Annotated in this window: 45 protein-coding genes and 1 tRNA gene (2 of these 46 only partly in view); 23 read left to right on the top strand and 23 right to left on the bottom strand. The window is 73.1% G+C overall.

All coding sequences use genetic code 11. The features are described from left to right. Both ACT3TZ_RS09245 and ACT3TZ_RS09240 read left to right on the top strand, forming a co-directional pair. On the top strand, window positions 1–1,297 hold the 3' portion of the coding sequence (locus tag ACT3TZ_RS09245) for an NAD-dependent succinate-semialdehyde dehydrogenase (RefSeq protein WP_444583118.1). Its footprint begins 95 nt before the window's first position; the window shows 1,297 of its 1,392 coding nt (coding positions 96–1,392); the start codon falls outside the window, past its left edge; the stop codon is at window positions 1,295–1,297. A 299-nt stretch (window positions 1,298–1,596) separates the two neighbouring features. Further along, entirely contained in the window at window positions 1,597–2,538 is a 942-nt protein-coding gene (locus ACT3TZ_RS09240) for an aldo/keto reductase (protein ID WP_444583117.1), read from the top strand. Window positions 2,539–2,614: 76 nt separating this feature from the next. Here ACT3TZ_RS09240 and ACT3TZ_RS09235 read toward each other — a convergent pair. Continuing rightward, window positions 2,615–2,702 (bottom strand) — tRNA-Ser (locus tag ACT3TZ_RS09235). 284 nt (window positions 2,703–2,986) lie between these two features. Between ACT3TZ_RS09235 and ACT3TZ_RS09230 the strand changes: the two genes are divergently transcribed. Next, window positions 2,987–3,652, top strand: a complete 666-nt coding sequence (locus ACT3TZ_RS09230) for a hypothetical protein (protein ID WP_444583116.1) — start codon at window positions 2,987–2,989, stop codon at window positions 3,650–3,652. Between the two features lie 532 nt (window positions 3,653–4,184). On the opposite strand, the gene ACT3TZ_RS09225 is transcribed toward ACT3TZ_RS09230, so the two are convergent. The 4 genes from ACT3TZ_RS09225 to ACT3TZ_RS09210 all read right to left on the bottom strand — a co-directional run bounded on the left by ACT3TZ_RS09225 (window position 4,185) and on the right by ACT3TZ_RS09210 (window position 9,363). Next, the gene (locus ACT3TZ_RS09225; protein ID WP_444583115.1) at window positions 4,185–4,901 is read right to left on the bottom strand and encodes a hypothetical protein; all 717 of its coding nucleotides are present in this window, start codon (window positions 4,899–4,901) and stop codon (window positions 4,185–4,187) included. 12 nt (window positions 4,902–4,913) lie between these two features. After that, entirely contained in the window at window positions 4,914–5,867 is a 954-nt protein-coding gene (locus tag ACT3TZ_RS09220) for an ABC transporter ATP-binding protein (protein ID WP_444583114.1), read from the bottom strand. Next, the gene (locus tag ACT3TZ_RS09215) at window positions 5,864–6,223 is read right to left on the bottom strand and encodes a GntR family transcriptional regulator (RefSeq protein WP_444583113.1); all 360 of its coding nucleotides are present in this window, start codon (window positions 6,221–6,223) and stop codon (window positions 5,864–5,866) included. Before ACT3TZ_RS09215 ends, ACT3TZ_RS09220 begins: the two co-directional genes overlap by 4 nt. Before the next feature lie 296 nt (window positions 6,224–6,519). Next, window positions 6,520–9,363: an HAD-IC family P-type ATPase gene (locus ACT3TZ_RS09210; RefSeq protein WP_444583112.1), complete on the bottom strand. Its 2,844-nt coding sequence runs from the start codon at window positions 9,361–9,363 to the stop codon at window positions 6,520–6,522. Window positions 9,364–9,588: 225 nt separating this feature from the next. On the opposite strand from ACT3TZ_RS09210, the gene ACT3TZ_RS09205 reads away from it, so the two are divergent. The 3 genes from ACT3TZ_RS09205 (at window position 9,589) to ACT3TZ_RS09195 (ending at window position 12,315) form a co-directional block, all read left to right on the top strand. Then, window positions 9,589–10,239 carry a GntR family transcriptional regulator gene (locus ACT3TZ_RS09205; protein WP_444583111.1) on the top strand — a complete coding sequence of 217 codons (651 nt, stop codon included), beginning with the start codon at window positions 9,589–9,591 and terminating at the stop codon, window positions 10,237–10,239. Further along, window positions 10,236–11,609: an MFS transporter gene (locus tag ACT3TZ_RS09200; RefSeq protein ID WP_444583110.1), complete on the top strand. Its 1,374-nt coding sequence runs from the start codon at window positions 10,236–10,238 to the stop codon at window positions 11,607–11,609. Before ACT3TZ_RS09205 ends, ACT3TZ_RS09200 begins: the two co-directional genes overlap by 4 nt. Window positions 11,610–11,697: 88 nt before the next feature. Next, a complete protein-coding gene (locus tag ACT3TZ_RS09195; RefSeq protein ID WP_444583109.1) occupies window positions 11,698–12,315 on the top strand; it encodes a biotin transporter BioY in 618 nt (205 codons plus the stop codon). A gap of 138 nt (window positions 12,316–12,453) precedes the next feature. Here ACT3TZ_RS09195 and ACT3TZ_RS09190 read toward each other — a convergent pair whose 3' ends face one another. After that, on the bottom strand, window positions 12,454–12,876 hold the full coding sequence (locus tag ACT3TZ_RS09190) for an organic hydroperoxide resistance protein (RefSeq protein WP_444583108.1): 423 nt from the start codon (window positions 12,874–12,876) through the stop codon (window positions 12,454–12,456). A gap of 118 nt (window positions 12,877–12,994) precedes the next feature. Continuing rightward, window positions 12,995–14,335, bottom strand: a complete 1,341-nt coding sequence (locus ACT3TZ_RS09185) for a glycoside hydrolase family 76 protein (RefSeq protein WP_444583107.1) — start codon at window positions 14,333–14,335, stop codon at window positions 12,995–12,997. A 537-nt stretch (window positions 14,336–14,872) separates the two neighbouring features. Between ACT3TZ_RS09185 and ACT3TZ_RS09180 the strand changes: the two genes are divergently transcribed. From ACT3TZ_RS09180 to ACT3TZ_RS09165, 4 genes are all read left to right on the top strand, one after another. Continuing rightward, window positions 14,873–16,630: a glycosyltransferase family 2 protein gene (locus ACT3TZ_RS09180; RefSeq protein WP_444583106.1), complete on the top strand. Its 1,758-nt coding sequence runs from the start codon at window positions 14,873–14,875 to the stop codon at window positions 16,628–16,630. A gap of 24 nt (window positions 16,631–16,654) precedes the next feature. Continuing rightward, a complete protein-coding gene (locus ACT3TZ_RS09175; protein ID WP_444583105.1) occupies window positions 16,655–17,392 on the top strand; it encodes an HlyD family efflux transporter periplasmic adaptor subunit in 738 nt (245 codons plus the stop codon). Continuing rightward, window positions 17,389–19,443, top strand: coding sequence for a glycosyl hydrolase (locus tag ACT3TZ_RS09170; protein ID WP_444583104.1), 2,055 nt, complete (start codon window positions 17,389–17,391; stop codon window positions 19,441–19,443). Before ACT3TZ_RS09175 ends, ACT3TZ_RS09170 begins: the two co-directional genes overlap by 4 nt. A 147-nt stretch (window positions 19,444–19,590) precedes the next feature. After that, a complete protein-coding gene (locus tag ACT3TZ_RS09165) occupies window positions 19,591–20,529 on the top strand; it encodes an NAD(P)H-quinone oxidoreductase (protein WP_444583103.1) in 939 nt (312 codons plus the stop codon). Between the two features lie 63 nt (window positions 20,530–20,592). Here ACT3TZ_RS09165 and ACT3TZ_RS09160 read toward each other — a convergent pair whose 3' ends face one another. From ACT3TZ_RS09160 to serS, 4 genes are all read right to left on the bottom strand, one after another. After that, window positions 20,593–20,967, bottom strand: coding sequence for a VOC family protein (locus tag ACT3TZ_RS09160; protein WP_444583102.1), 375 nt, complete (start codon window positions 20,965–20,967; stop codon window positions 20,593–20,595). A gap of 210 nt (window positions 20,968–21,177) precedes the next feature. Then, on the bottom strand, window positions 21,178–21,903 hold the full coding sequence (locus tag ACT3TZ_RS09155; RefSeq protein ID WP_444583101.1) for a nucleoside/nucleotide kinase family protein: 726 nt from the start codon (window positions 21,901–21,903) through the stop codon (window positions 21,178–21,180). After that, entirely contained in the window at window positions 21,900–22,868 is a 969-nt protein-coding gene (locus tag ACT3TZ_RS09150; RefSeq protein ID WP_444583100.1) for an HAD family hydrolase, read from the bottom strand. Before ACT3TZ_RS09150 ends, ACT3TZ_RS09155 begins: the two co-directional genes overlap by 4 nt. Then, the gene (serS, locus tag ACT3TZ_RS09145) at window positions 22,865–24,130 is read right to left on the bottom strand and encodes a serine--tRNA ligase (protein WP_444583099.1); all 1,266 of its coding nucleotides are present in this window, start codon (window positions 24,128–24,130) and stop codon (window positions 22,865–22,867) included. Before serS ends, ACT3TZ_RS09150 begins: the two co-directional genes overlap by 4 nt. A 223-nt stretch (window positions 24,131–24,353) precedes the next feature. Here serS and ACT3TZ_RS09140 point away from each other — a divergent pair, with 223 nt between their 5' ends. Further along, entirely contained in the window at window positions 24,354–25,466 is a 1,113-nt protein-coding gene (locus ACT3TZ_RS09140) for a diacylglycerol/lipid kinase family protein (RefSeq protein WP_444583098.1), read from the top strand. A 560-nt stretch (window positions 25,467–26,026) separates the two neighbouring features. Here ACT3TZ_RS09140 and pheA read toward each other — a convergent pair. Continuing rightward, complete coding sequence (gene pheA / locus ACT3TZ_RS09135; protein ID WP_444583097.1) at window positions 26,027–27,028, bottom strand: prephenate dehydratase; 1,002 nt, start codon at window positions 27,026–27,028, stop codon at window positions 26,027–26,029. Between the two features lie 234 nt (window positions 27,029–27,262). After that, window positions 27,263–27,802 (bottom strand): GNAT family N-acetyltransferase, encoded by a 540-nt coding sequence (locus tag ACT3TZ_RS09130; protein ID WP_444583096.1) that lies wholly within the window; start codon window positions 27,800–27,802, stop codon window positions 27,263–27,265. Between the two features lie 186 nt (window positions 27,803–27,988). Here ACT3TZ_RS09130 and ACT3TZ_RS09125 point away from each other — a divergent pair, with 186 nt between their 5' ends. After that, window positions 27,989–30,136 (top strand): hypothetical protein, encoded by a 2,148-nt coding sequence (locus tag ACT3TZ_RS09125; protein ID WP_444583095.1) that lies wholly within the window; start codon window positions 27,989–27,991, stop codon window positions 30,134–30,136. 70 nt (window positions 30,137–30,206) lie between these two features. Here the strand turns inward: ACT3TZ_RS09125 and ACT3TZ_RS09120 are convergent, their stop codons facing one another. Both ACT3TZ_RS09120 and ACT3TZ_RS09115 read right to left on the bottom strand, forming a co-directional pair. Beyond that, window positions 30,207–31,172, bottom strand: a complete 966-nt coding sequence (locus ACT3TZ_RS09120; RefSeq protein WP_444583094.1) for a glycosyltransferase — start codon at window positions 31,170–31,172, stop codon at window positions 30,207–30,209. Further along, window positions 31,169–31,996 carry a DUF5926 family protein gene (locus tag ACT3TZ_RS09115; protein ID WP_444583093.1) on the bottom strand — a complete coding sequence of 276 codons (828 nt, stop codon included), beginning with the start codon at window positions 31,994–31,996 and terminating at the stop codon, window positions 31,169–31,171. The genes ACT3TZ_RS09120 and ACT3TZ_RS09115 overlap by 4 nt, the downstream gene beginning before the upstream one ends. Window positions 31,997–32,145: 149 nt before the next feature. Between ACT3TZ_RS09115 and ACT3TZ_RS09110 the strand changes: the two genes are divergently transcribed. Both ACT3TZ_RS09110 and ACT3TZ_RS09105 read left to right on the top strand, forming a co-directional pair. Continuing rightward, entirely contained in the window at window positions 32,146–32,850 is a 705-nt protein-coding gene (locus ACT3TZ_RS09110; RefSeq protein ID WP_444583092.1) for a hypothetical protein, read from the top strand. 267 nt (window positions 32,851–33,117) lie between these two features. Further along, window positions 33,118–35,658 (top strand): FAD-binding and (Fe-S)-binding domain-containing protein, encoded by a 2,541-nt coding sequence (locus ACT3TZ_RS09105; RefSeq protein ID WP_444583091.1) that lies wholly within the window; start codon window positions 33,118–33,120, stop codon window positions 35,656–35,658. 199 nt (window positions 35,659–35,857) lie between these two features. Here the strand turns inward: ACT3TZ_RS09105 and ACT3TZ_RS09100 are convergent, their stop codons facing one another. Both ACT3TZ_RS09100 and ACT3TZ_RS09095 read right to left on the bottom strand, forming a co-directional pair. Beyond that, complete coding sequence (locus tag ACT3TZ_RS09100; protein ID WP_444583090.1) at window positions 35,858–37,066, bottom strand: glycoside hydrolase family 27 protein; 1,209 nt, start codon at window positions 37,064–37,066, stop codon at window positions 35,858–35,860. A 126-nt stretch (window positions 37,067–37,192) separates the two neighbouring features. Continuing rightward, window positions 37,193–37,735: a DinB family protein gene (locus tag ACT3TZ_RS09095; protein ID WP_444583089.1), complete on the bottom strand. Its 543-nt coding sequence runs from the start codon at window positions 37,733–37,735 to the stop codon at window positions 37,193–37,195. 346 nt (window positions 37,736–38,081) lie between these two features. Here ACT3TZ_RS09095 and ACT3TZ_RS09090 point away from each other — a divergent pair, with 346 nt between their 5' ends. Then, complete coding sequence (locus ACT3TZ_RS09090) at window positions 38,082–38,636, top strand: GNAT family N-acetyltransferase (protein WP_444583088.1); 555 nt, start codon at window positions 38,082–38,084, stop codon at window positions 38,634–38,636. 380 nt (window positions 38,637–39,016) lie between these two features. Here ACT3TZ_RS09090 and ACT3TZ_RS09085 read toward each other — a convergent pair whose 3' ends face one another. The 3 genes from ACT3TZ_RS09085 to ACT3TZ_RS09075 form a co-directional block, all read right to left on the bottom strand. Further along, complete coding sequence (locus ACT3TZ_RS09085) at window positions 39,017–39,949, bottom strand: N5-glutamine methyltransferase family protein (RefSeq protein WP_444583087.1); 933 nt, start codon at window positions 39,947–39,949, stop codon at window positions 39,017–39,019. Window positions 39,950–40,214: 265 nt separating this feature from the next. Beyond that, the gene (locus ACT3TZ_RS09080; protein WP_444583086.1) at window positions 40,215–41,570 is read right to left on the bottom strand and encodes a uracil-xanthine permease family protein; all 1,356 of its coding nucleotides are present in this window, start codon (window positions 41,568–41,570) and stop codon (window positions 40,215–40,217) included. A gap of 296 nt (window positions 41,571–41,866) precedes the next feature. After that, on the bottom strand, window positions 41,867–43,486 hold the full coding sequence (locus ACT3TZ_RS09075) for a DUF7937 domain-containing protein (RefSeq protein WP_444583085.1): 1,620 nt from the start codon (window positions 43,484–43,486) through the stop codon (window positions 41,867–41,869). A 177-nt stretch (window positions 43,487–43,663) separates the two neighbouring features. Here ACT3TZ_RS09075 and argS point away from each other — a divergent pair, with 177 nt between their 5' ends. Further along, the gene (argS, locus tag ACT3TZ_RS09070) at window positions 43,664–45,412 is read left to right on the top strand and encodes an arginine--tRNA ligase (RefSeq protein ID WP_444583084.1); all 1,749 of its coding nucleotides are present in this window, start codon (window positions 43,664–43,666) and stop codon (window positions 45,410–45,412) included. Between the two features lie 132 nt (window positions 45,413–45,544). Next, window positions 45,545–46,261: a lysoplasmalogenase family protein gene (locus ACT3TZ_RS09065; protein WP_444583083.1), complete on the top strand. Its 717-nt coding sequence runs from the start codon at window positions 45,545–45,547 to the stop codon at window positions 46,259–46,261. A gap of 62 nt (window positions 46,262–46,323) precedes the next feature. Here ACT3TZ_RS09065 and ACT3TZ_RS09060 read toward each other — a convergent pair whose 3' ends face one another. Next, window positions 46,324–47,229, bottom strand: a complete 906-nt coding sequence (locus ACT3TZ_RS09060; RefSeq protein WP_444583082.1) for an alpha/beta hydrolase fold domain-containing protein — start codon at window positions 47,227–47,229, stop codon at window positions 46,324–46,326. A gap of 117 nt (window positions 47,230–47,346) precedes the next feature. On the opposite strand from ACT3TZ_RS09060, the gene mtnN reads away from it, so the two are divergent. Continuing rightward, on the top strand, window positions 47,347–48,096 hold the full coding sequence (gene mtnN / locus ACT3TZ_RS09055; RefSeq protein ID WP_444583081.1) for a 5'-methylthioadenosine/S-adenosylhomocysteine nucleosidase: 750 nt from the start codon (window positions 47,347–47,349) through the stop codon (window positions 48,094–48,096). Between the two features lie 239 nt (window positions 48,097–48,335). On the opposite strand, the gene ACT3TZ_RS09050 is transcribed toward mtnN, so the two are convergent. Then, window positions 48,336–50,189: a BCCT family transporter gene (locus ACT3TZ_RS09050; RefSeq protein ID WP_444583080.1), complete on the bottom strand. Its 1,854-nt coding sequence runs from the start codon at window positions 50,187–50,189 to the stop codon at window positions 48,336–48,338. A 138-nt stretch (window positions 50,190–50,327) separates the two neighbouring features. Further along, a complete protein-coding gene (locus ACT3TZ_RS09045) occupies window positions 50,328–51,272 on the bottom strand; it encodes an NAD(P)-dependent oxidoreductase (RefSeq protein WP_444583079.1) in 945 nt (314 codons plus the stop codon). Window positions 51,273–51,341: 69 nt separating this feature from the next. On the opposite strand from ACT3TZ_RS09045, the gene ACT3TZ_RS09040 reads away from it, so the two are divergent. The 5 genes from ACT3TZ_RS09040 to ACT3TZ_RS09020 form a co-directional block, all read left to right on the top strand. After that, the gene (locus ACT3TZ_RS09040) at window positions 51,342–53,126 is read left to right on the top strand and encodes an alpha/beta-hydrolase family protein (RefSeq protein ID WP_444583078.1); all 1,785 of its coding nucleotides are present in this window, start codon (window positions 51,342–51,344) and stop codon (window positions 53,124–53,126) included. Between the two features lie 50 nt (window positions 53,127–53,176). Continuing rightward, a complete protein-coding gene (locus tag ACT3TZ_RS09035; RefSeq protein WP_444583077.1) occupies window positions 53,177–53,764 on the top strand; it encodes a hypothetical protein in 588 nt (195 codons plus the stop codon). 226 nt (window positions 53,765–53,990) lie between these two features. Continuing rightward, window positions 53,991–55,250, top strand: a complete 1,260-nt coding sequence (locus tag ACT3TZ_RS09030) for an MFS transporter (protein ID WP_444583076.1) — start codon at window positions 53,991–53,993, stop codon at window positions 55,248–55,250. Beyond that, complete coding sequence (locus tag ACT3TZ_RS09025) at window positions 55,237–56,055, top strand: MerR family transcriptional regulator (RefSeq protein ID WP_444583075.1); 819 nt, start codon at window positions 55,237–55,239, stop codon at window positions 56,053–56,055. Before ACT3TZ_RS09030 ends, ACT3TZ_RS09025 begins: the two co-directional genes overlap by 14 nt. 108 nt (window positions 56,056–56,163) lie before the next feature. Next, window positions 56,164–56,863, top strand: partial view of a CPBP family intramembrane glutamic endopeptidase gene (locus tag ACT3TZ_RS09020; RefSeq protein WP_444583074.1) — the 5' portion only. The gene runs 71 nt beyond the window's last position; the window shows 700 of its 771 coding nt (coding positions 1–700); the start codon lies at window positions 56,164–56,166; the stop codon falls past the right edge of the window.

Raw genomic sequence — 56,863 nt, 5'->3', positions numbered from 1 at the left:
CGACGCCGCTTTCCACGCCTGGAAGGGCTTCGACGGCGCCGCCCGCGCCGTCGTCCTGCAGAAGGCCGCGGATCTGCTCCGTGCCGACCACCGCGCCTACGCGGAGATCCTCACCCTGGAGATGGGCAAGCTCATCGGTGAGGCCGAGGCGGAGGTCGAGCTGTCGGCCAAGATGCTCGAGTACTACGCCAAGCACGGCGCCGCGCAGCTCGCGCCCCGCTACCTCCCCGCCGAGGGCTACGGCGACCAGGACGTCGCGCTCGTCAACGATGCGCTGGGCGTGCTGTACGCGGTCGAGCCGTGGAACTTCCCGTACTACCAGGTCATCCGCATCACGGCCCCGCAGATCACCGCGGGCAACGCGATCGTCCTCAAGCACGCGGGCAACGTCCCCCAGGCCGCCCTCGCGATGGAGAAGCTCATCGCCGAGGCCGGCGCCCCCGAGGGTCTGCTGACCAACCTCTTCGCCTCGCACGAGACCACCGAGCAGGTCCTCGCGGACAAGCGCGTCCGCGGCGTCGCGCTCACCGGTTCCGAGCGCGCCGGCGCGGCGATCGCCGCCACCGCCGCCAAGAACCTCAAGAAGTCGACCCTCGAGCTGGGCGGCGCCGACGCGTTCCTGGTCCTCGAGGACGCCGACATCGACAAGGCCGTCGAGTGGGCCGCATTCGGCCGCCACTGGAACGCCGGCCAGGTGTGCGTGTCCTCCAAGCGCCTGATCGTCGTCGACGCGGTCTACGACGAGTTCGAGGCCAAGTACATCGAGAAGGTCGCGGCCCTGAAGGCCGGGGACCCGCTCGACGAGTCCACGACGCTGGCCCCGCTGTCCTCGCAGAAGGCGGCCGATGACCTCGCCGCACAGGTCGAGGAGGCCCGCTCCGAGGGCGTCACCGTCCGCGAGATCGGCGCCGAGGTCCCCAGCGAGGGCGCGTTCTTCCGCCCGACGCTGCTGACCGACATCCCGCTGGGCGGCAAGGCCTCCCAGACCGAGTTCTTCGGCCCCGTCACCCAGCTCTACCGGGCCAAGGACGAGGACCACGCGGTCGAGATCGCCAACGACTCGCCCTTCGGCCTCGGCGGCTCGGTGTTCTCCGAGGACATCCGTCGCGCCCAGGAGCTCTCGCGCCGCCTCGACACCGGCATGGTGTTCATCAACCAGCCCACCGGCGTCAAGGCCGACATCCCCTTCGGCGGCGTCAAGAACTCCGGCTACGGCCACGAGCTCATCGACCTCGGCCTCAAGGAGTTTGTGAACCAGAAGGTCGTCGTCATCTCCGACATCGACGGCTCGTTCTGATCCGTCCCGCTCGGGTCGGGGCTCGTCCCTGACCGGGTGATCCACGGGAGCCCGTCGCGCGCTGCGTGGCGGGCTCCCGTGCGTCCGGGGGTGCGGGGTGAGAGGCGCCGCGAACCTCCAGGGGCGATGGGCGTCCGTCGGGATCGGGCCGTCGGGCCCGGGGCCCGCTCCGTGAACCCCGAGGTCACGCCCAGGCGAGGGCCAGGGACACGGTCCTACAGTGGAGGAAAGGCTCGCTTGGGGCCGATCCTGGCAGCAGTGATGAGCTCCCGAGCGGCAGATCTCACGAAAGGATGACCATGAGCAACCTCGAGTTCGGCGACATCGTCCTGGGCGGCAACATCTTCGGCTGGACGGCCGACAAGGACCAGAGCTTCACCCTCCTGGACGCCTTCCTCGACGCGGGCGGCAGGTCCGTGGACACCGCCGACGTGTACTCGGCATGGATCGACGGCAACTCCGGCGGCGAGTCCGAGACGATCATCGGCGAGTGGTTCGCCTCCCGAGGCAACCGCGACAAGGTGGTCCTGGCCACCAAGGTGTTCCAGCACCCGCAGCGCCCGGGACTGCGCCCGGAGAACATCCGGGCCGCCCTCGACGATTCGCTGCGCCGCCTGCAGACCGACCACGTCGACCTCTACTACGCCCACCGCGATGATCCGGACGTGCCCCAGGAGGAGTACCTCGGGGCCTTCGACGAGCTGGTCCGGGCCGGGAAGGTCCGCGAGATCGGCGCGACCACCTTCACCGCCGACCGCCTCCGCTCGGCCACCCGCATCGCGCAGGAGCAGGGCCTGACGCCGGTCACGGTGTCCCAGGACCACTACAACCTCGTCGAGCGCGGCATCGAGAAGGACGTGCTGCCGGCCGTCGAGGAGCTGGGCCTGGTGGAGCTTCCGTACTGGTCGCTCGCCTCCGGCTTCCTCACCGGCAAGTACCGCCCGGGCCTGAAGGTCGACTCCCAGCGCGCCGGGCAGGCCGGCGCCTACCTCGAGGACGAGCGCACCGTGCACCTGCTGTCGGTCCTCGACGACGTCGCCGCAGCGCACGGCGTGGGGGTCACCGCCGTGTCCCTCGCGTGGCTGCGCTCGCGCCCGGCCGTCGCCGCACCGATCGCCTCGGGCCGCACCGTCGAGCAGCTCGGCGGCCTCTTCGAGTCCATCGGCCTGCAGCTGACCGCCCAGGAGACGACGGCGCTCGACGAGGCATCGGCCCACCGGATCGTGCCCGCGGGGGCCTGATCCCGGCATCGGCCGGCCCTCGCGAGGACCGACGACGGCGCCCCCACCGAACCGGTGGGGGCGCCGTCGTCATGCGCGGAGGAAGCGGGATTCGAACCCGCGGTGCAGGGTCGCTGCACAGTGGTTTTCAAGACCACCACATTCGGCCGCTCTGTCATCCCTCCTGGGTGCCCGCACCGGTCGATGTCGTGGGATCGCTCCTGCGGGAGCGGTCCGACATCGTCCCCGTCGACCCCAGCCGAGCCGTGGCGGGGTCGCGAGCACCGTCGTCAAGGGTATCCCGGTGGGGCGAGAGGCGAGGGCAGCCAGATCCAGCCCTCGCGGTCGGACGCCAGGTCGATGCCGACGAAGATCATGGCGCCACCGTATCGGCGCCGGCACGGGCGGGTGCACGTCCCGGTCCGCTCCGGACCTGGACACCCCCTGGACGGCGGGCGACACTGCAGCCATGGAGTTCACGCCCGAGACCGCCAATTCCGCCGCGCAGCTCGTCGCGGTGCTCCTGGTCGCGACGATGCTGGATCCGTGGGCCAAGGACTCGGTCCGATCCGGCCCACGCGGGATCTCGCGGTGGCGGGCGACGGCGGCGATGCTGTCCTACGTCGCCAAGGTGCTCGCGATCCTCGTGCTGCTGTTCGACGTGCAGCTGCTGCTCTTCGACCGCACCTGGACCGGCGCCTCGGCTCGGGCGCTCGCGCTGGGGAACTACGCGGCCGTCGTCGCCGCTGGTTTCACCATCCTGATGTCGGTGCTGACCCATATCGGCGCGCTCGGCGGCGGCGAGCGCGACGACACCGGAGGAGACGCACCTCCGGCGTCCGAGCCACCGAGGGATGCCGACTCGGCGACGCACGGCCGTCCGTACGGGAACTCATCACCGGCGCGGGGGCGCGGGCCTGATCCGGAACCGGCTTCGGGAGTGCAGGGCCTCACGACGGAGGACATCCTGGGCGTGGCCCCGGAGACAACCCCGGGCGAGGATCGACGAGTGGCCGTGGAACCGGTTCCGGACCACTTCGGGCACGACTCGGTGCCGACGCCGAGTGCCGAATCAGGCGCGGACTCGGCGGACCGGCCCGATCGCGAGGTCGAGCCTCGGGCCGGTCGAGACTGAGCCCCACCGACAGGACGTCCTCACTCAGGAGCGCCGCATGACGGCCGTGCTGAACGAAGACGTCCCGTCACCTCCCGAAGGCGCGGCTGACTCGCTCCGTGACCCGTCCCGCCGAGCCCGCACCGAGCCGTTCCCCACCGTCGCAGGGCCCAGGCCGGGTCCAACCGCGATCGAGGCCGAGGATGCCGCCGTGGCCTGCGCCGGACCTGGTTCAGGGCCGAGGAGGGAGCCCTCTTGAGCCCGATCCACGGAACACGGGACGTCCTCACTCAGCACGGCCATATACGGACCTTGCTGAGTGAGGACGTCCCGTCACCGCCCGAAACCGGCGCACCCCGGGTCACTGAAGACACCCCAGAACATGCAGGTCACCTCGCGCCACGCCGAACCGAGCCACGCCCGGCCGACTCGAACCGAGCAGAGCCACGCCAAGCCGACTCGAACCGATCCGATCCGATCAGAACCGGGCCGGGCCGGGCCGATCCGCGACGAGCCGGCCCCGGCTCGCACCGGGGCCGGCTCGGCCGCCGACTCATCGCAGCTGGGCCCGCTTCAGCAGCAGCAGCCACAGCCCCGCGGCGATCACGCCGATCCCCGCGAGGACGCCCATCCAGGGCACCCACCCCATGAGCAGGACGTCGAGCAGGGTGGCGGTGACCCCGTCGACCAGGATGCCCGCGGCCAGGAGTCCCACGACCACGAGGGCCAGGATCACCGCGCCGGTCCACAGGAAGGCCTGGCCCCAGCGGAGGAAGGCCGCCGTGATCGCCGCCCCCAGGAAGAGGGAGACGATGATGACGAGGAAGGTCTGGACGAACGTCTGCCAGACCGCGCCGGTCCCGGTGTAGAAGACGTCGAAGAACCGCACGGAGAGGCCGAAGCCGCCCGTGGCCACCTCGATCGCCTTGCCGATGGTCACGACGACGGCGTAGCCGACGGCGTTGGCGAGGAACATGAGGGTCACGCCGCTCGCGAACTCCCGACGGGTGATCCCGAGCCCGAGGGCCAGCGGGAAGTACTGGCCCATCGAGGTGAAGCCGAAGCCGATGAGCGGACCGAGCAGGGCGAAGATCGCCCCGTTCCAGGCCATGCCCTCGGTCATCCCGGCCCGTGCGGCGCCGCCCTGCGAGCCGACGAGGGCGCCGATGATCAGCACGACCACGAGGGCCAGCAGCATGATGATGAACGGCCAGCCGAAGGCCTGCATGGGGTTGACGGTGTGCATCCGGATGACGGATCTGGTGCGCATGACGGGGTCCTCTCAGGCGTGGGTGGACGTGGTGGAGGTGATGGATCCCCCGGAGGGGGTGCCGACCGTCGTCGTGCCCCGGCCGTCGGACGAGCCCGGGTCCGTCCCCTCGGACGTGGTGCGGTCGACGATGAGGTCCTGCAGCGAGACGGGGCTGACCTCGAGCCCGGCGGCGCGGGCGGCGTCGGCGGCGCCTCCCGTCGCGCTGACGGAGGCGGTGGCCAGCGCCCCGACCTCACGGACCCGCAGCACCTCGCGGCCTGAGACGAACTCCCGCACGGCGCTCGCACGTCCGGCGACCTCGATCGCGGACTGCTGGAGGTCCTCGACCTCGCCCTCGATGAGCACGCGGCCCTGGTCGAGCACGACGACGTGCTGCAGGAGGTTGGCGACCTCGTCGATGTGGTGGGTCGACAGGATCACGGTGCGGGGGTGCTCGGCGTAGTCGGCGAGCAGCCGGTCGAAGAACAGGCGTCGGGCCACGGCGTCGAGGCCCAGGTAGGGCTCGTCGAAGAACGTCACCGGTGCCCGCGAGGCGAGTCCGAGGACGATGCCGACCGCCGAGAGCTGCCCGCGGGACAGCTTGGACAGCGCCCGCTTCTCGGGGAGGCGGAACTCCCCGACGAGCTCCCGGGCCAGCGTCTGGTCCCATGCGGGGTACAGGCCCTCGGCGATCCGGAGGATGTCGGTGGGGCGGAACCCGTCGGGGTACTTCTGGCTCTCCTGGATGAAGCAGGTGCGCGAGAGCACCTCGGGGTTCTCCAGCGGCGCGGCGCCGAGCATCCGCATCGAGCCGGCGGTCGCGAAGATCTGCCCGGTCAGCAGCTTCATGAGGGTGGTCTTGCCGGCGCCGTTGCGGCCCAGCAGGCCGTGCACCTGGCCCTCGGCGAGGGAGATGTCCACGCCGTCGATCGCGACGGCGTCGGCGTAGGCCTTGGTCAGGCCGGTGGTCTCGATGACGTTCATGAGGGGGACTCCTCGGTGATCATGCGGGCGAGCTCGGCGGGCCCGATGCCCAGGTGCTCGGCCTCGCGGAGAAGGGGTGCGAGGTACTGCTCGGTGAAGGCCTCGCGCCGGCGGCGGAGGAGGGTGTCGGTGGCCCCGGGGGCCACGAACATGCCGATCCCGCGTCGCTTGACGAGGACCCCCGCATCGACGAGCAGGTTCAGGCCCTTGCCGGCGGTCGCGGGGTTGATGCGGAGGAAGGTGGAGAGCTCCGTGGTCGAGGGGACCGGGGAGTCCTCGGGATAGGTGCCGTCGAGGATCCCGTCCTCGAGCTGCTCCGCGACGGCGATGAACAGCGGCTTCGACGTGTCGAGCATTCCGCCTCCTCATTCCGGGTCCGGCCCATCGGTCCAGTGGTTCATTACTTGACTAATGAACCATGGAACCGATCGGACGTCAAGAGGGGACGGAGGCCTGCGGCGGAGATGGGCCGTGCGCCGTCTCTGCGAGGGGGGGCTCGCGACGGGCTCCCCGGATGCGCAGAGGGCGGCATCGCGCATGCGATGCCGCCCTCCAGGCGTCCTGGCCGATGTGGGAACACAGGTGCCCGGCCAGAGTGTGGGCGCCCGGACGATCGGAGCTCGGGAGCTCGCGCCCGACGCCACGCCGCCGTTCAGCGACCCCGCCGCCACGCCCCCACGATCGCCTTGTCCACCTCGACCACCGCCAGCACGAGCACCCCGGCGGCCAGCGGCAGCACCCAGCCCATCCACCCGACGGGCGCCGAGGCGAAGGCGACCTGCATCGGCGGCAGGTACACGAAGGCCAGCTGCAGCAGCAGCATCACGCCGATGCACAGCCACGAGATCGGGTTGGTCGTCAGCAGCTCCGCTCGCAGGCTGGTGCCGGACGTGAACCGCGAGGCGAGGAGGTACAGGATCTGCGCGACGACGAGGGTGTTGACGGCGACGGTCCGCGCCACCTCGAGACCCGCCCCCGTCGACGCGGTGAGCGAGAACGCGCCGATGGTCACGGCACCCAGCAGCAGCGACACGTAGGCGATCCGCACGAGCCCGGCACGCGAGAGGATCCCCTCCCTCGGCGAGCGTGGGGGCCTGCGCATGACGTCGGGCTCGGGCGGCTCGAAGGCGAGCGCGAGTCCCAGGGTGACCGCCGTGATGGTGTTGACCCACAGCACCTGCACGGGCGTCAGCGGCAACGTCCACCCCGCGACGACGGCCGCGAGGATCACGAGGCCCTGCGCGCCGTTGGTGGGCAGGATGAAGACGATCGCCTTGCGCAGGTTGTCGTAGATGGTGCGGCCGCGCCGCACGGCGTCGGCGATGGTCGCGAAGTCGTCGTCGGCGAGCACGACGTCGGCGGCGTCCTTGGTGGCCTCGGTGCCCTTGATGCCCATGGCCACGCCCACGTCCGCGCGCTTGAGGGCCGGGGCGTCGTTGACGCCGTCCCCGGTCATCGAGACGACCTCGCCGTCCTCCTGCAGGGCCCTGACCAGCCGCAGCTTGTGCTCGGGGCTCGTGCGGGCGAACACCGAGGTGGTGGCGGCGAGGCGTCGCAGCTCGGCGTCGTCGGCCTCCTCGAGCTGGGTGCCGGAGACGACCGCGCCGTCGTCGGAGATCCCCATCTCGCGGGCGATCGCGCTCGCGGTCACGGCGTGGTCGCCGGTGATCATGACGACGCGGATCCCCGCCCCGTGGCAGGCCTCGATCGCGGCGACGGCCTCCGCGCGGGGCGGGTCGATGATCCCGTAGAGCCCCAGCAGCACGAAGCCCCCGGCGTCGACGTCGGCCGTCGTGACCTCGGCGGTCCCGGGGTCCGCGCGGCGCACGGCGGCGGCGAGGACCCGCAGGCCCTGGCCGCCCAGCTCGTCGATGGTCCGCTCCCAGCGGTCGCGGTCCAGGGCCTCGGTCGCGTCCGGGCCGTGGCCCTGACGGTCGCAGCGATCCAGCAATCGGTCGGGGGCGCCCTTGAGGTCGATCACCCGGCCGTCCGCGGTGTCGTCGAGGGTCGCCATGTACTTCACGGCGGAGTCGAAGGGCAGCTCCGCGCGGCGCGCCGCCTCGTCGGCCCGGGCCCCCGACTTCAGCGCGAAGGTGCGCAGGCCGCCGTCGGTGGGCTCGCCGGCGAGCTGCCAGTGCCCGTCGCGACGGGAGACGGTCGAGTCGTTGGTCAGCGCCGCGACCTGCGCGATCGCGGCGAGGTCAGGAGCATCGGCCAGGTCGACGGGGGTGCCGTCGGCCAGGATCTCCCCCTCGGGGGCGTAGCCCGTGCCGGTGACCTCGTACCGCTCGCGAGGTGTCACGACGGTCCGCACGGTCATCTCGTTGCGGGTGAGGGTGCCGGTCTTGTCGGAGCAGATCACGGTGACCGAGCCGAGGGTCTCGACCGAGGTCATGCGCCGGGTGATGGAGTTGCGGCGTGCCATCTGCTGCACGCCGAGCGCCAGGGTGATCGTCAGGACCGCCGGCAGCCCCTCGGGGATCGCCGCGACCGCGAAGCCGATGGCGGCGAGCGCGAGCTCGCCCAGCGGCTGGTCGTGGAGGACCGCGCCGAGCACGAGCATGCCTGCGGCCATCGCGAGCACGATGATCGCCAGCGTCCTGCCGAAGGCGCCCATCTGCCGGGTCAGCGGGGTCTCGATCGAGGCGACGTCGTCGAGCATCCGCGTGATGCGCCCGATCTCGGTGGCGGCGCCGGTCGCGACCACCACACCGCGCGCGGAGCCGCCCACGACCGTGGTCCCGGAGAAGGCGAGGTCGGTGCGGTCGCCGATCCCGGCATCGCGCGGGACGGGCGCCGGGTCCTTGTCCGCCGGCACCGACTCCCCCGTCAGCGCCGACTCCTCGATGCGCAGCCCGCTGGTGGCCAGCAGCCGCACGTCGGCGGGCACCTTGTCGCCCGCACCCAGGCGCACGACATCCCCGGGCACGAGCTGCTCGGCGGGCAGGCGGGTCCATGCATCATCTCGACGGACCTGCGCGTCCAGGGACAGCATCGAGCGGATCGAGGCGAGCGCATCGGCGGCCCTGCCCTCCTGGACGAAGCCGATCATGGCGTTGACGAGCACGACCGCGAGGATCACGCCCATGTCGAGGTACTCGCCGAGCACGGCCGTGAGCACGACCGCGCCCAGCAGGACGTAGACGGTGGGGTCGCGGAACTGGCGGACGAAGCGCCGCAGGGCGCTCTCCTGCTCGCCGCGGGGCAGGGCGTTGGGACCCCAGACCTCCGCACGACGGGTCGCCTCGGCGTCGTCGAGGCCTGCCTCGGATGCGTCGAGCGCCGACAGGACCTCCTCGGCGGGCAGGGCGTGCGGGGCCACGACGGCGGGGAGCCGATGGTCGGGACCCGGCGCGGTGTCGCGCGGAGCGGCGAGGCCCGACGCGGTGCTACACGGAGCGGCGGGACCTGGCGCGGCGAGCCCTGAGGAGACGCCGTCCCCCGTCCGGGCGCTGTCGTCGTCGGGGTCGCGGCGGTCTGCTCGGTGGGTCGTCATGGCCTCTGCTGTCGATGGGGTCCGCTGGTCCCACCAGGGTCTCGTGCGATCTGCGCCCCGGGACGGCCCTTCGTCCCGATCACGCGCCGCACCCCGGCCCGGATCCCGCATCGCGCCCTCGGATGTCACCCCCGCCGGTCCCCCGCGGCGCTCCGCACGAGGCGTCGGCCACATCCGACCCCGGGACGTTGGTCCTGCGGACCTCAACGGATGCAACATGTATACATGTCGTCTGCATCCTCGGCCGTGTCGGCCCCCGACCGCGTCTACCAGCACCTGAAGAGCCGGATCCTCTCCGGCGACCTGTCCGGAGGCGAGATGACCTCCGAGGGCGAGGTCGCCGCCGAGCTCGGCGTGAGCCGCACCCCCGTCCGTGAGGCGCTGATGCGCCTGCAGGCCGAGTCGCTCGTGCGCGTCTACCCCAAGCGCGGCGTGCTCATCTCCCCCATCGCCCCCGGCGAGGCCGACGACGTCTTCGACGCGCGCCTGCTCGTCGAGACCCACGCCGCCCGGCACGTCGCGGCCCTGCCGCCGGGGCGTCGGGCCGCCGCGGTCGCGCCGCTGCGGGAGCTGCTCGACGCGCAGGACGCGGCGGTGGCCCAGGGCGACCTCGAGGAGTACACGCGCCTGGACGCGGACTTCCACCTGGCCGTCATCACCGCCGGCGGCAACCAGATCCTGGCCTCCTTCGCCCACAGCCTCCGCGAGCACCAGCAGCGCCTCGTCGCCGGCGGCCTGCGGCGTGACGCCCAGCGGGCGGCCGGGTTCGCCGCCGGGCACCGCGCCCTCCTCGCCCACCTCGAGGCGGGCGATGCCGACGGCTACGTGCGCACCCTCGAGGCCCATCTCGAGTCCGCACGGGAGGTGCTGGCATGAGCACCCCCGGTCAGGCCACCACCGCCACGACGGACGCTGCCCCGACGACCGTGTCGGCCGCGCCGGCTCCGGCCCCCACGGCCGGCGACGCGACGCCTTCGCCCGCGAGGCCCACCGCGCGCCACCACGCCCATGCGGCCATCGGACCGCGCTCGTGGATCCCCGTGGCCGCCTCGATCCTGGCGATCGCCTGGGGCGGCAACGAGTTCACCCCGCTGCTCGTGCTCTACCGCGACGTCGGCCACTTCGCCCCCGTCGTCGTCGACGGCCTTCTCGCCGCCTACGTGCTGGGCATCGTCCCGGCGCTGCTGCTCGGCGGCCCGCTCTCGGACATCTTCGGCCGCCGCCCGATGCTGCTGCCCGCCGCGCCGCTGTCCTTCATCGGCTCCGCGCTGCTGGCCGTCGGCGCCGACTCCCCCGCCGTGATCGCCGTGGGCCGCGTGTTCTGCGGTCTCGCGCTCGGGCTCGTGATGGCCATCGGCACCGCCTGGATCAAGGAGCTGTCCGATCGCGCCGGGGCCGGCCCCGCCGCCGGTGCGCGCCGCGCATCGCTGGCCCTGACCGGCGGGTTCCTGCTCGGTGCGGGCGTCGCGGCGGCACTGGCCCAGTGGGCCCCGTTCCCCGCCCGCAGCACCTACGTGCTGCACATGTTCCTCACGCTGGTCACCGGCATCTGGCTGACCACGGCCCCCGAGACCCGTCCGCGGCCCACGACACGACCCACCGCGCGCCAGCTGCTGGGCCGCCTCAAGGTGCCGGGCGCCGCGCACCTGCGGTTCCTGCGCGTGGTCATGCCCGTGGCCCCGTGGGTGTTCGGCGCGGCCGGCACCGCGTACGCGATCCTCCCGGCACTGCTGACCACCCGCGCCGGGCAGTACCCCATCGCCTTCTCGGGCCTGATGACCGTCGTGACCCTCGGTTTCGGCGTGGGCATCCAGTCGAGCGGCAAGCGGATCGACACCCGCCGCAGCGCCCGCGCCTCGGCGCTCGCGATCGGGATCATCGCCGTGGGCGTGACCCTCGCGGCCCTCGCGGCCTGGCAGGTGAGCCTCGTGCTCGGCTTCGTCGCCGCGGCGGTGCTCGGGTGCGGCTACGGCCTGGCGCTCGTGGCCGGGCTCAGCGAGGTCCAGCGGATCGCCGGTCCCGACGACCTCGCGGGCCTCACCGCCGCCTACTACTCGGTGGCCTACCTGGGCTTCTTCATCCCGATGATCCTCGCGGCGCTGTCCAGCGTCGTCAGCTACCCCGTCATGTTCACCGTGGGTGCGGTCATCGCGATCCTCACCCTCATCGAGGTCGTCACCGCCTGGCAGGCGCACCTGCCCGGCGCCAGCCAGGAGGGCATCGCCCCGCGTCGTCCGCGGGCGTGATCCCGCGGCATGCCCGTCCCGCTTAGGCTGGGCGGGCATCCCCGCGTCGACCCGACGTCCCCGATCCCCGTCCCACCCGAGGAGTTCCATGTCCACGATCGCCGTCCCGGCCCGCCGACCCGTCCTGGCCGACGCCCTCGCGCCGCACCGCACGCTGGTCAAGGACATCGGCCTGATCCTCGCCGGCGTCGTGGTCGTCGCGGCGCTCGCGCAGCTGACGATCCCGCTGCCGCTCGTGCCGATCACCGGCCAGACGCTCGCCGTGATCCTCGTGGGCGCCTCCCTCGGGTCGCGCCGCGGCGCGCTGTCGCTGCTGACCTACATGGCCGTCGGCCTCGCCGGCGCCCCCGTGTTCGCCGAGTTCACCGGCGGCCCCGCCTCCGTGCTCTCGCCGAGCTTCGGCTTCATCCTGGGCTTCATCCCCGCCGCCTTCGTCGCCGGCTGGTTCGCCGAGCGCGCCTGGGACCGCAAGCCGCTCCTGGCGTTGGCCGGGTTCGTGGCCGCGAGCGTGGTCCCGTTCCTGCTGGGCGTGCCCTACCTCGCGATCATCCTCAACGTGGTCGGCGGCCTGGGCCTGGGCGTCTCCGACGTGCTCGCCGCCGGCCTGTGGCCCTTCATCCCCGGCGGCCTGGTCAAGGCCGCGATCGCCGCGGTGCTGATCCCCGTCGCCTGGAAGGGCGTGCACGCCCTCGACGAGCGCCGCTGACCCCAGCGCCGCACGCAGGCCCGCCCTCCCGACCGGAGCGTGAGCTCCCGGGACCCAGCACCTGCGCGTCCGACACCCGCGAGGCCCCGACCGCTGCAGCGGTCGGGGCCTCGCGCACATCCATCGGATCGGCTCGGCTCAGTCGTCGCCGACCGTCACCCGCACGGGGATGTTGCCCCGCGTGGCGTTGGAGTACGGGCACACCTGGTGGGCGGCCTCGGCGAGCTCCTGCGCCGTCTTCGCGTCGAGCTCGGGGATCACCACCTCGAGGTCCACGGCGAGCGAGAATCCGCCCTCGCCGTTCTCCGAGATGCCCACCCGGGCACCCACGGTCGATCCGTCGATCGCCACCTTCTTCTGCCGGGCGACGGCCTGCAGCGCGCTGTGGAAGCACGCCGCATAGCCCGCGGCGAACAGCTGCTCGGGATTGTTGCCCCGCCCCGAACCTCCCATGGAGGTGGGGATCGCGAGGTCCAGCTCGAGCCCGCCGTCCGGGACGGAGACATGGCCGTTGCGGCCCTCTCCCGTGGACAGCGCCTCGGTCTCGTACAGAGCGTTCATGACGACTCCTCCTCGAAAGGTCGTGGCCCCTCGCCTCCGGCGAGAGGGCCAGGTCGCCGTCGACGCGTGCCGACGGCCGCGGACGTCTCGTCGGCACGCCGACGGGGGTCCTGCCCGCTCAGCACAGCAGGCGCGCCGCCTTCTTGTCCAGGGCGGCGACGGCGAGGGCGCGTGCGTACCCGGAGTGGTCCAGCAGGTGCAGGCGCCCCTCCTCCTCGCGCTTGTCGCCGTCGTACAGGTCCGTGCCGGGATCCCGGCGGGACCAGAGCCGGTCGGCATAGGCCTGGGCGATGGCGCGCCCGGGGATCCGGTCCCCCACGACGGCCTGGGCCTGAACCAGGTTGGCCATCAGGATCGCCGCGAACTGGATCGGCTCGCGGTCCAGGTCGCCGCCGTCCTCGAAGGGCTGATAGCGGCGCACGATCGCATCGGACAGCGCGATCGCCCGATCCCGGTGCTCGCGGCGCCCGGTGATCTCGAACAGCAGCGCCTCGGTGCCCAGCGGCACCCCCTGGTTGTAGCTCCAGGTGGTCTCGTCGAAGGTGCCGCGCGGGGAGATGTTGTCCCAGAACAGCCCGTCGCCGTCGAGCAGCGTGTCGCGGGTCCAGGCGACCCAGCGCTGGGCGTCGCGCAGCAGCGTCGGGTCCCCCGTCAGGACGTGCAGGCGCAGCGCCAGCTTGGCCGACGGGATCGTCGAGACCGTGTTGCGGCCGGACTCCTCGCCCGCCTGGGTCCAGAAGATGCCGCCCGGGTGCGGCAGGCTCGGATCCGTCGACTCCCCCGAGCGCAGCAGCTCCAGGACCGCGCGCGCCCTGCCCAGGTCGCCGCGTCGGCCCCCCGTCAGCAGGTGCTCCTCGACCTCCTGGAGGCCCACCCACGCGTTGTCGTCGTAGTACATGTCGCCGTGCGCGCCCTGCTCCCTGTCGCAGGCGGCGGTGTACCCGGGCACGCCGGTGGTCCCGCCCGGCGGGTACCAGTAGGCCTCCTGCGCACGGGTGAGCCGGTCGACCGTGCCCCGGACGTCCGAGGGCACGCGATCGAAGGCGTACGACAGCGTGCAGGCGGCGGCCCGGGCCTGCGACAGCGGCCAGCAGTACGCGAAGTCAGGGTCCCCGTCGTGGCGCGGGATGACCTCGGCGAGCATGTCGCTCGGGGCGGGCTCGGCGAAGTGCAGCTGCAGGGCTGCGAGCGCCCGCCGGGCCCTGCGACGCCACTGGTCGCGGCCGATCCGGGCCGAGGGGCGACCGGTGCCCGCCGGCGCGGCCCCCGCGGCCCGGGCCTCACCGGGCCCGGTGGCGTCGGGGGTCGGCCCGTCGGCGAACGCGGTCGTCGAGGCCAACGGCAGGGCCGCGCCCGCGCACGCAGCCAATCCCAGCAGGGCACGGCGGGCAGGGCGGGACGGCCGCGGCGCTGCGTCGCGCGAGGCGGGGCGGGGGACGGGTCGGTCGGTGGTGGTCACGGTGATCTCCTCATCGAGCTCGTGTGCGTTCCGTCCCTCACGCTAGGGGGGTTCGCCGCCCGTGTCCGCTCCTCGCGCGGATCGGTCCGAGATCCCCGGAAGCTCCGTCCTGGGCGATCGGAGCGGTACGCCCCGATCGCGGGGACCGGGTGCCGAGACGGGCCCGGGTGCCGTCGGCGTCCGACCAGAACCCGCCATCGCGTGACGCCGCTCACAGTGATGGCCACCACCGCCGCCCGATCGGACGGAGCGACAGCCCACCCTCCGCCACCCGGCATCGCCGCAGGTCCGCCGCGGTTCCGATGCCCGTATCGCACGGTCATGGCCGATGTGAGCCGATTTTCAGAACGGTCACGAAGGGATAACAGAGGACGGACGTCGCGAATCGGACTTGCCCCGTTCACCCGTCTCGCGCACGCTTGCGGCACCCACCCATCTTGCGGGACGGACCTCGGTCCGGATCGGGCACCGTGGCCTCGCGGTCGTGCATCAGCACGACCGCACGAGGCCCGATCCCCCGCCGGCCCAGGAGTCCACATGGCCCGATCCCTGCACGACCTCGCCTCCGTCGACCGCTTCACCCCGATCAGCCGCCGCGAGGCCGCCCGGGTGCAGTACTCGCCGGTGATGATCCTGCTGACCATCGTCGCGACCGCGGGCTGCCTCGGCTACGGGTTCTTCCTCCTCCAGCACTCGCACCGCGGGGACTTCCTGCCCTGGGCACTCGTCATCGCCTCCGAGGCGATCCTCGTCTTCCACGCGCTCATCGCGATGTGGACGGTCCTGGCCGGCACCCGCGACGTGCGCGACCACGAGTACTGGCGGGCCCGGGACGAGCTCTACCCGATCGCCCGGATCTCCTCCCTGGGCCTGCAGGGCGCACCGACCCGGTGGCCCCTGCAGATCGACGGACGCTCGATCGACGTGGACATCCTCATCACCGTGTACGGCGAGCCCCTCGAGGTGATCCGCCGGACCGCGCTCGCGGCACTCGCGGTGCGCGGCCGCCACGAGGTGTGGATCCTCGACGACGGCCACAGCGACGAGGTCCGCGACTTCGCGGCCGCGTCCGGATGCCGGTACGTGCGGCGTCGCACCAGCAACGGCGCCAAGGCCGGCAACGTGAACTACGCGCTGACGCTGGCCAAGAGCGAGTTCTTCGTGATCCTCGACGCGGACTTCGTGCCGCTCCCCGGCCTGCTCGAGGAGACGCTGCCGTTCTTCGCCAACGACACGGTCGCGTTCGTGCAGACCCCGCAGACCTACGGGAACCTGCACAACTTCATCTCCCGGGGCGCCGGGTACATGCAGGCGATGTTCTACCGGTTCATCCAGCCGGGCCGGAACCCCTTCAACGCCGCGTTCTGCGTGGGCACCAACGTCGTGTTCCGCCGCAAGGCCATCGACGACGTCGGCGGCATGGTCACCGACTCCAAGTCCGAGGACGTGTGGACGTCGCTGAAGCTCCACGAGCGCGGCTGGCGCTCGGTGTTCCTGGCGACCACCCTCGCGATCGGGGACGCGCCGGACACGATCGTCGCGTACTCCAAGCAGCAGCTGCGCTGGGCCACGGGCGGCTTCGAGATCCTCTTCCAGGCCAACCCCCTGGGCCTCCGCCGGCGTCTGAACCTCGACCAGCGCCTCATGTACTTCATCACCGCCACCCACTACTTCACGGGCATCGTCCCCGGCCTGCTGCTGCTGGTGCCCGCCCTCGAGATCTTCTTCGACCTCCGCCCGGTGTCGATGGACGTCGGCTGGGAGACGTGGGTGCTCTTCTACGGCGGCTTCTACGTGCTGCAGATCGTGCTGGCCTTCTTCACCCTCGGATCCTTCCGATGGGAGGTCCTGATGCTCGCGGCCTGCTCGTTCCCCATCTACGCCAAGGCGCTCCTCAACGTCGTCATGGGCCGCGACCAGGCCTGGTCGGTCACGGGCGCGACCAAGCGCGTCTCGCCGTTCACGGTGATGGGCCCGCAGGTCTGCGTCCTGGTCTTCCTGCTGTGCACCACCGCGGTGGGCGTCTGGCGGGACTCGATGCTGGGCCAGATCTCGATCGCGACGGTGTGGTGCGGCCTGAACTCCGCGATCCTCCTGACCTTCGTGGTCGTCGCCCTCGGCGAGATCCGCGCGAGCAGCTCCGGCCGTCTGGCCGTGCGCGGCGATCTCGCCAAGGCCGCCGCCACCACCGCCGCGCTCGCCGCGCCCGGTCCCCTGTCCACCCCGGCGGACGCGGTCGCAGCCCGTCTCTCGGGGCAGCGCATGCGCGGCGCCCGGCGCCGCATCGTCACCTGATCCCCACCACCCGAGGAACCCGTCATGACCTGGATAGGCCGTCTCAGACTCCTGCTCTCCGTCGTCCTCGTGCTGGTGCTGGCCGGGGCCCTGTGCCTCGTGTTCAACCAGCGCCAGCGCCAGGCGCTCTCCGTGAGCGCCGCGATCGAACAGCCCCACTACGAGGTCGCCGCGGTGGCACCCGGCGTCGTGATAGACATCCAGGTGTCCCTCGGGGACGAGGTCGCGGCCGGGGAGGTGCTGTTCACCATGTCGAGCGTCGAGCTGCAGCAGGACGCCGTCCACGGGCTCTCCGCGAGCTCGAACGAGGCGATGGACATCGATCCCGCCTCCGGCACCATCGTCTACCGCGCGACCGCGGACGGCCGGGTCACCGAGCTCACCGCGACCCCCGGCAACTACCTGGGCGCCGGCAACCCCGTGGCGACCATCGTCCAGTCCACGCCCCGCACCGTCGAGGCGCAGTTCCGCCTCACCCCGCGGGACTACGGCCGGCTCGAGGAGGGCGCCCGCGCCACGATCCTGCTGCCGGACGACCGCTCCATCGAGGGGACGGTCGAATCCGCCTCCGTGGTCACCGAGGACGGGCAGGCGATCACCCGCGCGCTCGTCACCAGCCCCGAGCTCGACGGCGACGACCTCTCGCTCATCGCGACCGACGGCGCCCCGGTGTCCGTGACCGTCGAGCTCACCGACGACGGGATCCTCGCCGGTCCGACCGACGCCCTGATGGACTTCCTGCGCACGGTGGGACTGCGATGAGGCCCGCGCGCAGGACACTGCTGGCCGCGCTCCCCGCCGGGGCGATCGCCCTCGGCGCGAGCGGATGCACGCTCTTCGGCGGCGGGGATCCGTCCGGCGGGGGCACGGCCAGCGCCACCCCCGCCCCTCCCGGCACCTCCGGGGTCCCGGCGTTCACGGCCCATGCCGTCGAGGCATCGATGTCCGCCCTGCCACCGCTGAAGGCGGTCAAGGACCTCAGGGCGGAGCGCCTGGGCGAGGGCCTGGTGCCGCCGACCAACCGCTGGTTCTCGGGACTCGTCTTCGGGGACGCGCCGCTGGCCGTCTATCCCCTGCCGCTGTCCTTCGCACTCGTCGACGACGGCTTCACGGTGGGTCTGCCCACGGTGACCACCACCGCCAAGACCATCATGGGCACCCACGCCCCGGAGGTCACGGTCACGCTGGCCGGCGCCGCATCGGCCGTCGTCTCGGCCTACGACGAGGCGTCCGTGACGATCCTGGAGAAGGACTCCTCCGGGACGGAGCTGGCCCACCTGACGATCGCCGAGGGGTGGCCAGGGGTGGGCATCCAGGCCCTCACGGACGTGTCCCTCACGCTCAGCGCACCCACGACGGGCAGCGATGCGGCGGTGCTGCGGGTGGGCGAGAAGACGTATGCGCTGGTCACCGACGGCGGCACGATCGACGGCGCCACCTGCACCCTGCCCCGGGGCTCCACCGCGACTTTCCTCGCGGTGCCCCCGGACGGTCGCGCCGCGGACCTCGTGGACCTCGCGGCACCCGTCACCTCGACGGCGCTGGCCTACGAGGTCTCCGGCGGCGAGGCCCGCAGCACCCTGACCTACACCACCACGGCGGGAGAAGACTCCCTGATCGCCGCCATGCCCCACCACGCGGCGGACACCGAGGGGGACGACGTGCTGGGGACCTACCCCAGCGCCTACGGCACGCTCGTGCTGCGCCGCGGCACCGAGCTGACCTGGAGCGCCCCCGTCCAGCAGGTGCGACCCGACCTGGACCTCTCCGCCCTGACCGAGGAGCAGCGCGGGGAGCTCGCGACGCAGGTCGTGGCCGATGCCGCCGCCCTGCCGGACTACCCCGCGGACACCTACTTCGGCGGCAAGGCGCTGCACCGCGACGCCCAGCTCCTCGCGATCGCCCGGCAGGTCGGGGCGGACGAGGCCGCGACGTCGATCCGCGAGCGGGTGCTCACGCAGATCCGCATGTGGGCCGAGGTCGACGGCGGCACCCAGAGGGACGCCTTCTGCTTCACCTACGACGAGACCAACCACGGCGTCGTCGGCCTCACGCCGTCCTTCGGGTCCGACGAGTTCAACGACCACCACTTCCACTACGGGTACTTCCTGTACGCCGCGGGCACCCTCGCCGCGACGGACGCGGAGCTCGCCGAGGAGCTGGCCCCTGTCCTGGACGCGCTCGCCGCCGACATCGCGTGCGACGCGGCCACCGAGGCGGTGCCGGTCCGGCGCGTGTTCGACGCCTACGCCTCGCACTCGTGGGCCTCGGGGACGTCCCCGTTCGCCGACGGCAACAACCAGGAGTCGAGCTCGGAGGCGACCACCGCCTGGGCGGGGCTGCAGCTGTGGGCGCAGGCCCGCGGCAACGACCCCCTCGCGTCCCAGGCGGCCTGGCTGCTGGCCCACGAGTCGCTGGCGGCCCGCACCTACTGGACCGACTTCGACGCCTCGGATCCCGTCTACGAGGGCTTCGGGCACTCGGTGATCCCCCTGCAGTTCGGCGGCAAGCGCGACTACGCCACGTGGTTCTCCCCCGAGCCCGCCGCGGCCCTGGCGATCCTCGTGATCCCCATGTCCCCGAGCTCTGACCATCTGGGGGCCGACCCGGAGCGAGTCCGCAGGAACATCGCCGAGGGCACCGCGAACGGCGGCTTCGCGCAGCTGTACGGGGACTGGCTGCTCATGTACTCGGCGTTCGGCGGGGACGAGGCCAAGGCGTCCGCGCTCGAGGCGGCACGAACCATCGCCGACGACCACGTCGACGACGGGAACACCCGCAGCTACCTGCTGGCGTTCATCATGACCCGCTGACGGGACGGGGGCGGCGGGGTCGCGCGCGGTGCCGGGCTCGCGCACGGCGCCGGGCTCGCGCGCGGTGCCGGGGTCCCGGTCGACGGCCCTCTTCACGTCGCCGTCCGCGCCCGGCGGCCCGGGATCGGCGCCGCGTAGCCTGGGCCCATGCGCGCGCTGACCATCACCCCGGATCACCACCTGGCCCTCGCGGACGTCCCGGAGCCGGTGCCCGGGCCCGGCGAGGTGCTGGTCGACGTCGTCGCGGCCGGCGTCAACCGGGCCGACCTCGCGCAGGTCGCGGGGCACTACCCGCCCCCTCCCGGCGCCTCGGAGCTGCCGGGGCTCGAGGTCTCGGGGCGCCGCCGCGACACCGGCGAGGAGGTGCTCGCCCTGCTCACCGGCGGCGGGTACGCCGAGACGGTGGCCGTCCCGGAGGCGCAGCTGCTGCCCGTCCCGGCGGGCACGGACGTGCGTGATGCCGCGGGCATCCCGGAGGTCGCCGCGACCGTCGTCTCCAACCTGGTGATCGAGGCGGGGCTGCGCGCAGGCGAGACCCTGCTGGTCCACGGCGGCACCGGCGGGATCGGCAGCGTCGCCCTGCAGCTCGCCCACGCGCTGGGCGCCCGCGTGCTCACGACCGTCGGCTCCCCCGAGGCGGTCGCCGCGGCGCGGGACCTCGGTGCCGACGAGGCGTGGGACCGCCGCACCACCGACGTCCGCGAGGCGGTGCGCTCGGCAGGCGGTGCGGACGTGATCCTGGACGTCGTCGGCGGCCCGGCCCTGCGCGACAACGTCGCGATGCTCCGCGAGCACGGCCGGCTCGTGGTCATCGGCACGCTCGGCGGGGCGGTCGGGGAGCTCGACCTGGGCGCCCTGATGGGGCGCCGGGCCCGCGTGATCGGGACGACCCTGCGGTCCCGGGGCGTCGAGGACAAGGCCCGGATCCTCGCCCGCACCCGGGAGCTGGTCTGGCCGCTCCTGGCCGACGGCACCATCACCGTGCCCGTCCACGGGCACTACCCCCTCGAGCGGGCCGCCGAGGCGCACGGCGTGCTGCGCCGCGGCGGCCACATCGGCAAGGTGGTCCTGGACGTCGCGCCGTAGGGAGGGCATGCCGAGCGGCGGCCGCGGACCCGTCGGAGACGCCGAACGGGCATCCCGGACGTGTCAGAGATACGGGCGCGTGAGCAGCTCCAGGAAATGGCCCGAGGGGTCGAGCAGGTACACCCCGCGCGCCTCCCCCTCGACCTTGACCTCGCCGGGCCGCGAGCGCTGGGGATCGGCCCAGTGGTCGCGCGACGTGGCGGTGATTCGTGCGAGGGTCCGATCGAAGTGCTCGTCGTCGACCAGGTACGCGTAATGCTGCGGCGGGAAGTCCATCGGCGGCGACGCGAACTGCAGGAGGACCCCGTCCGCGAGCAGGACGTTGACGAACGGCCCCCAGGCGGGCGCCTCCTCGGCCTCGAGCAGGTCACGATGGAAGGCCGCCGAGGCGGCGGGGTCGGTCGCGGCGATGATGGTGTGGTTGAACCGTGCGGTCATGATGCTCCTCAGGATGTGCGGTGGGGGTCGTGGGGACTGCCACCGGCGAGGAGGGGCGCGGATCAGCCGTCGACCAGGTGGCCGTTCCGGGGACGGCCCGCGCGGGCCTGACTGGTCATCACGGGCACGAGGCTACCTCGTGGTCGCGGTCGGGTCCGCAGGCGGCCCCGACGTGTGCGGCTCGGGGGCGCGCAGACAGCGTCGTGCAGCTCAGGGCCGTGCGGCACTCCGTCGCCCCGAGCCCTCTGCTCCGGGCAGGGGCAGATCCCCCGGCACGACGAGGTCTGCGAGCACCCGCGAGGGGGCGATCCGAACGGCGTTCACCCCGTCGACGTCGCGTGCCCACGCGAGCGCGGCCTCCGGGGAGTGGCCGGTCCCCTCGTGACGCACGGTAAGTCGTTGCTCGCGCTCGGCGTCGGCGGCGTCGACCCACCAGACCTCGTCGAGCAGCGGACGGACGGCCGCCCATTCCCCGCTCTCGAGCAGGTAGTTCCCCTCGGTGACGACGAGGTGCACGGCGGGGCCCACGGGGATCGAGCCCGCGATCGGCTGCTCGACAGCCCGGTCGAACGCCGGGGCGTAGACCGTCCTCGGCCCCGTCTCCCGCAGACGCGCCAGCAGCGCGGCGTACCCCGCCACGTCGAAGGGGTCCGGGGCGCCCTTGCGGTCCCTGCGACCCAGGCGCTCGAGCTCCGCGTCGGCCAGATGGAAGCCGTCCATGGGCACCTGCCGCGCCCACCCGGGGCGCTCCGCGTCCAGCGCGGCGACCAGGGCCGCGGCCAGGGTCGACTTGCCCGCGCCGGGCGGTCCGGCGATACCCAGGAGGACACGTCGGCCGCTGGAGCCCGACACCTCGCCGGGCTCCGCTCGGTCCACCAGGCACCGTGCCCGCGCGACGAGCTCGTCGAAGCTCGTCTCCGCCGGGCGCCCGCTCACGGAAGGAGCGTCTCCAGGACCAGGCCAGCGCCGTCCTCGACCACGCCCGCGGTGCGCACGTCGGCCGCCTCGCCGACGCCCTCGGGGGCCTGGCCCATCGCCACGCCCACCCCGGCCCAGCGGAGCATCTCGGTGTCGTTGAAGCCGTCGCCCACGGCGACGGAATCGCTCTCAGGGATGCCGAGGCGCTCGCATACGCTCTGCAGACCCGTCGCCTTGGAGACGCCGGGGGCGGCCATGTCCAGCCACGCCGTCCAGCCGATCGCGTACTCGACGCCGTGGACGCCCGCCTCGGAGACGATCCGGCTGAACTCCTGCGGGGACAGGTCCGGGTCATGGACGACGACGCGCACGGCGTCGAGCTGCGCGAGGTCCTCGAAGGCCATGGGCGTGGCCCGGACGCCGAAGCTGTTGTCCTGGAAGTCGCCCGTGGAGTAGAAGGTGCCGTCGGGCATCTCGACGGCGTAGCTCGCGCGGGGCGCGGCCTCGCGCAGCGTCCGCAGGGCCTCCCCGGGACGGAACGAGCGGACCTCCGCGACGCGGAACCCGTCGGTCTCCCCGGGGTCGATCTCCAGGAGCACCGCGCCGTTGGAGCACACCGCGTGACCGCGCCGCACGCCCGCGGCGCGGACGATCGGCAGGGTCGCGCCGACGCTGCGGCCGGTCGCGATGACGACGTGGTGGGTGTCGGCGACCTTCTGGAGGGCGTCGTGGACGCGGGGGGTCATCGTCCCGTCGTGGTGGACGAGGGTGCCGTCGACGTCGAGCGCGACCACCAGCTCCCTCTCCGCGAGCGGCGCGAGGGCCGCCTCGACGCGCGCGCGGACGGCCGGGTCGTCGGCGGGGGTCTCGGGGGCGGACGGGGAGGCGGCGGTGTCGGCGGTGGTCACGCCCTCCAGGGTGCCCTGCGCGGATGACCGCCGGGTGAACGGCAGGCGCCAGCGCCGCTTCTCGCGCGGGCTCATCGGCCGAGGGGCTCGAGGACCTCACGGCCCCCGAGGTACGGGCGCAGCCCCTCGGGCACGACGACGGAGCCGTCGGCCTGCTGGTGGTTCTCGAGGATCGCGACGATGAACCGCGTGGTGCCGAGCGTCCCGTTGAGGGTCGCGACCGGCCGCAGCGAGCCGTCGACCCGCTCGCGGATGTTCAGGCGGCGCGCCTGGAACTGCGTCGTGTTCGACGTCGAGGTGAGCTCGCGGTACGTGTTCTGCGAGGGGAACCATGCCTCGCAGTCGAACTTGCGGGCGGCGGAGGTGCCGAGGTCGCCGGCGGCGGTGTCGATGATGCGGTACGGCACGTCGATCGTCGCCATCATCTGGCGCTCCCAGTCCAGCAGGCGCTCGTGCTCGGCGTAGGAGTCCTCGATGCGGCAGTAGCTGAACATCTCGACCTTGTGGAACTGGTGCACGCGGATGATCCCGCGGGTGTCCTTGCCGTAGCTGCCGGCCTCGCGGCGGTAGCAGGCCGACCAGCCCGCGTAGCGGATCGGGCCGTCCGAGAGGTCGAGGATCTCGTCGCGGTGGTAGCTGGCCAGGGCCACCTCGCTGGTGCCCACGAGGTAGAGGTCGTCGCCCTTGTCGAGGTGGTACACCTCGTCGGCGTGCTCGCCCAGGTAGCCGGTGCCGTCCATCGACTCCGGGAGCACCAGGGTGGGGGTGATCATCGGGGTGAAGCCCGCGCGCGTGGCCTGGTCGATCGCGGCGTTGAGGATCGCGAGCTCGAGCTGGGCGCCCACGCCGGTCAGGAAGTAGAACCGGGCACCGGACACCTTCGCGCCGCGGGCCATGTCGATGGCGCGCAGGCCCTCGGCGAGCTCGAGGTGGTCCAGCACCGGGAAGTCGAAGGTCGGCACCTCGCCGACGGTCTCGCGGACCTCGTAGTCGGCCTCGAGGCCCTCGGGGGCGCCCTCGGCGACGTTCGGGATCACCCGCAGCGCGCTGTCGCGGGCCGTCTCGGCCTCCGCGGTCTCGGCCTCGAGCCGCTTGACGTCCTGGGCCAGCTGCTTGACCTCGGCGAGCAGCGTCTGCTTCTCCTGGCCCTGCGCGGCGGCGACGAGCTTGCCCTGCGCCTTCTGCTGCGCCCGGGCGGTCTCGTAGGCGGTGGTGGTCTCGCGCCAGTGCTGATCGGCGGAGAGCACTACGTCCACCGTCGCCGGGTCCCGACGGCGCGCCCGCTGGGCGTCTCGGACGACATCGGGGTTCTCGCGCAGCAGTCGCAGATCGATCATGTGCCCAGGGTACCGAGGATCCGGGGTGGGCCCGGCGCGTGCGGGGACGGGGTCCGGACGGCGGGGGTCGAGGGATGGGTCGCGGGTGTCGGGGCTCGATGGACGGACCGCGGGCGTCGGGCTCGGTGGCTTCTCGCTCGGCTCCGCGACCGGCGTCGCGCACGGGTCCACATCCGGCCACGCGCCCTGCCTCCACCCCGGGGTCCCCCACTACCCTGAGGACATGTCCCCCCACGTGCCGTTGCTCATCGCCACTCTCGTCGGCGTCGTGGCGGCGATCGTGCTGCTCGTCGTGGTGCTCGTACGGCTGACCCGCACGGATCGGCGGATCGAGGACCTCCACGCGCGGGCGACCCTCGCCCAGCAGGATCGTGACGAGACGTCCGCGGCGCCCGACCGCGTCACCGAGGTCGGGGTCGTCATGAACCCCTCCAAACACGCGGACCCCGAGACCTTCCGCGCGCGTGTCGAGCGGGCCGTCGCCCGGATCTCCGGCACGCGCGTGCGGTTCTACGAGACCACGGTCGAGGACCCCGGCTACGGCCAGGCCCAGGAGGCCGTCGAGGACGGGGCGCAGCTGGTGATCGCCGCGGGCGGCGACGGCACCGTGCGCCTGGTCGCGGCTGCGCTGGCCAACACCGAGGTGCGCATGGGCATCATCCCCGTGGGCACCGGGAACCTGCTGGCCAGGAATCTGAACATCCCGCTGGACGACGTCGATGCCGCGGTGCGCGCCGCCCTCGCCGGGCGCGACCGCCGCATCGACGTGGGCTGGCTGCAGGCGGGGCTGTCCGCCGCGGGCGCGCGCGAGGCGCCGCGGCAGATCTTCCTCGTCATGTCCGGCTACGGCGCCGATGCCGAGATGATCGGCGCCGCCACCACCCAGCTCAAGAAGCGGATCGGCTGGGTCGCCTACGTCCTGGCCGGCATCAACAAGATCACCGGCACCTCCCACGACGTGCGGATCACCCTCCCGGACGGCCGCACCCACGAGCTGAAGGCCCGCACCGTGCTGATCGGCAACACCGGCAAGCTGCCCGGCGGGATCGTGCTCATGCCCGGCGCCCAGCTCGACAACGGGATGCTCGAGGTTTTGGCCCTGGGCTGGCGCGGCGCCGCGGGCCTGTCCCAGATCGTCACCCACGTCATGAACCCGCGGCTGTCCGCCCGGCCCAAGCTGTCCACGATGGAGCGCTACCTCACGGCGAGCGTCGCCGTCGCGGCCTCGAAGCCCCAGCCCGTCCAGCTCGACGGCGACACCGAGGACGAGGCCACCCACCTGGTGGCCCAGGTGGACCCGAGCGCCCTGCGGATCCGGGTGCCGCACTCGGGGTAGGCGGTCGGGACCGCACTCCGCACCCGAACCATCCCGACCTGGACCTCACTGCGCCCCCGAACCATCCGATCTCGGGTGGGTCTACTCCGCCGGTGTACACAACCTGGCGTCAGGTGCCTGCATCCCTGCACCGGTGCAGACCCGATCGCACCTGACGCCGATGAGTGCACACCTCGACCGGGACCCGACGGTCCGTCCATCTTCCCCTCGGCCGCATGGGGCCGCGCCGGGCACGGGCCTGCGCCCGGCCGCCGGGACCTGGCCCGCATCGAGCCGCGCCGCGCACGGGCCTGCGCGCGGCGTCGCGTACACGTACCGGCGTCAGGTGACCACACCCCTGCACCGGTGCAGAGGTGTGGTCACCTGACGCCGATGAGTGCACGGCATCGCCGGGCACCACCGCCCTCGGACGAGAAGCCCCCGCCCGTCAGAGCCGCCGGACGACGCACCGGTACTCCCGCATCGACCGAACCGGTCCGCTCCCTGGGGCATGTCGATCCCCGGACGACGCGGTCCCTCAGGCCTCCCAGGTCACAGCCATGCACGGACGAAGCGGCCCCTCAGCCCTCCGCGGGCGTGATCATCGCGCTGAGGCCGTCCACCCAGGCGTGGGCGTCGTCGTAGGTCTGGTCGGCGGTGGGTTCGGAGACGATCGGGCGGGCGCCGTCCGCGCGGGGGTAAGAGCCGAGGTAGAGCACCACGGGGCACACTCGGTGCAGCGACCGCAGGGCCGAGGCGACGCGGCGGTCCTCGAGGTGGCCCTCGACGTCGATCGAGAACGAGTAGCGACCCAGGGCGTCCCCGATCGGCCGGGACTCGATGCGCGACAGGTTCACCCCGTTGGCCCGGAACATCTCCAGCATCTCCAGCAGGGCGCCGGCCCGGTTGTGGGACAGGTGCACCACCAGGGTGGTCTTGTCCGCGCCGGTCCGCGCAGGGATGCGGTGGTTGCGGGTGACCAGCACGAAGCGGGTCTGGGCGCCATGGTTGTCCTCGATGCCGTGAGCCAGGACCTCGAGTCCGAAGTGCTCGGCGGCCAGGGGCGAGCAGATGGCGGCGCGGCCGCGGGCCTCGGCCGGATCCGCAGCGGCGAGATCGCGGGCGGCGCCGGCCGTCGAGGAGGCCGGGACGACCGCGGCATCGGGGAGGTGGGCGCGAAGCCAGGCCTGCACCTGGGCGTGCGCATGGGTGTGGGAGGCGACGGAGACGACATCGGCGAGGGTCGTGCCGGGTCGAGCCGCGATCACGAAGGTGATCGGCACGACCTCCTCGGCGACGATGGTGATGCGGCGGGCGGCGGCCAGCACGTCGAGTGTCCCCGACACCCCGCCCTCGACCGAGTTCTCGATGGGCGCCATGACGGCATCGATCTCGTCGGCGACGAGCGCGGCCGTCGCGGCGGCGACGCTCGTGTACGGCCGCAGCACCGGCTCCGTGCCGATGCCCGCCTCGCCTCCGGCGACGTCACGAGGACCCTGGTCCCCCGCCGCGCGCGTCGCGATCGCCTGCAGGAGCGCCTGATGGGTGAAGGTCGTCTCGGGACCCAGGAATCCGTACCGCATGGTGGTCAGGGTATCGGCGCCCCGCGCGGTCGGGCGCCGTGTCCAGGATCAGCGGCCGCTCGACGGAGCATCCGGGGAAGAGCGGGTCCAAGCGCTGTGTCCGAGATCTGGCACGGCGCAGGCATTCCGTATGTCCGAGATCTGGCACGGCCCGGGCATTCCGTGTGTCCGAGATGTGGCACGGCCCGGGCATTCCGTCGCCCGATCGAGCGGGAGCAGGGACCGCTTCCGCGATCACAGGTGGCCGACGGGGACCACCCAGCGCCGCGCGCGGCGGGTGCGGTCGGCCGGGTGCTCGACCATCTGCTCCGGCACCGCGCCGAGCCGCGCGGCGATCGCCGTCGACGCCGCGTTGTCCGGGGCGATGCGCAGGACGATCCTGTGGACCCTGTCGTCCGCCCGTGCGAGGTCGACGACGGCCTGCGCGATGGCCGTTCCCACGCCGTGCGCCCGATGCCGCGGCAGGACCCAGTAGGACACCTCGGCCTCCCCCTGGGCGATGCCCGGCCCGATCCGCCGGACCCCTCCGCCCCCCATCACGGTGCCGTCGACGTCCACCGCGGCGAACTCGCGGATCGGGCCGTCCCCGGTCCAGCGTGCCGTCCGCGCGAGGAAGGCGGAGAGGCGGTCCTCGTCCCATCGGCGGCCGAAGATCTCCTGGACGAGCGCCGCGTCCTGGCCCGTGAGGATCGCCACGGCATGGTCGGGGCCCAGGCGCTGGAGTCGCGGGGCAGGCCCTGGCGCCGAGGGGCCCTGCGCGGGGACGGACGACACGATCCCTCCTCCACGATGCCGACGGCACCGGGGACCCGGCGCTCCTCGCGACGATGGCGGTCGCGCGGGCGGACGTCAAGCGCGCCGGGTCGGCGCGACGGCGTCGGACGCGGACGGCGTGTGCGTCCCGTGTGGATCCGTCCTGCTCGCGGCCCCGTCCGGCGGCCCTCTCGTACGATCGATCCCGTGCCGATCCCCCCGCCGACATCGCCAGCCCGACCCCGGGCGCGCCGTGCTCCTGCCGCGGGGATCACCGGTCCGGTCCGACGGGCGCCGGCCCTGCTCGGCGTCCTCGCCGCGCTGGTGCTCGGCCTCCTGGTCGCCGCGCCCGCCCACGCCGAGGACGAGGTCCCCGGTCCGGTCACCGTCGTCGTCGTCACGGCGGGGCTGACCTGGGAGGACGTGAGCGCCTCCGGCACGCCGGCGCTGTCCTGCCTCGCCGGCCGCTCCGGCGCGGCCGCGATGAACACGACCTCCACCACTCCCGTCTCGACCCGGGCCCAGGGCCTTGAGACCGTGCACACCGGCTACCGCGGACTCGCGGCCCAGGCCCCCCGGTCCGCGGGGATCCCCACCCCGGCCGTGGACCGCCTCGCCGAGATCCCGGGCGGTGTGACCGAGGTGCCGCTCGATGCTCCCGTCGACCCCGCCACGATCCGGGAGGCGCAGGCGCGGGACGGGCTCGTCGTCGTGCAGGCGCCCTCGGCCGATGCGGGCCCGGCGGCGGTCGACGCCCGCGTCGACGAGGTCCTCCGGGCCGTCGGCGGCTGCGATGCCGAGGACCTCCCGCGCGCGATCGTCGCCTCGGTCGGGTCCACCGACACCGGCCGGGCGGGCGCCCGCCAGCAGCTTCAGCTCCTCCTCGACTCCGGACTCCCCCACCAGGCCCTGACCAGCGGCGCGACCCATCAGAGCGGCATCGTCGCGCTCACCGACATCGCGCCGACGATCCTCGCCTCCCACGACCGGGCCGTGCCCTCCGTCCTACCGGGGCAGCCCGTCCAGGGCGTCGACGCATCGGACCCGGAGCGCCTGGCCCTCGACCGCACCGAGGCCGCGCGGGTGGTCGACGCCGCGACGCTCCCCGCCCTCGGATCCTGGATGGTTCCCGGGGTGCTCGGCCTGATCGTGCTGCTGACCCCGCTCGCGCGGCGCCCCCGCCTCGCCGCCGTCGCCCGGACGGTCCTGGCCCTCGCGCCGCTGGGCGCCGCCGTCGGCCTGTGCGCGGGCCTGGTCCCCTGGTGGCGTGCGGACTCCCCCGCGCTCGCGCTGACCGGGGTGGTGTGGGCGGGCTCGCTGCTGCTGAGCGCATTCGCCCTCGCGGGACCGTGGCGACGCCGTCGCTACGGGGTGCCGGGCGTCGTCGGCGCCCTCGTGGTCGGGATCATCCTGCTCGAGTCCGCGACGGGCTCGCGTCTGCAGCTCGGCTCGCCGCTCGGTGCCCAGGCGCAGTCGGGCGGGCGGTACTACGGGCTGTCGAACCACCTGGCCGGAGTCGTGTTCGCCGGGGCGCTGATGGCCCTGCTCGCGCTGTTCTCACGGGTCACACGGCCGCGGACGCGTGTGCTGACGACGGTCGCGGTCGGCGCGGTCGTCGCAGGCGTATGCGTCGCCCCGTCGATGGGGGCCGACTTCGGATCGATGCTCGTCGCGGTGCCGACCTTCGGGATCCTCGCGCTGCTCGTCTCGGGGATCCGTCCGAAGGTCTGGCATGTCCTCGCGCTCGGCGCGGGCAGTGTCGTCGCGGTGCTCGCGGTGTCGGTCGCGGACTGGCTGCGCCCGCCGGAGCAGCGCTCCCACCTGGGGCGGTTCATCGACGACATGCTGTCCGGCGAGCTCGTGACGGTGATCGTCCGCAAGCTCGCGCAGAACATCGGCATGGTCACCGGGATCTGGCCGCTCGGGCTGCTGGTGCTCGTGGCCCTCGCGCTGACGGTCGCGATGCTCATGCCACGTCGGGCCCGGCTGCACCGCCTCGTGGCGCTCGATGCCGCACTGCCCGCGGCACGTCCGGTGCGGATCGCGCTGGCCGTCGGGGCGTGGCTGGGCTACGCGGTCAACGACACCGGGCCCGTGCTCGTCGCGGCGATGCTGGGTGTGGTGCTGGCGCTGCTGGTGCCGATGCTGCCGGGGCCCGAGGTGGCCGATGCCCAGGGGCGGGTGGGGGCCGATGGTGGGAGGCCTGGTTCAGCCGATGTCGCGGGGCATGGCACGGCCGATGTCGAGCGGCCCGGCGCGACCGACGTCGCGAGGTCGGGCACGGCCGATGGCGCGAGATCCGACACGGCCGATGTCGAGCGGCCGGATGCGCCCACGGGGAGCTCCGCGGTCTGACCGTGCCGGCGCCCTGGCGCCGACCGTGCACAGGGCATCGGAGCTGCCCATCGGTACGACGGCGCGCGATTCAGTCCCGGTCGGTGCCGCGGTCCGTCTCCGGACCGCCCTCGACACCGGAGGTGCCCGGCTCCGCGTCGACCGCCTCGGGCTCGCGGCCCACGCCGTGCGCGCCGTCGCCGTCCTCGATCTCGGGCGGCCGCACGTGGCGCCGCCGTGCGAGGGCCCGCACCACGTCCCGCAGCTGCGCCGCGCGATGCAGCTGACCGCGCAGATCGCGGCCGGTGGCGCGATGATGCAGGTCGCAGGGGATCTCCTTGACCCAGAACCCGCCGGTCAGCGCGTCGATCGTCAGGGAGGTCTCGACGCCCCATCCGGGGGCGAGCGGCTGGCAGGCCTCCCACACCTCCCGCGTCAGGCAGCGGGTGCCCGACAGCGGCTGATGGGGCTCCCAGCCGGTCGCCCGGGCGATCCCCGCGCGCGAGGTGCGGACGACGACGCCGAATCCGGCGGCGCCTTCCTGCGCGGGCAGCAGGGCGATCGCCATGTCGACGCCCTCCTCGAGGACCGCATGCACGAGCGGCGCGGCCTCGGCTGCGGAGTCCTCCATGTCGCCGTCAAGGAACAGCAGGGCGCGCGGCGCGACGTGCGAGGGGGCGATGACGGGCAGAGGGCCCGTGTGCCCGGAGACCCGGGGCTCGGCGTGGAGCTCCTCGCGGAAACCTGCACCGCCGTCGGCACGCTCGGCGTCCTCGCGCATCGTGACGAGCTGAGCGCCGGTGACCATGGCGGCGGCCTTGCCGCGGTTGCTGCGGTGGCGGACCACCAGGGCGCCCGCGCCCTGGGCGAGCACGGCCGTGGCATCGGTCGAGCCGTCGTCCACGACCACCACCAGGTCGACGTGCTCGATCGAGGCGGCCGCGCGGACGGTGGGCTCGATGCGCTCGGCCTCGTCCTTGGCGGGGATGACGACGGCGACGTGCGTCGGACGATCGTGGTCGAGCGGGCCCTCGGGCGACGTCGCCGCGCCGGTCATCGCAGGGTCACCTGCCGGGCCACGATCCCGCCGCGGGCTCGGCGTTCGAGCGCGGTCAGGGGCTCGGTCGCGGCGAGCGCGGCGTCGAAGCGCTCCCGCAGGGCCACGGCCTCCCGCTCGACGCCTTCGGCACCGAAGCCCGAGGGCAGGTCCCAGACGGGCACGGAGAGGCCATCGGCCCGGAAGGACCCGACGTAACGGGTGCCCTCGCCCACGCCGGACTCACGCCGGGCGTGCAGGCGGGCGACCGCGTCGATGACGGTCTCCTCGGCGGCGTCGAGCACCCAGCGCAGGTGCTCCTTGGCGCCGGCGTCGACCCAATAGGCGTGGGGCAGGCCCGCGATCGCGCGGGTCGGCATGATCGACTCGTTCGCCTGCGCGAGGGAGGCCTCGACCTCGGGGGTCCTCTCGGCCTCGGGGTCGATCCAGAAGTCGAAGGTCTCGTGGAGCCGGATCGGCTCGTCGACCGAGAGGTCCAGGACGTCCTGGAGGCGCGGGGAGTCCTCGGTCAGCGTGACCTGGGTGACCGGGGTCCCGGGCTCGGCGGCGAGGGCCTGCACGATGGCCTGACCGAAGGCGCGGGAGAGATCCCCTCCGGGCACGGACGCCTGGAGGCCCAGCACGATCGAGCCGTCGCTGCGGCGCACCGCGGGCCAGGCCATCGGCAGGACGGTCGCGAGGAGGACGGGCACGCCGCCGTGCTCGGCGTCCGTGGCGGAGGCGAGGGTCGCGGCGGGGACCAGCTGCCGCATGGCGACGATGTCGCGCTCGGCGGGGAGGCCCTCGAAGGGGCGTCGGACGAGGACATCGTGCGGGCTCGGCATGGCGGCAGTGTATCCAGGGCGGCCCGACGACCCGGCATCCCCCTCCACACCCGTCCACCCCGGGTGGGGGACGCACGGGGGATGTCCACGGGTCGGACCGGGGGCAAACCGGGGCGTCGGGGTGCTCCGGGGTCGGTAACCTCGAGGTCATGACGATCGTGGGGCTGCTGACCTTCTTCGGCCTCGCCGTCATCACCATGGACGTCCTGGGCGGGGTGATCGCGGCGACCTTCCTGGCGCGCGGCATGAAGCCCCGCCACCTGCTGTTCTTCCTGGGCGGGTACGCGCTGTCGGTGATCATCGTGACGATCGCCCTCAAACCGATCCTGCGCTACCTCGGGGAATGGCTCGCACCGGTGCTCGGCTCGGCGACGTGGCTGGCCGTGGCGCAGATCGTCGTGGGCCTGGCACTCATCGGCTTCGCGGCATTCCAGCGCCATGGCGCCCTGCATCCCAAGGTCCACAAGGAGGCCGCCACCCGCGACCAGACCGGGTCCCTCATCACCGGCGGCCTGCTGCTCTCGCTGACGACCTTCGCGGACCCCACCTTCACCGTCGCCGTGGGCCTGGCGATGCAGACGCATGATCTGGGCCTCGAGATCCTGCTGCTCACGGTGTGGAACGTGATCTACCAGCTGCCGCTGATCAGCATCGTGGTCGCGGCGCAGTTCGGGCTGCACGCGCGGGTGCTCGACGCCTTCGGACGCTTCTTCGGGAGCCGCCGCAAGGTCATCATGCTGACGTTCGCCGCGGTGCTGGCCCTCGGCGGGCTCGTGGTGATCGGCGACGGGATCGTCGCCCTAGCCTCCGAGCATCGGCCGTGGCTGCAGTCGCTGCTGCTCATGCATCGCTGACCGGACGCCCCGCTGGACCCCTCATGTCCCGACACGTCGGTCGGATCGCCCACCCCGGACGGTCCGCCACCGTCCGACCTGCATCGATGCCTGTCCTCCCCACGGCGCATCCATCCCCTCGGGCCCGGGACGTCGGACGGCGGGCGTAGCGTGGCCGCATGTCCCAGATCACCGGCGTTCGCCCCTCCGAGTCACCCGCCCTCGACACGTCCGTGAGCACGCGCCATGCGCACGCCCACGACGCGTCCCACTTCCTGATGATCCCGCGTGCCGTCGCGACCCCCCACCTCCGAGGCCGACGTCATCACTCTCCTGCGTGAGGCCGTCCGCACGCGTGAGCCCCTCACCTTCCGCGCGGGAGGGTCGAGCCTGTCGGGTCAGGCCCAGTCCGATGCGGTCCTGGCCGATGTCCGCCGCCACTTCACCGACCTCGAGGTCCTCGACGGCGGGGACCGCGTGCGCGTGGGCCCCGGCGTCACCCTCCACACCGTCAACGCCCACCTGCTGCGCCACGGCCGCCGGCTGGGGCCGGACCCGGCCTCGGAGATCGCCTGCACGATCGGCGGCGTGATCGCCAACAACTCCTCGGGGATGGCCGCCGGCACCCAGCAGAACACCTACCGGACCCTGGACACCCTGCGCTTCGTGCTGCCGTCGGGCACCGTCGTGGACACGTCTGCGCCCGATGCCGACGCGCGGCTGCGCGAGGACGAGCCGGAGCTCCACGAGGGGCTCGTACGCCTGGTGCGCCGGGTCCGCGACGACGCGGAGGCGGTGCGGATCATCCGCGAGCGCTTCGCGCTGAAGAACACGATGGGCTACGGCATCAACGCCCTGCTGGTGTTCCCGTCCCTCCACGAGGCGACCGCGGCGCTGCCCGCAGTGCTCGAGACCGGGATGGCCACCGCCGAGCTGCTCGACTCCCGCTCCCTCACCGTGGCTCAGCGCCTCCCAGCCTCGCCGCAGGAGATCCGGGGGCTGACCGTGACCGACCAGGCCGCGCTGCTGGTCGAGCAGCGCGCCAACTCCCTCGAGGAGATCGCCGCAGGGGCAGCGCGTGGCGAGCAGCTGGCCCGCGGGCTGAAGCTCGACGCCCCGTTCGCCATGTCGACCGATCCGAGGCGCCGCGCCGCGCTGTGGACCACCCGCAAGGGCCTGTACGCGGCCGTCGCGGGCGCCCGTCCCTCGGGGGCCACAGCCCTCCTGGAGGACGTCGTCGTCCCGGTCCCCCAGCTGGATGAGACCTGCGCGGGGCTCCAGGAGCTGTTCACGAAGCACGGCTACGAGGAGTCGGTGATCTTCGGCCACGCCAAGGACGGCAACATCCACTTCCTGCTCAACGAGATGCTGGGAGACGGCGCGGACCGCTACGAGGCGTTCACCGAGGACATGGTGGACCTCGTGCTGGGTCACGGCGGCAACCTCAAGGCCGAGCACGGCACCGGACGGGTCATGGCCCCCTTCGTCGAGCGCCAGTACGGCAGCGAGCTGTACGGCGTGATGCGCGAGATCAAGCACCTCGTGGACCCGACGGGGATCCTCAACCCCGGGGTGCTGCTCACCGAGGACCCGCTGGCCCATATCCGCGACCTCAAGCCGGTCGTCGAGATCGAGGACGAGGCCGACCGCTGCGTCGAGTGCGGGTACTGCGAGCCCGTCTGCCCCTCCCGCAACCTCACGCTCACACCGCGCCAGCGGATCGTCCTGCGGCGCGACGCCGCCTGGGCCGAGACCACCGGGGATGTGGAGACGGCCCGCGCGATCCGTGCGGACTATGAGTACGACGGGATCCAGACCTGTGCGGTCGACGGCATGTGCGTGACCACGTGCCCCGTCGGCATCAACACCGGTGACCTGGTGCGTCGCCTGCGCGCCGAGGAGGCGCCCAAGGCCGCGCAGATCGGCTGGGCCGCAGCGGCCAAGCACTGGGATGCGACCACCCGCGCGGCGTCGACGGCCCTGAGCGCCGCCGGCACCCTGCCCCGGCCGCTGCCCGAGGTCGCCGCCGGTGCGGCCCGCCTGGTGCTGGGGGACGACAACGTGCCGTCCTACCGCCCCGAGCTGCCCCGCCACGGTGGCACCGTGCGCCACGCAGGCGGCCGGGGCCTCACCGGCGGGGAGACGGTGGCCGTCTACATGCCCGCGTGCGTGCACACCATGTTCGGGGACGACGGCGAGGGGCCGCAGGCCGCGCTGACGCTCCTGGCCGAGCGGGCCGGCGTGCGCCTGGTGGTCCCGGACGGCACGGCGTCGCTGTGCTGCGGGACGCCGTTCTCCTCCAAGGGGATGCTGGACGCGAAGAAGGACATGCAGGCACGGCTGCGCCGGGTGCTCGGAGGGGCGGCCGGCTCGACCCTTCCGGTGATCGTGGACGCCGCCTCGTGCACCGAGGGCGTGCTCGGCGCCTTCGAGGGCACCGACACGGAGGTCATCGACGCGGTGACGTTCGTGCGACGGGTGCTGCTGGACCGCCTCACCATCGTCCGCAGGACCGCCTCGGTGACCGTGCACCCCACGTGCTCGACCACGCACCTCGGTGCCACCGAGGACCTCGTCGCGATCGCGGAGGCCTGCGCCGAGGAGGTCGTGGTGCCGACCGCCTGGGGGTGCTGCGCCTACGCCGGCGATCGCGGGATGCTCCACCCCGAGCTCACCGAGTCCGCCACCCGGGGCGAGGCCGCCGAGGTCGCGGAGCATCCGACAGCGGACTACGTCAGCGCCAACCGCACCTGCGAGCTGGGCATGATCGCCGCGACCGGCAAGCCGTACCGCCACATCCTCGAGCTCCTCGAGGAGGCCACCGCCTGAGGCCGGAGCCGGAGTCGCGCCCGGTCGACACGTGATCGGTCCGGGGACCTGATCGGGTCACCGCGACGTGGACCCGTGCGGCACCCGGATCGGTGGCCGTCGCACGGGCCCATCCGGTCCCCGATCGGGGGCCGTGCCGCAGCCCGTGCTCGTCGCGAGCAGGACGCAGACGGCAGAACCGACGACCTCGGTGCCGCCCTCAGACGGCCCAGCGCGCGCCGCTCCGGACCAGCGCCGCGCCCCATGACGGGATCGTGAGGCGTCGAGCGTCGGCACCGACCTCGTGACCGTCGATCCGGATGCTCGCGATCGGCCCGCCGACGGGCGGCACGTCGATCGTCACCTCGGTGACACCGGTGTTGACCGCGAGGACCGCCTCCCCCTCGGCGAAGGTGCGTCGGTACACGTCGACGCCCTCCCCGGCGTTCGTGCGCACGGCGCAGGAGACCTCCGCGTCCTGGTCGATCGACAGCGCCACGCGATCGGTCAGGGCGGCCACGATCGGATCATCGGCCCGCACCCGCCGCAGATCCGTGCCGATCATGAGCGGCGCCGCGAGCATCGACCACAGCAGCACGTGCGTGCGGTCGAGCACCGGCGAGGGCAGGTTCCCGGCGTGCAGCATGTCGGGGTCGTTGACGTGACCGGGTCGGGTCGCGGCGGCATGCTCGGCGGTGTCCCGTGCGATCTGGAACACCGAATCGGCGCTCGCGCCGATGTCGTCCGTCGTGCGCCAGGAGTTCGCGAACTCCCCCGCCCACTTCCACGGCGCCTGGAAGCCGTACTCACTGATCGAGTAGTGGATCTCGCGGTCCTGACCGGCGATGAGCTGGGCCATCCGCGCGAACGGCCCGCGGTGCTCCTGGAGGTCCGTCTCGCGCTCGGCCATGCACCAGTCGTACTTCAGGTAGTCCACGCCCCAACCGGTCAGCAGGTCGAGGTCCTGGGACTCCCGCTGCCACGAGCCGAGGTCCGCGATGCGGCCCGGCCCGGATTCCGGCGGCGTCATCGTCCCCGTCTGCGCCTCGGCGATGAGCGCCGCATCCGGGGTCAGCACGGCGTCGCCGCGGGTGCAGTGGCCGTAGCCGTCCCAGATCTGCGCGCAGGTCTTGCGGCCCGGCGCGAGGTACAGCCCGAAGCGCAGGCCACGGGCATGGATCTGCTCGCCCAGCCACCCGATGCCCGAGGGGAAACGCACCGGATCCGCCTGCAGGGTCCCATCGGCGTCCCGGTGGGCGGCCTGCCAGCCGTCGTCGACCACCACCGTGTCGTACCCGGCATCGGCCAGGCCCAGGGCCACCAGCTGGTCGGCGTTGGCGAGGATCGTGGCCTCGTCGATCTCATAGCAGCGGAAGGCGTTCCAGGAGTTCCAGCCCATGGCGGGCGTGGTGCGGGTCGAGAGCGTCATCGGGTCCTCGGGGCTCGTCGTCGAGTGGGCATCCGAGGTGGTCCTGCGGCTGCGGGATCAGTCTAGGAGGATGCGCGGCAGCGTGAGGCATCGGGGGCTGTGCCGTCGCAGGTCAGCGCACATCTCTCAGTACCCGGTGCTCCCGTCCAGCGCTTCGCGCAGGAGGTCCGCGTGGCCGAGGTGGCGTGCGTACTCCTCGATGAGATGCGTGAGGATCCATCGCAGGTTGAGCTGCTCTCCGTGTCGCAGGCCGACGACGGGCCCGTCGAGGTCCGTCCAGCCGGCCGAGGCGGCGCGCGTCGTGTCGATCTCCGCGCGGTAGCGCTCGACGTCTGCCTGGGCGGTCGCGGGCGTGCCCAGCTCGAAGTCCCCGTCGGGGAACTCCGCGGAGCAGTAGGGGTCTGGGATGTCCTCGCCGTGGAGGACCTCCCGCAGCCAGTAGCCCTCGACCTCGGTGAGATGCCGGAGGATCCCGAGCAGGCTCAGGGAGGTGCTCGGCAGGGGCTGCGCCGCGAGCTGCTCGGCGTCGAGCCCGTCGAGCTTGAGCAGCAGCGTGAGGCGATAGTCGTCGAGCCAGGCATCGAGGAGCTCCCGCTCACCGCCGAGCATGGGGCCACCCGTGCGGGTGTCGCGGGTGCCGGTGATGATGGGCGAAGCGGTGGAGGTCATGGGAGGGAGAGTGTCACGGGCACCGTCCCGTGGCGAGAGGATTTCCGGGGGGCAGAGCCGCGGTGCCGATCCGCCGATCGGGCGGAGCGCCCGCGCTCTCGTCGGCTCGAATGCCCGATGGTCTCCGCGCCCTCTCGCCAACGCAGCTCCGCGGCCCCCGCGCGCTCTCGGCCCCGCGGTGTCGCACCTCCGCACCTCCGCACCTCCGCACCTCCGCACCTCCGCACCTCCGCACCTCCGCACCTCCGCACCTCCGCACCTCCGCACCTCCGCACCTGAGTAGTCTCTTCCCATGTTCTCCGCGTGATCGCGCCCTCCCCCAGACGTCCCGATCCGTAGGAGAACCATGCCCATCTCGATCCGCTGCTACCTGCCCCGCGACGAACGCAGCTGGGTCCGATGTCGGGCCCTGTCCTTCCTGGACACGAGCTACTACGACGACGTCTGGCCCCGGCGCCCGGCAGAGCCCGAGGTGCAGCTCGTGGCGACGGACGGCGAGAACGTGGTCGGCATCCTCGACCTCGAGGTCACTCGTGACCTCGCGACGATCGACACGATCGCGGTGCACCCCGACCACCAGGGCAGGGGCGTGGGCACCATGCTCCTCGAGCGTGCGCTCGCGGCGCTGCCCGACACGGTCGCCATCCTGGATGCCTGGACCCGGGACGACGCTCCGACCCTCGCGTGGTACCGCGGCCGGGGTTTCGACGAATCGGACCACTACCTCCACGTCTACAAGGCGTGGAGCGATCCTGCCGCTGGCTGGACAAGCCCGGACGGGCTATCGGCCCCCGTGACCGCGTTCTGCCACGCGGCGCTCGCGGACGAGGCCGCGCTCCGGGCGCGGTTCTCCCGGGTGCACGTGTGCCGACGGTTCAGCTTGCCGGTGGCGGTGGGCTGAGCAGACTCGCACCGAGAGCCGGTGGGTCCGTGCCGGATCGGGCGCCGCGACAGGTCACGGCCGCTCGGGTCTGGCCTGCTTCTGCCTGCGGCGACGCCTGGACCAGGACACCCCTGCAGCGACCCACGGGAGCGCGCAGAGGATCGGGATGAGCCAGATGGGCATGAAGTCCATGTCGACGCCTCTCCAGGACGGGTCGGCCCCTCGATGCGCGTAGCCGGTGACCGGACGCTAGTCCAAGCTCTCCGGAAGCGTCGATCGGCGCCCCCCGGCGCGTCGGGCGGACCCTCCGGCACGGTCGCACGGTCGCACGGTCGCACGGTCGCACGGTGCCCACCATCGTCCGACCGGTTCCCGCGACGCGTCCCGCCGACCTCCTCTCACACGGCGGAACCCGTCGGCCATCGGAGATGGAGGACGGCCGTCAGGTCTTCTCGCGTGTGCACGCGCACCACCTCGAAGCCGAGGCCACGAGCCCGATCGGCGAGGACCGGAGCCTGCGTCACGTTCACCTCGATGAGCAGAGCGCCCCCACCGCACAGGAACCCGGGCGCCGCGCGGACGAGCGTCGTGGCCGGATCCAGGCCATCGGCCCCGCCGAGCAGGGCAGATGTCGGCTCATGCTCCCGCGCCTCGTGCGGCAGGAAATCGGCCTCACGATCCGGCACATAGGGAGGGACGGCGACGATCAGGTCCACGCGCCCGAGGAGCTCGGACGGCAGCCCCTCGAGCACCGACCCTGCATGGACGAGCCCGCCTGGGAGGTTCGCCCGCGCGTGGGCCAGCGCCGCCGGGTCATGATCGGTCGCATGCACCTCGGCCTGCGGGACCTGATGGGCCACCGTCGCCGCGGTCGGGGCGACGCCGCTGAACGCCTCGACGACCACGGGGTGCTGCAGCGGCGCCGCGATCGCGACGGCGAGTCGCGCCAGGAGGAGGGTCCGCCGACGCGGGACGAACACCCCGGGCCCCACCGACAGGATCAGGCTGCCGAACTCCACCCTGCCCACCACCTGCTCGAGGGGTTCCCCCGCCACACGTCGGCCGACGCGCTCCGCCAGCTGCTCGGGACCCGCCGAGGTCGCCTCCAGGATCGCCGCCTCCTCCTCCGCGAACACGCACCCCGCGGCGCGGAGCCGGCGCACGAGTGCCGGGTCGGGGTCAGGATCGGGACCCGAGTCCGGGCCGGAGTCGTGCACGGGGCTTGGGTCGGGATCGGGGCCGGAGGCGAGGGCGGGACCTGGACCGAAAACGGGACCGGAGTCGCCGTCCTCCTGCCCACCAGGACCGGAACCGACGTGGGACTGGGTCATGCCGCCAGGGTAGGGCGTCGGCGACGCACCGCCGAAGCGCAGCACTCGACTCTCCCGGCGGCCGCGGGCTCCGATTCCCCGAGGTACGGGACGTCCTCACTCAGATGGGCCGTATATGGGCCGTGGTAAGCGAGGACGTCCCGTGCCCGCCAGGATTCTCGGCCCGCCCATCGGCGCGCCATGCCGCCCCCGGCCGGCGCGCCGTCACGCCCCCGGCCGCGCCTCACTTGGTCCCCCCAGCCAGCGCGCCGCTCCGTCCGCCCGATCAGCGCGCCACGTCGCCTGTCCCCTCGCGCAGGGCCTCGCCCATCCCTGTGCTCGACGCCGCATCCGTCCCCGTGTGCGCGACGGCCTCGGTCCCCTCGTCCGTCCCCGTCACGCGGCCCAGCCCCGACATCAGGTGGTAGATGACCAGCGCGCCCACGGTGCCCAGGGCGATGCCGGTCAGCGTGATCGCTCCGAAGGTCCAGGTGACGTTGGCGATGCCCACCACGAGGGCCACGCCCGCGGTGATCTGGTTCTTGGGCCGCGAGAAGTCGACCTTGCCGTCGACCCACATCCGCACGCCCACGATCCCGATCAGGCCGTAGAGCACGAAGGTCACGCCGCCCAGCACGCCCTGCGGGATGGTGTTGATGAGCGCGCCCACCTTCGGCGAGAGCGACAGCAGGATCGCGACGATGCCGGCCACCCAGTAGGCGGCGGTCGAGTAGACCTTGGTGGCGCTCATGACGCCGATGTTCTCGCCGTACGTGGTGGTGGGCGAGCCGCCGAAGACGGCGGACAGGGACGTCGCGAGGCCGTCGGAGAAGAGCGTGCGCCCCACCATGTGGTCGAGCTTGCGACCGGTCATCAGGCCCACGCTGGTCACGTGGCCCACGTTCTCGGCCAGCAGCACCACGATCACGGGCAGGAACATCGGCAGCAGCGACAGGTCCAGGGTGGGGTGGGTGAAGTGGGGCAGCCCGAGCCAGTCGGCCTCACCGACCTCGACGAACGAGACCTCTTCGCGCGCGACGGCGACGAGGTATCCGATGAGCACGCCCAGCAGCACCGAGACCCGGCCCAGGATCCCGCGGAACAGGGCCGTGCACAGCACCACGGCGAACAGCGTCACGACCGCCGTCACCGGGGACTTCTGGAAGTTCGTGTAGGCCGTGGGGGCGAGGTTGAAGCCGATCAGCGCGACGATCGAGCCCATCACCACGGGCGGCATGAGCAGGCTGATCCAGCGGGTGCCGACGGCCTGCACGAGCAGACCCAGCAGCGCCAGCAGGATCCCGATGACGAGCACGCCGCCCAGGGCGGCACCCGGCGAGTTGGCCTGGGTCGAGGCGGTGATGGGGGCGATGAAGGCGAAGGAGGACCCCAGGTAGCTGGGCACCTTGTTGCGGGTGATGACGAGGAACAGCAGCGTTCCGATGCCGGAGAACAGCAGCGTGGTCGACGGCGGGAAGCCGGTCAGCAGCGGCACCAGGAAGGTCGCGCCGAACATGGCCACGACGTGCTGGGCGCCGATGCCGATGGTCAGCGGCCAGGCGAGGCGCTCCTCGGGGAGGACGATCGCGCCGCGTTCGAGGGTGCGGCCGTTTCCGTGCAAGGTCCAGGGCAGGCGGGGCATGGGGTTCCTGTCTTCGAGGAGGCGTCGTGGGAGCGACGGGAGGGGGAGTCCGAGGAAGGGCGGGGGCAGGCGGGGAGGCGGGCCGAGAAAGGCCGGAGCAGGCGAGTGCCTGCGGACAGCGAGGTCGAGGAGACGCAGGGGCAGGCGGAGAGGCACGACAGGCACGACGATCCGCTCCCGGGGAGCCCCGACCTCACGCTATGCCGTGCGGCGACGGAGAGGGACCGCGAACGGCGCGGAGGTGCCGAATCGTGATCCGGCGGCCCCGGACGGCGCCGCCACGCGGCCCCTGCGCCTCAACCCCCGGGGAACGTCTTCTTCTCGGCGCGCTCGGCGCTGAGGTCCGGTACGCGGTGCAGCAGCGAGCGGGAGGTGGCGTCGCGCAGGCGGAAGTCCTCGAACATCTGGACGATGTCCGGGGCGCCGTACTCGTCCCTCACCGGGGCGGGCACGGTCAGCATCAGGGCCACCGCGATCCCGATCGCCAGGGCCACCCCGCCGGTGACCAGGCCCGCCCCGGCCCCGGTGGCCAGGGAGTTCACGACGATGTCGAGGAATCCGACGACCACCATGACGATGGCCGCGACCACGGCGGTGGCGCGGGCGCTCTCGGCGTGGCGCTCGAGGAGGGCGCGCCGCCCGAACGAGGACATCACGGCGAACAGCGCGGCCACGACGGCTCCCACGAGGTGCAGCACGGGACCGCCGCGACCGGCGCCGCCGGCCGAGGCGAAGGCCGCCAGCACCGACCACACGGCCGCGCCGCTGTGCATGACGACGCTGAACTCGAGCGCCCGGACGGCATAGACGATCCAGTCCGCACGCCGGAAGCTGATGGGCATCGAGCGCACGAAGGACCGCGAGGTGAGCACCGCGAAGGTCGCGAACAGCCAGGGCAGGTACACGTACCCGGTGGCCACCGACTGCGGCGCCGCGAACTGCAGGCGCAGCGTGTTGTCGGTGACGGCGCCCAGCACGAGACCCGCGACGGCGGCGACGGCGAAGACGTAGTGGGTGCGCTCGCGGCGCAGGCCCGCACCGATCACGAGCAGCAGCAGGAGCGCGGAGAGCCCGGTGTTGCCGAAGGCCAGCGTCGAGAACGCCCATCCGGTGGTGAACACGCGACCCACCAGCATCACGAGGGCCAGCGCGAGGAACCCGAGAGCCACCCAGGCGATCACCAGCAGCAGGGCGCGGGTGCGCGTCCGCGACACCTCACCGGGCACGAAGCCCTCGTGGGAGCGCGGCTCGATGCCCAGCAGCGCCCCGAGCAGCAGCAGGGCGACTCCCACCCCGACTCCCACGGGCGGCCCGTCGGGCAGCGGGGAGAACAGCACCGGCAGGGACAGCACGGCGTCGGCCAGGATCGTCCCCAGCGCGACGAGCACCGCCGGGGCCATGCCGATCACGCGCACCCGGCGGATCAGCGACAGCGGCGGGGACGCGGGGATCCACCGCAGCAGGTGGGCGACGATGAGGGCGAGCACCGCGAGGCCGATCGCGATGCGCGGCGCGAGCAGCCACGGGCCGATGTCGGCGATCGTGTAGACGACGGTGTAGGCCGAGCACAGGGCCACGAGCGCGACGATGTCGCGGACGGCGTCCCACCACGAGAGCGCTGCGAAGCGGTGCGGGAGCGCCAGGACGGGCCGACGCGGGGCGTACTCGGCGTTGGGCGTGGTGCCTGAGCGCGCGTAGGTGACGGTCACGGCGTCCGTGCCCACCTCCTCCTGCTCGGACGGCCGGGGGGCGGCGGGGGCGCCGGTCCGGGCCTGGGGCCGCAGCGCGGCGGCCTCCTGCTCGAGCTCGGTGCGCCCGGGAAGGCGCTCGGTGGGCAGCGCGCCGGGGTCCGCGGCGGGGAATATCCAGTCGTCGTCCTCGGGTCTGTCCCCGGGACGCACGGTGCGGTCGGCCATGCCCTCCCTCTCCGGGACGGGCCCACGCCCGGCCGGTCCCTGTGTCGCTGCGGTCCCGATCCTAGGAGCGCCGAGCCCGCGGCCCGCGGGGGCGCGCCGCAGGGGCGACGCGACGCTCGGCACACCGCGTCCCCGCACGCTGCGACCCGTCCGCGCACGGCACTACGCTTGGCGACCATGACCGCCCCCGAGATCGCCCTGACCGAGCGCTTCCACGACGCCTTCGCCGCAGCCTTCGGGCCCGAGCACCGCGACGCCGACCCGATCATCCGGCCCTCGCAGTTCGCGGACTTCCAGTGCAACGCGGCGATGGGGCTCGCCAAGCGTCTGGGCCGCCCGCCGCGCGCGATCGCGGCCGACGTCGTCGAGCACCTGGATCTCACCGGGATCGCCGAGGCGCCCGAGATCGCGGGCCCGGGCTTCCTGAACATCACGCTCGACACCGGGTGGGTGGCCGCCCAGGCCGCCGAGATGGCCGCTGACGACGCCCTCGCGGTGCCCTCCCCCACCCCGCAGCGCGTCGTGGTCGACTACTCCTCCCCCAACGTCGCCAAGGAGATGCACGTCGGGCACCTCCGCACGACCGTCGTCGGCGACTCCCTGGTGCGGACGCTCGAGCGCCTGGGACACACCGTGATCCGCCAGAACCACCTCGGGGACTGGGGCACGCCCTTCGGCATGCTCATCGAGCACCTGCTGGACGTCGGCGAGGACAGCGACGAGGCGGGCCTGCTCGCGACCGACCCCAACGTCTTCTACCAGGCCGCCAACGCCAAGTTCCAGGGCCCCGAGGGCACCAAGGACACCGAGTTCTCCGACCGGGCCCGCCGCCGCGTCGCGACCCTGCAGGGCGGGGACGGGGAGACCCTGGCGATCTGGACGCGCCTGGTGAACCTGTCCAAGGGCTACTTCCACCGCATCTACGACGTCCTGGACGTCACGCTCACCGACCGCGACCTCGCCGGCGAGTCGACGTACAACGCCGACCTGCCGATCGTCGTCAAGGACCTCGAGGCCGACGGGATCGCCGTGGAGTCCGACGGCGCGCTGTGCGTGTTCCCGCCCGGGTTCACGGGCCGGGACGGCACGCCCCTGCCGCTGATCGTCCGCAAGTCCGACGGAGGCTACGGCTATGCCACGACGGATCTCGCGGCGATCCGCCACCGCGTGCGGGACCTGCACGCCGACCGCATCGTGTACGTCGTGGGCACCTCCCAGGAGCTGCACTTCCAGATGCTGTTCGCGGCGGCCCGTGAGGCCGGCTGGCTGCCCGAGGACGTCCAGGCCCAGCACGTCAAGATCGGCTCGGTGCTCGGCGAGGACGGGAAGATCCTCCGCACGCGCTCCGGGTCCTCGCTGCGCCTGCTGATCCTGCTCGAGGAGGCGATCGGCACCGCCCAGGACGTCATCGACGAGCTGCGCCCCGATCTCCCCGCCGCCGAGCGCGCCGAGATCGCGCGGATCATCGGTGTGGGCTCGGTGAAGTACGCGGACCTGTCGACCGCGCACGACTCCGACTACACCTTCGACCTGGACCGGATGCTCGCCCTGACCGGCAACACCGCTCCCTACCTGCAGTACGCCGTGGCGCGGATACGCTCGATCGGCCGTCGTGCCGATGAGGCCGGGATCCCCGCCGGTGCCGCCCCGCAGGTCGTCGCGCCCGCCGAGCGCGCCCTGGCCCTGCAGCTCCTGGAGTACGGGCCCACGGTCCTCGCGGTGGGCGCCGAGCTGGAACCGCACCGGCTGGCCGGCTACCTCTTCGCGACCGCGCAGGCCTTCACCGCGTTCTACGAGGCCTGCCCGATCCTCAAGGAGGACGACGCGGAGGTCCGCGCCGGCCGCCTCGCGCTCGCGCGCCTCACCGAGCGCGTGCTCGTCGACGGGCTCTCGCTGCTGGGGGTCCGCGCGCCGCAGCAGATGTGAGGGCACCGCCTGCTCCCCGTGGGCGAAAGGCCCGTTTCGTGACCTCCACCGGGTCTGATCGTGACCCGATCGTGGCCTCCTGGACACCTGTCGTCCGTGGTCAGCGGCGTGCACGGCCCGTAGCCTGAGGCGGTGGGTGCGAGAACAGCGATCGGACGCGCGGGATGGGTCGTGTTCGCACTGGCCGCCCTCGTGAACGTCGTCGCGCTCTACCTCCAGCACCCCGTCCTCGCCGAGGCCGCCAAGCCCATCGCGACGGGCGGCCTGCTGCTGGCCTTCGTCGCGAGCGTGCGCTCCTGGTCGGTGCCGATGGGCTTCACCGCGGCCGCGATCAGCATGTCGTGGATCGGCGACACCCTGCCCCGTCTCTCCCCCGCGACGGCACAGCTCACGACCGCCCTGGCGTTCCTGGCGGCGATGATCGCCTACTCCGTCGCGCTCGCGCCGATGTGGGCACGCCGCCGCGACCCGCTGCGCATGCTCCTGGCGATCCCCTACGCGGGCGTGATCATCGGCCTGTTCGTCGCCTGCGCCGACGGTGCGGGCAGCCTGCTGCCCGCGATGGTCGTCTACGCCGTGGCGCTGGCGATCATGGCGTTCCTGTCGGCGGGGGTCAACGCGCTCACCTGGGTGGGCGGGACGCTGTTCCTGCTGTGCAGCTCCGTGCTCGGGATGGACTGGTTCCTGCCGGGCGCGTGGGTGCCCTTCGCGGGAGCCTGGGTGATGCTCAGCTACTTCGGGGCCCAGACGTTCCTGGTGCTCGGGATCCTGCGCACCCGCCCGCGGACCGCCCGCGACGGCGGTCGTCGCACGGTGGGCGGCGCGACCCTGGTCATCGTCGAGAGCTGATCGGCGGGCGCGCCGGCACCGCGAGCGCGCACGCCGGCGCCTGCGAGCGCCCGATGCTCCGCTCAGGCGCCGGTGCCGAGGGCCTCGCGCACGAAGGCCGCCTGCTCGCGCAGCAGCCGCTTCATGTCCTCGCCGCGCCGCAGGCGCACCAGCGCGCCGATCCGGCCGGACACCTCGCGGTAGCGCACCTCGATGCCCTGCTCCTCGAGCTGGAGCCGGGCGACCCGCACATCGGTGACGAAGATGTCGCGCGTCCCGACGGCCAGGTGGATCGGCGGGAGGCCCGCGAGGTGGGCATTGAGCGGGGAGAGGTCCGGGTCCTCGCGCGGGGTGCGGCCGGCGTACTGGCGGGCCGCCGCCTCGAGCATGCGACGCTCGTGGACGGGGTCGTGGCCGCCGGTCTCCGAGATACCGGTCGTCTCCAGCGAGAGGTCCAGCCAGGGCGACATGAGCACGAGACCGGCGGGAGCGGGCACCGGGAGCTCCCCGGCGACGATCCGGCGGGCGATCGTCAGCGCGAGCCCGCCGCCGGCGTTCTGGCCGGTCAGCACCCAGCCGCCCGGGCGCAGGATCCCCTGCTCGGCCAGCACCGTGAGCACGGCACCGGTGTCGTCGAGGGCCACGGGATGCACGTGGTCCGGTGCGGCCCGGTAGTCGATCATGAGGGCCGCGCACTCCTGGGCGTCGGCCTGGGCGGACAGCCACTCCCAGTCCCCCGTGAAGGGCCCCGAGACGAAGGCGCCGCCGTGGAGGTGCACCAGCACGCCGCGGTCGGCGTGGTGACGGTCCAGCCACACGCAGCGGGTGCGGCCGATCATCTGGAGGTCCACCGCATGGGACTTCTGGACGCGTCCCGGTGGCAGCGCCCGGCGGGCCTCGCGCAGTCCGTTGGTGTAGACGGCCGACGGCATCGGCAGACGGTACGCGGTGCGTCCGGCGAGGACGGCGGCGTCGCGGATCCGGCCCATGGCACTCTCCTCGATGGGGGTCTGCGGTCCCCGTCAGCCTAGTCCCCGCGTGTCCACCCAGGCTGGGCGCGCGGGGACGAGCAGGGAGCCGAGGTCCGGCGTCGATACGCTGACCCCATGCCTGCTGCCGCGCTGCCCGACACCGCCCCTTCCACGGATCGGCCGCCCGTGCTGATCGTCGTCGCGATGGACGAGGAGGCGGCGCCGCTCCTGTCCCGCCTCGAGGATGCGCGCGAGCTCCCGGTGCCCTTCCCCGGGGCCGCGCGCCCCGTGCGGGCGAGCGCGGGGGTCCTCGCCGGGCGCCCCGTGGTGGTGGTGACCGCCGGGATCGGGATCGCGGCGGCATCGGCGGCGGCGACGTGGGGAGTGCTCGCCTGGACGCCGCGCGCCGTGGTCGTCGCCGGCTCCGCCGGGGGGCTCGCGGCCGATGTCGAGGTGGGCACCGTCGTCGTGGGCACCGCGTTCCGCTACTCGATCGCCGATGCGACCGCGTTCGGCTACGCCCCCGGGCAGGTTCCGGGCCAGCCCGAGACCTTCGCCGCGGATCCGGCGCTCTCCACGGCCGCCGAGGAGGCCGCCCGGGAGGTCGCACCGTCCGTCCGCTCGGGCCTGATGCTCTCGGGCGATGCCTTCGTCACCGCGCCGCTGGCCGACCCGATGCGCATCCGGCATCCCGGCGCGCTGTCGGCGGACATGGAGACCACGGGCATCGTGCAGGTGTGCACGGCATTCGCGGTGCCGGTCACGGCGGTGCGGGCGATCTCGGACCTGTGCGGCCCGGCCGCCGGCCAGCAGTTCCACCTCGAGCTCGACGTGGTCGCGGAGACCTCGGCGGCGGCGACGACGGCGCTCGTCGGACGGCTCTGACCCACGGCCGCACGGCAGGGCACGGCTCGGCACCGCGACGCACCGCACCGCACTTGCCATGCCGTGCCGTGCCGATCCGCACCGTGCCGATCCGATGACGAACTGCCCCCCGGCCGTGACGGAGGCCCCCGCCCTGGCGTTCCAGGGGGGGGGCCTCCGACGTCGAGACCGGTCAGGCCGAGGTCATCGGCCCGTCCGACGGTCGCGGTGCCGAAGCGCCCGACCGTCGAACCGGCGGCTCAGTCGTCGGCGCGATGCGAGGGGGTCGCGCCCGCGTCCGTGCCGGCAGCGCGCAGCACGCCGCCGTCCGCGTGGGTGCTGCGCAGCGTGGTGGCCTTGTTCGGCTCGCCGGGGGCCGCGTCCTCCACCCCGTTGGTGGTGGTGTGCAGCTGGAACGCCTCGCCGCCGTGCTCCTCGATGGCCTGGGCGACCGACTCGGTGAGCACGTGGCGGGCCAGCTTGCCCTGGATGATCAGCGGGTCGCGGGAGAGGTCCTTCCACAGCGACACGCACAGCAGCAGCATCACGATCACGAACGGCAGCGCCGAGACGATGGTGATGTTCTTCAGGCCGTTCAGCGCCTCGGACGGGTCCGAGCCTCCGGCCAGCAGCATCACCGCGGCGACGGCACCGGTGGCGGTGCCCCAGAAGATGATCAGCCACTTCTTGGGCTCCTCGGCACCGTTCTCCGAGAGACCGCCCATGACGATCGAGGCGGAGTCCGCGCCGGTGATGAAGAAGATGGCGATGAGGACGACCGTCAGGACGATCAGCACGAGGTGCACCCATCCGGGCACGGGGAGATCGCGGAGCAGGTCGAACAGGACGAGGTCGAAGTTCAGGTCGTCCACGGAGGCGACGACCTTCTCGGCCGCGTTCCCGGTGGCCTCGGCACGCTGCTGCAGGCCGATGGCCCCGCCGCCGAAGATCGAGAACCACAGGATCGAGATGCCCGAGGGCACCAGCAGCACGCCGGTCACGAACTGGCGCACGGTGCGTCCGCGGGAGATGCGCGCGATGAACAGGCCCACGAAGGGGCTCCAGGTGATCCACCAGGCCCAGTAGAAGACGCTCCAGCTGGCCAGCCAGTCGCTGACGTCCTGGCCGCCGCTCGCGCCGGTGCGCGAGGCCATCTGCGGCAGGTCGCCGATGAAGGCACCCAGCGTCGAGGGGATGATGTTCAGGATGAACAGCGTGGGGCCGCCGATGAAGACGATCACCGCCAGCAGCACCGCGAGCACCATGTTGATGTTCGAGAGGTACTGGATGCCCTTCTCGATGCCGGAGACCGCCGAGGCCACGAAGCACGCGGTGAGCACGGCGATGATCACGACGAGCACGGGGCTCTGGACCTCGTCGAGGATGCCTGCCGAGGTGATGCCGCCGCCGATCTGCAGGGCGCCCAGGCCCAGGGAGCACGCCGAGCCGAACAGCGTGGCGAGGATGGCCAGGATGTTGATGACCTTGCCGCCGGTGCTGTAGACGACCTTCTCGCCGAACAGGCCCGCGAACAGGGCCGAGAACAGCTGCGAGCGTCCCAGGCGGAACGTGCCATAGGCGATGCCCAGGCCGACGATCGCGTACATGGCCCAGGGGTAGAGGGTCCAGTGGAACGCGGTGGTGCCCATCGCCGTGGCCGCGGCCTGCGCGGACTCGGCGTCCACGGTGTTGGGCGGGGGCGAGAGGTAGAAGAACAGGGGCTCGCCGACGCCGTAGAAGACGAGGCCGATGCCCATGCCGGTCGCGAACATCATCGCGATCCACGAGGATGTCTTGAACTGCGGGGCCTCGCCGTCCTTGCCGAGCGGGATGTTGCCGAACTTGCTGACGGCCACGACGATAACGAAGATCGTGACGAGGCTCGCCGCGATGACGAACAGCCAGCCGAAGTTGGTGATCGTGCCGGCCAGCAGGGCGCTGGACACGCTGCCCAGGTTGGCGGGGCTGATGACGCCCCACACGACGAAGGCGACGGCCAGGGCGCCGGCGACGTAGAAGACGATCTTGTCGAGTCCGGGGCGCTGGGGCACCTGGTCCGGGTCGTTGGCGTGGTCGAGCTGTTCGAGTAGGTCCTTGGTCTCCGTGCTGCTCATAGTCCCCTCAGGTCTCATTAGCGGTACGGCCCCAGGCGATGTCCAGCGCGACATCAGCCGGGCGGGTTACGGGGCACGGCCGTCCACGATAGCGAGCGCCTGCACGGTGTGCAGGAATCGTGGAGGCCGACGGATCGTTCAGTTGACGCGGTGCAGGAACGCCGTATCCTTCGCGCCCGCGAGCGCGCGGACGTTGTGGGCAATGCGCTCGTCGGCCCCGACGGGGCGCCCGCCTGCGGCGTGCGGGGTCAGCAGCAGACGCGAGGAGTCCCACACGGGGTCCTCCGCCGCAGGGGGCTCGGGATCGGTGACGTCGAGCGCGGCACCGGCGATGGTCCCGGCCTCGAGCGCCGCCAGCAGCGCCGCCTGGTCGAGCGTCGCTCCGCGGCCTACGTTCACCACGAGCGCTCGCTCGGGGAGGGCCGCGAGCACCTCCGCGTCGATCGCGTGGCGGGTGGCGTCCGAGGCCGGCAGGATGTCGATGAGGACGTCCGTGCGGCCCAGCTCCTCGCGGACGTCCGCGTCGGCGATCACGGGGAACCCGGAGCGCTCTCCGGCGCTGCGGGCCACGCCCGTGACGTGGGCGCCGAGCGTCCGCAGCACGGGGGCGAGGGTCTGGCCGATCTCCCCGAAGCCCCAGATGAGCACGCGGGCGCCGAGCAGGGTGGTCACCCGGTCCCCGGGATGCAACGGCTGCAGTCCGCCGATCTCGGAGGACCATTCATGGCGCTCCTGGGCGGCGATGGACTCGGGCAGGCGCCGCACGAGGGCGAGGATCAGCGCGAGGGCGTGCTCGCTCACGGTCGCCGAGTGCAGCCCCGCGCCGCTCGCGATGACGACGTCGTCGCGGAATCCCGCGGCGAGGATCCCCTCGACCCCGGCGGCGAGGGACTGCACCAGCCCGAGCTCCGGGAGGTCCTGCGCGGCGGAGGCGAGGTGGCGCTTCGAGGAGCCCCAGACGACGAGGGCCCGCGCATCGTGGTGCTCGGCGGGGATCTCGGCGCGGGCGTCGACGACGACGGACTCCCAGCCCGCGGGGAGCTCGGGGTGCAGGGGCATGGTGTCCGGCAGCAGGATCTTCATGGGTCGAGACTAGGCGGCTGGCCCCACTCACGACACGACCCGTCCCGGGACGCTCGATAGCCTGGGCGCATGGGGAGTCGTCAGCGCGCACGGCGCGCCGCGGGGTCGGCGACCCCGCTCCCCCGTGTCGGGGCGATCTCCGTGCCGAGGGCCGGCTCCACGGCGCGGCTCCTCCAGCGACCGGGACCGGGCGGCCTGCTCGGGGCCGGCACCGCGACCTGGATCTCGACCAGTCCGAGCCTCCTGCCCCGCACCTGGTGGATGTGGACGGCGAACGTGGCCCTGTCCCAGGTGTACGGCTACGCCGTGGGTGCTGTCGGAGAGAGGGCCGTGCGAGCCATCGGCCGTCGAGCGGGCCGAGTGTCCGGTCCGCGAGCGGGGCGTGCAGCCGGTTCGCGCGTCCCCGGGCCCGTGACCGGAGGCGGACGCCTGCTCCTGGACGCCGCGCTGCTGGGCATCACCGTCCATTCGTGGACCCGGGGCGCCCTGCGCCAACGGGAGGTCGCCGAGCTGCTGGGCCTGCGCCCGGCCCCGCTCCGCGAGGCGGTGATCGGCGCGCTCACGGGCACGGCCCTCAGCAGCGCCACCGTGCTCGGCGCGCGGGCGGTGACGGCCCAGACGGTGTTGCTGCGGGCGGCGCTGTCCCGGGTGCTCCCTCCGCGGGAGGCCCGGCTGCTGGCCGCCGTGCTCAGCGCCGTCGGCGGTGCGCTGCTGGCCGACCACCTCGTGCGGTCCGAGCTGCTGGGTCGTGCCCGCGACCGCGCCGAGCGCGCCAATGCCCGCCTCACTCCCGGGCTGCGACCCCCGACGTCGGCGCGGCGCTCCGCGGGCCCCGGATCGCCGCAGACCTGGGCGGGGCTCGGGGCCGCAGGTCGCCGCATCGTCTCCGGCGGTGCCGACGCCGCGACCATCGCCCGCGCCACCGGTCGTCCCGCGCGCGAGCCGATCCGGGTCTACATCGGCCACCGTCCCGGGCGTCCGCTCGCGGCCGCGGTCGAGGCGGTCCTGGCCGAGCTCGACCGCACCGGCGCCTTCGACCGCGGGACCCTGGTGCTGTTCACCGGGACCGGGACGGGGTGGCTGCAGGAGTGGTCGCTGTCCGCGGTCGAGTTCCTCACCGGCGGGGACTGCGCGTGCGCCGCCATCCAGTACTCGGTGGCCTCGAGCGCGATGGCGACCATCACGGATCGCCGGACCCCGAGAGCGGCGGGGCGCCAGCTGTTCGAGGCGGTCGAGGCACGGCTCGCGTCGATGCCCCCGGAGGATCGGCCGCGCCTGTTCGTCTCCGGGGAGTCCCTGGGCGCCTACGGGGGCCACGCGGCGTTCGCCGACGGGGAGGACCTGCTCGCGCGCGTCGACGGCGCCGTGTGGACCGGCACCCCGGCCTTCACCCCGATCCTCGCCGATGCGGTGCGTCGCCGCCCGGAGGGCTCCGCCGCGGTCGCTCCCCGCGTCGCCGACGGCCTCCACGTGCGGGTGGCCACGAGCGGCGGCGAGCTCGAGCGCGACGTCACCGGGCACCGGTACGGGCCGTGGGAGCACCCCCGGGTGGTCTATCTCCAGCACGCCTCGGACCCGGTGGCCCGATGGAGCCCGGACCTGCTGTGGCGGTCGCCGGCCTGGCTGCGCGAGCGGATCGGCCACGACGTGACGCCCGCGATGCGCTGGTTCCCGTGGATCACGTTCTGGCAGGTCGCCGCCGACATGCCGCTGTCGGCGACGGTCCCGCCCGGACACGGCCACGCCTACCAGGACGAGCTGCTGCCCGTGTGGGCCGCGGTGCTGGGCATCGACCCGGGCGAGCGCGCCCCGGCGATCATCGCCGCGATCCGCGACCACGCGCTGCCCGGGTGACCCGGGACCCCCGGCCCGGGACGGCGGGCGCCGACGAGTAGCGTGGTCCCATGCCCCACGACCCGGCGGACCGCCACGAGGACCTCGGCATCGCGCTGCTGGCCCTGCTCACCGAGGCGCCCGCTACGCCTGCAACCATGCGGGAACACCTCGTGACCAGGCGGCACGACCGCGTCGTGGCCTGGGACGATGCCGCCCTCGCGGCGGCCCTCGACCACCTCGCGGCGGACGGCCTGGTCGCGGCGACCGATCCCGCCACGGGTGCCCTCTCCCCCACCACGGCGGGTCGGGAGGCCCTCGTCGCGTGGACGGCGGACACGCTCGCCGAGCACGTGCCGTCCCGGCCCGCCTTCGACCTCGCCCTGCTCACCGCGCACGCGGTCCCGCCCGTCGTGGCCCGCGAGGCCTTCGCGCGCCGCCTCGCCGAGCTCGACGACGCGACCGGCCAGCTCACCACCCGCATCCGCACCTCGTCGCGGCGCGGCCTCTCGGAGGCCTACTGGATGCAGGCCGATCACCGCCGGGCATTGCTGGTCGCCGAGTTCACGTGGCTGTCCCGCCTCGTGGAACGGATGGACGCGGGCGAGCTGACCTGGGAAGCAGGCGACGCCCCGGAGAGCCCGCCGGAGTCGGTCTGACCTGCGGCGCACCGTCCGGCGCACGAGGGCGTTCCTTCGACGGGCCCCGCTGAGACACCGTCGGCTCGACCCGTCCGCTCCCCCTGCGCCGCATCGAGGCGCGCCGTCCTCGACGCCCCGGAGAGGTTCCTGAGGCACCTGGGCTGACGGGACGAGTGGGCCTGCCATGGGCCTCCCGAGATCTCCCTCTTGACCCCGACGCAGCGTCACGGTCTGTGCTGTGGGCATGAAGATCGTGCCCATCGTCTATCTGGCGTCCTATCTGCTGTCGCTGCTCGGCAACTCCATCGCGGGCGTGGCCCTCCCGCTCATCGTCCTGCAGGTCACCGGGAGCGCCCTCGGTGCCGGTGCCGTCGCCGCGGCGACCGCCCTCCCCGCCGTGGCCGCGGGCCTGTTCATGGGGGTGGTGATCGACCGCATCAATCGCCGCACCTCCTCGGTGATCACCGACCTCGTCTCCGCGGCGGCCATCGCCGCCCTGCCGGTCGTCGACCTCGTCACCGGGCTGTCGCTGGGATGGTTCGTGCTGTTCGGGGTGCTCGGCTCGCTCGGGGACGTGCCCGGGATGACGGCCCGCGAGGCGCTGCTGCCGGCGGTCGTGCGGCACAGCGGCCTCCCCGTCGAACGTCTGATGGGGATCCGCGAGGGACTGGGGGCGGTCGCCCTCATGCTGGGGCCCGCCGCCGCGGGCATGCTCATGGTGCTCTTCGACGGGTCGACGGTGCTGTGGGTGACGGCCGGGACGTCGCTCGCCGCGGCGCTGCTGACGCTGCTGATCCCGCGGGTCGTGGGTGTGATCCCGCGGGAGGAGGTGTCCGCCGCGGCACCGCGAACGACCGGTTGGGCGCAGCTCAAGGACGGCTGGCGCGTCCTCCTGCACAGTCCGTTCCTGCTGGCCACGACCGCGCTCAGCCTGGTCACCGTCGTCGTGATCGCCCCCTTCCAGGGCCTGGTGCTGCCCGTGTTCTTCACGCTCGAGGGACGGCCGGGGTTGCTGGGCTTCGTGCTCACGGCGCTCGCGGTGGGCATGCTCATCGGCGCCGGGATCTATGCGGTGCTGGGCACGCGAGGGCCGCGCCGGGCGTGGTTCCTGGTGGGGCTCGCCGGCTGCACCGTCGGGTTCGGGATCATCGCTGCGCTGCCCTCGGTGTGGATCGTCCTGGTGGGTGCCTTCGTGGTGGGGCTGTCCAACGGCCTCTTCGGCAGCCTGATCGGGGTGCTCATGATCGAACGGATCCCCGAGGCGATGCGCGGGCGCATCATGGGCACGCAGAACGCGCTGATGACGGCGGCGCCGCCGCTGGGGATCGTGCTCGCGGCCGTGGTCACCGAGGTGGCCGGCGTCCGCACGGCGGCGATCGTGGTGGCATGCGTGTGGCTGGCCGCGCCCTCGCTCGGGCTGCTGGCGCCGTCCCTGCGTAGGCTGGAGAGCCCGGAGCCCCCGGCCCCGGGGCCTGAGGAGGCGATGGCCGATGCGCAGCGCTGAGCTGGCCCGCCTGGCCGATGTGAGCGTCCGCGCGCTGCGGCACTACCACCAGCTGGGCGTCCTGCCCGAGCCCGAGCGCGGGTCCAACGGCTACCGCGCGTACGACGTGCACGACCTCGTGCGGGTGCTGCGGATCAAGCGCTTGGCCTCCCTGGGGATCCCCCTGGACCGGATGCCCCAGCTGCTCGACGGTGCGCCGGCCGACGTGGCCACCACGACCGCCGCGCCCGCAGGACCCGCCTCCGGATCGGCCACGCTCCTGGACGAGCTGGACGCGGAGCTGGCGGCCCAGATCGAGCGCCTGACCCGCAGGCGCGAGCTCATCGCCCGGCTCCGCACCCACGGCACCGCGCTCGACATCCCGCCCGAGCTCGCTCCCTTCGTCGCGGTCTTCCAGGGTGACGAGGTCACGCCCGAGATCGCCCGCGTCGACCACGACCAGTCCGTGCTGCTGGCCCACTTCGTCGACGAGGAGGGCATGACGCACCTGTCCCACCTGTACGCGCGGATCTCGGCGCCCGACCTCGCGCCGTCCGTCTCCGCCTTCTCGGCCCGCTTCGGCGCACTCTCGGCCGACAGCCCCGACGCCGAGGTCGAGCAGCTGGTCGAGGAGTTCCTCGCGATCTTCGGTCCGGTGCTCGCAGAGTTCGCCGACGAGGGCGCCGACATCGACGTCGGGGGTGCCTCGGAGCTGTTCGCGGCCCACACCCGGGACGTGCTCGCCGAGCCCCAGCTGCGCGCTATCGCGGAGATCGGCAGGCGGGTCGACGAGGGCTGGGCGGCCCACGGCCGGTCGCCCGGCTGAGAGCAGCACCCCGCCCGCACGTGCTCGCCGGGGTGCCGCAGGAGGCATCATGGACTGCCCTCACGACGTCCGTCGCGCGGGTCTCCGATCCCCGAGGTACCCCCGCCCATGTCCGTCCCCGCTCCGGCGTCCGACTCCTTCCTCGCGCGGGTCCGCGCCGAGCAGCTGCCCACCCGTCTCGACTGGCACGCCCGGGACACCATCGCGGTGCTCGCGGTGCCCGCCATCTTCCTGGGAGGCTGGCTGTCCGGGCTCGTGAGCACGGATCCCGGGCCGCGGGTCGTGGCCGACACCGCCCTGCGGATCGTCGTGTTCGCGGTGCTGGTGGTGGCCAACGCCCCGATGCTCGCCCGGCACTGGCGGGCGTTCCGTCGCGCCACCTGGCGCAGCATCGGCCTCGTGATCGCGGGCATGGTCGCGATCCAGGTGGTCATCAGCGTGCTCGGCGCCGTGCTGCGCGCCGCCGGCGCGGGGACGTCGGGTGGTGCGGACGCGTCCGCAGGCTCCGCCGACACCGCGACGCTCGCCTTCGGGATCCTGCTCTTCGCGTCCCTCGGGCCGATGGTGACGGCCCTCATCGAGGACTTCACCTTCCGACACACGCTCATGCTCACGCTGCCGGTGTGGACCAGCCCGCTGCTCGCCGCGCTGGTCGTGCTCGCCAATACCCTCGTGTTCGGCGCGATCCACATCCACAGCTTCGGCGGCCACTGGCTGCTGACGCTGCCCTACGCCGGGGCGGGGCTGCTCATGAACCTGGTCTACCTGTGGACCCGCAACGTGTGGCACGTGCTGCTCATGCACGGGC

Source organism: Brachybacterium sp. AOP25-B2-12 (genome assembly GCF_052378625.1).
GTDB lineage: Bacteria > Actinomycetota > Actinomycetes > Actinomycetales > Dermabacteraceae > Brachybacterium.
This window is presented reverse-complemented; position numbering and strand designations above follow the sequence as displayed.

Excerpts from the sequence above, each read along its gene's own strand:
- ACT3TZ_RS09240 (WP_444583117.1), top strand. The coding sequence starts at position 1,597 with ATGAGCAACCTCGAGTTCGGCGACATCGTCCTGGGCGGCAACATCTTC.
- ACT3TZ_RS09230 (WP_444583116.1), top strand. The coding sequence starts at position 2,987 with ATGGAGTTCACGCCCGAGACCGCCAATTCCGCCGCGCAGCTCGTCGCG.
- ACT3TZ_RS09225 (WP_444583115.1), bottom strand. The coding sequence starts at position 4,901 with ATGCGCACCAGATCCGTCATCCGGATGCACACCGTCAACCCCATGCAG.
- ACT3TZ_RS09220 (WP_444583114.1), bottom strand. The coding sequence starts at position 5,867 with ATGAACGTCATCGAGACCACCGGCCTGACCAAGGCCTACGCCGACGCC.
- ACT3TZ_RS09215 (WP_444583113.1), bottom strand. The coding sequence starts at position 6,223 with ATGCTCGACACGTCGAAGCCGCTGTTCATCGCCGTCGCGGAGCAGCTC.
- ACT3TZ_RS09210 (WP_444583112.1), bottom strand. The coding sequence starts at position 9,363 with ATGACGACCCACCGAGCAGACCGCCGCGACCCCGACGACGACAGCGCC.
- ACT3TZ_RS09205 (WP_444583111.1), top strand. The coding sequence starts at position 9,589 with ATGTCGTCTGCATCCTCGGCCGTGTCGGCCCCCGACCGCGTCTACCAG.
- ACT3TZ_RS09200 (WP_444583110.1), top strand. The coding sequence starts at position 10,236 with ATGAGCACCCCCGGTCAGGCCACCACCGCCACGACGGACGCTGCCCCG.
- ACT3TZ_RS09195 (WP_444583109.1), top strand. The coding sequence starts at position 11,698 with ATGTCCACGATCGCCGTCCCGGCCCGCCGACCCGTCCTGGCCGACGCC.
- ACT3TZ_RS09190 (WP_444583108.1), bottom strand. The coding sequence starts at position 12,876 with ATGAACGCTCTGTACGAGACCGAGGCGCTGTCCACGGGAGAGGGCCGC.
- ACT3TZ_RS09180 (WP_444583106.1), top strand. The coding sequence starts at position 14,873 with ATGGCCCGATCCCTGCACGACCTCGCCTCCGTCGACCGCTTCACCCCG.
- ACT3TZ_RS09175 (WP_444583105.1), top strand. The coding sequence starts at position 16,655 with ATGACCTGGATAGGCCGTCTCAGACTCCTGCTCTCCGTCGTCCTCGTG.
- ACT3TZ_RS09170 (WP_444583104.1), top strand. The coding sequence starts at position 17,389 with ATGAGGCCCGCGCGCAGGACACTGCTGGCCGCGCTCCCCGCCGGGGCG.
- ACT3TZ_RS09165 (WP_444583103.1), top strand. The coding sequence starts at position 19,591 with ATGCGCGCGCTGACCATCACCCCGGATCACCACCTGGCCCTCGCGGAC.
- ACT3TZ_RS09160 (WP_444583102.1), bottom strand. The coding sequence starts at position 20,967 with ATGACCGCACGGTTCAACCACACCATCATCGCCGCGACCGACCCCGCC.
- ACT3TZ_RS09150 (WP_444583100.1), bottom strand. The coding sequence starts at position 22,868 with ATGAGCCCGCGCGAGAAGCGGCGCTGGCGCCTGCCGTTCACCCGGCGG.
- serS (WP_444583099.1), bottom strand. The coding sequence starts at position 24,130 with ATGATCGATCTGCGACTGCTGCGCGAGAACCCCGATGTCGTCCGAGAC.
- ACT3TZ_RS09140 (WP_444583098.1), top strand. The coding sequence starts at position 24,354 with ATGTCCCCCCACGTGCCGTTGCTCATCGCCACTCTCGTCGGCGTCGTG.
- pheA (WP_444583097.1), bottom strand. The coding sequence starts at position 27,028 with ATGCGGTACGGATTCCTGGGTCCCGAGACGACCTTCACCCATCAGGCG.
- ACT3TZ_RS09120 (WP_444583094.1), bottom strand. The coding sequence starts at position 31,172 with ATGACCGGCGCGGCGACGTCGCCCGAGGGCCCGCTCGACCACGATCGT.
- ACT3TZ_RS09115 (WP_444583093.1), bottom strand. The coding sequence starts at position 31,996 with ATGCCGAGCCCGCACGATGTCCTCGTCCGACGCCCCTTCGAGGGCCTC.
- ACT3TZ_RS09110 (WP_444583092.1), top strand. The coding sequence starts at position 32,146 with ATGACGATCGTGGGGCTGCTGACCTTCTTCGGCCTCGCCGTCATCACC.
- ACT3TZ_RS09100 (WP_444583090.1), bottom strand. The coding sequence starts at position 37,066 with ATGACGCTCTCGACCCGCACCACGCCCGCCATGGGCTGGAACTCCTGG.
- ACT3TZ_RS09095 (WP_444583089.1), bottom strand. The coding sequence starts at position 37,735 with ATGACCTCCACCGCTTCGCCCATCATCACCGGCACCCGCGACACCCGC.
- ACT3TZ_RS09090 (WP_444583088.1), top strand. The coding sequence starts at position 38,082 with ATGCCCATCTCGATCCGCTGCTACCTGCCCCGCGACGAACGCAGCTGG.
- ACT3TZ_RS09085 (WP_444583087.1), bottom strand. The coding sequence starts at position 39,949 with ATGACCCAGTCCCACGTCGGTTCCGGTCCTGGTGGGCAGGAGGACGGC.
- ACT3TZ_RS09080 (WP_444583086.1), bottom strand. The coding sequence starts at position 41,570 with ATGCCCCGCCTGCCCTGGACCTTGCACGGAAACGGCCGCACCCTCGAA.
- ACT3TZ_RS09075 (WP_444583085.1), bottom strand. The coding sequence starts at position 43,486 with ATGGCCGACCGCACCGTGCGTCCCGGGGACAGACCCGAGGACGACGAC.
- argS (WP_444583084.1), top strand. The coding sequence starts at position 43,664 with ATGACCGCCCCCGAGATCGCCCTGACCGAGCGCTTCCACGACGCCTTC.
- ACT3TZ_RS09060 (WP_444583082.1), bottom strand. The coding sequence starts at position 47,229 with ATGGGCCGGATCCGCGACGCCGCCGTCCTCGCCGGACGCACCGCGTAC.
- mtnN (WP_444583081.1), top strand. The coding sequence starts at position 47,347 with ATGCCTGCTGCCGCGCTGCCCGACACCGCCCCTTCCACGGATCGGCCG.
- ACT3TZ_RS09050 (WP_444583080.1), bottom strand. The coding sequence starts at position 50,189 with ATGAGCAGCACGGAGACCAAGGACCTACTCGAACAGCTCGACCACGCC.
- ACT3TZ_RS09045 (WP_444583079.1), bottom strand. The coding sequence starts at position 51,272 with ATGAAGATCCTGCTGCCGGACACCATGCCCCTGCACCCCGAGCTCCCC.
- ACT3TZ_RS09040 (WP_444583078.1), top strand. The coding sequence starts at position 51,342 with ATGGGGAGTCGTCAGCGCGCACGGCGCGCCGCGGGGTCGGCGACCCCG.
- ACT3TZ_RS09035 (WP_444583077.1), top strand. The coding sequence starts at position 53,177 with ATGCCCCACGACCCGGCGGACCGCCACGAGGACCTCGGCATCGCGCTG.
- ACT3TZ_RS09030 (WP_444583076.1), top strand. The coding sequence starts at position 53,991 with ATGAAGATCGTGCCCATCGTCTATCTGGCGTCCTATCTGCTGTCGCTG.
- ACT3TZ_RS09025 (WP_444583075.1), top strand. The coding sequence starts at position 55,237 with ATGCGCAGCGCTGAGCTGGCCCGCCTGGCCGATGTGAGCGTCCGCGCG.